Source organism: Luteimonas suaedae, from assembly GCF_008312895.1.
In the GTDB taxonomy this organism is placed as follows: Bacteria; Pseudomonadota; Gammaproteobacteria; order Xanthomonadales; family Xanthomonadaceae; genus Luteimonas; species Luteimonas suaedae.
This window is the reverse complement of sequence record NZ_VSSP01000017.1, coordinates 1-57,671: the sequence shown is the minus strand read 5'-3', so window position 1 is coordinate 57,671 and position 57,671 is coordinate 1. Positions and strand designations below refer to the sequence as shown.

Genomic DNA, 57,671 nt, shown 5'->3' with positions numbered 1-57,671 from the left:
TACGCACCCGCGGTGCCGGAGAACTGGCCGACGGTGGTATTGGATTCGTCGTAGGCGATCGCGTTGGCGCCGACCGCGACGCTGCGCGGCCCGTGCGTCTGCGCGCTGGCGCCGATGGTCACGCCCAACACCTCGTAGGCGCGCGCCTGGCTGCCAATGGCGATGCTGCGGTCGCCGCGGGCGGTGCTCGCGCCACCCAGGGCGATGGCGCTCCTGCCGCTCGACTCGGAAGTGGCGCCGATCGCGATCGCGCTGTACTCGGTCGCGCGCGCCGCCACGCCGAGCGCGGTGCTCTCCTTGCCGGAGGCGGTGGTGCTCCAGGTCTCCCACTCCCAGGTCTCGCCGTTCATCACCTGCATCTGTCCGCCGACGGCGGTGCTGCCCTCGCCGCTGGCCTCGACCCCGGCACCGAACGCGGCGGCGTTGTCGGCCGAGGCGATGCTGTCGAAGCCGACCGCAGTGCTGCGGTCGCCGAAGGCAAAGGCGCCGCTGCCGAAGGCGGACGCGCCCGGTTCGCCGGCGTACGCACCGGAGCCGGCCGCGGTGGCGAAGTCGCCGTGCGCGGTCGCCTCCTGGTCGTTGTCCTCGTCGCCGGTCGCCTCGAAATAACGGTTATGGGCGGTCGCCTCCTTCAGTTGGCCCAGGTTGACCGCGTCGGTGTCCTCGGTGCCGGCCGCCACGTGGATGATCTGGCGGTCGATCGCCTCGATCTGCGCTTGCAGCGGCGAGCCCTCCCTGTGTATCCGGGCGGGCGATCCCACCGACACCGCGTTGGCGCGGTCGGCATACGAATTCGCGCCCAGCGCCACCGCGTTGGCGACGCCGTCCGCCACCGCCGCGTTGCGGCCCAATGCCATACCGCCATCACTGTTCGGATAGACGATGCTGGCCCAGCCCATGGCCACGCTCTGGAATCCGCCAACGGCACTGTGGCCGCCGAGGGCCAGGCTGCTGTCGCCCGATGCGTACGCTCCCAGGCCGAATGCCGCACTGCGTGGGCCGTGCGATTCGGCTCCGCTGCCCACCGCGATGGAAGCGAAGTCGTAGGCACGGGCCTGGCCGCCGATGGCGACGCTGTCGTATCCCCGGGAGGTGCTGGCCGCGCCCAGCGCGAGCGCGCCAATGGCACTGGCCTCGGCCGTCGAGCCGAGGGCGGTGGCGGAAGCTTCGGTCGCCTGGGCGGCAGCGCCGATGGCGGTACTCCCATAACCGGAAGCCACCGTGGAGACGTCGACTTCCACCCAGTCCCACTCTCCCGGCGTGCCGATCATCATCTTCAGCTGGCCGCCGATCGCCACGGCGCTTTCCCCGGTCGCCTCGCTGAAGGCGCCGTAGCTGGTGCTCCATTGCTCGGTCGCCACGCTGTTGTAACCGCTGGCGGTCGCGTGCTCGCCGAACGCGTACGCGCCGCTGCCGAAGGCCGAGGCGCCGAGCGCTCCGGCATAGGCGCCGGAGCCGGCAGCGGTGGCGAAATCGCCTTCGACCGCCGCCGCCTGGTCGTTGTCCGGGCCACCGCTGGCGGCGAAGTAGCGGCTGGGCTCGGTCGCCTGCTCCAGCTGCGACAGCGCCATCGCATCGGTATCGGCGCTGTCGGCGACGACGGGGTCCGTCGGGCATTCCCCGGCGATGTCCGGGCCGGCGCCCGATTCACATTCGCCGTCGGCGGTCGCGGCCGCGGTGCGCTGCGGGTCCATCGCCACGGCGGGCGCGGCTGCAATCAGGGCGGCAATGGCTAGCGCCAGGGTCGTACGTTTCATGATGTGCTCCCTCCTCCAGGTGAATCCGGACCCGGGAAGGGAGGCCACGTGTGGGATGACGCCAGCCCCGCCCCGGATGATGACCGCGGCCTGTTCGGTCGTGGTCTGCAGTCATCGATGCTTGCCAGCAGGCGGACGCGGATGCCATTCCAATTCGATGACAACCGCTTTATCTCGACATTTATCCCCTTCCAATCAGGGGCTTGCCGCCGTGGCCGGCACTCGCGCAAGCGACAGCGGTGCCGGCGATCGGGCATGACGAGGCCCCCGCGCAGGCTTGCGGCGCGGGTGCAGGGTCGCCGGGGCGGCGAAATCTAAGGGTCCGGCGGTTGCCGCAGCGCCTCGGGAATCCGGCGCTCTCCCGCCAGGCGCCGCGCGTCCTCGAGCGCCGCCTCCAGGGACTCGGCCTGGCCCAGGGCATGGAACAACCGGGCCTGCAGCAGGGCGAGATCGAAATCGCGGCCCGTCCACGGCGCGACCCGCCCGACCAGGGCAGTGGCCTCGGCCAGTTCGCCGCGCTCGATCAGCCAGGGCGCGTAGGCGAGCACCGCCTGCGCGATGTCGCCGGGCACGCCCTCCTGCTCGGCCTGCGCCACGGCGGCACGGTAGCTGCGCTCGGCATCGTCGTTGCGGCCCTGCGCGCGGGCCGCGAGCGCCTCGAGCAGGCGTCCGGTCACGCCGGCGTCGGCGCCGACCAGGATGTCATCGCGCAGCGGCCGGTCGCTCTGCAGCGCCGCCTGCTGCCGCAGCCATTGCATCCAGCGCAGGCGGGATTCCCAGGTCTCCGGCGACCAGTCCTGCAGGGCGGCATCGACGATCGCGATGGTCCGCGCCGGATCGCCGCTGCGCCAGGCCAGCTCCGCCTGCAGCGCGTCCTTGCGATGGAAATCGCCCGGCAACACCGGGCCGTCGCCGTGCTCCTCCAGCAGCGCACGCGCGGCCTCGAACCGGCCCTCGCGGATCATTACCTCGGCGCGACCGAGCGCGACGCTGGTGACCAGGGTGACATCGCTGACCTGCTCGCGCAGCGCCCACGCCTGCTCGATGGCGGCGTGTGCCTGATCCGGCTGCAGCAGCTTCAGATGGGTGCCCCCCAGGGCCGCGTGCATCGCCACCAGCTCGTTGACCGCGCCGAAGCGCTGGAACTCCGCCGCCGCCTTGCCCAGGTATTCGAGCGACTGCGCGGGCCGGCCGCGTTCGCCCTCGAGATGCCCGAGGTTGGCATCGACCCGCGCCACCGACAGCAGGTCGCCGGTGCGCGCCAGCAGGATGCGCGCCCGCCCGAGATCCTCCAGTGCGCCGGCGAACTTGCCCAGCGCGGCCCGGGTCACGCCGCGGCCATTGAGCGCGCCCCCCAGCAACGACACGTGCTCGTCGGAGTCGAGCAGGCGGATCGCCGCCGAATAGTTGCGCTCGCCCTCTGCGTAACGGTCCAGGCGCACGCAGATGGCGCCGCGCACCAGCAGCGCGCGTGCGCGGAACACCGGATCGTCGCGCGCGGTGGCGGTCGTCAGCAGGCGATCCACCTCGACCAGCGCCTCGGCGTGCTTGCCGGCGCGGAAATCCACCTGCGCCAGCCGCAGCCGCAGCTGCGGTTCGTCGCGCTGCAGTTCCGGCGCGTCCTGCAGGATCCGACGCGCGGTGTCGAGCTCGTTGCCCAGCATCGCCGCCTGCGCGCGCTGCAGGCGCTCGGCAAGGCTGAGGTCGATGCCCGCGCCGCTGTCGCTGCGTCCCAGCGCCGCCAGCAATCGGCCGCTGGCCTGGTCCGCGGCCTGCAGCAGGTCGGCGTGCTCGCCGGTGGCGCGCCGCGAGGCGCCGTCGCTGCCGTTGGCGGTGAGTTCGACGCGCCAACCCTGCGTGCGATGCCGGGCGCGGCTGCTGATGATCCAGCCTTCGCCCGCGGCGCGGCGCAGTTGGCTGGCCACCACGTCGCGCTCCTTTTCGTGCAGCAGCGAGAGCACGCTTTCGCTCGACGCCACCGGCAGACCGTTGCGGCGCAAACGATCGCCGATGAAGTCCATCAGTCCCAGGCGCGCCCAGGCCGCGGCCTGCGGCCCCTCCACCCTGGTCGGCAGCACGATCAGCGCAGCGCTCGGCCGCGCGCTGCCACCGGCATCGGCGGCGGGAGCCGGCCGCTCGCGCTGCGACACTGCCCACCAGGCACCCGCCGTCAACACGATCGCGATCGACGCGAGAACGATCAGGATCCGGCGCTGCCGCCGTGGCGTCGGGTCCGACTCCGCGGGCATCGGCAAGGCGGCCGCCGCCTCCGGCGCATCGCTTCGGGGGGACGCCGCCGGTTCGGGCACCGCCCCCGCCTCCTCCGCGACCTGCAAGGCCTCGACGTCCGCGACCCAGCGGAACCCGTAGCGCGGCACCGTGCGGATCAGCCGCTGCTCCTGGCCATCGTCGCCGACCACGCGCCGCGCCCGCAGCACGATCTGGCTCAGCTGCGCATCGGAGACGTTGTCGCGGGCGAAGATGGCGACCGCCAGTTCATCGCGCCCGACCGCGCGCTCCCGATGCTCGATCAGGGTTTGCAGGCACTCGAACACGCGCGCCGGCAGCGCGACCACCTCGCCGCGATGGCGCAGTTCGCGCGCGCGGCAATCGAGGAGGTATTCGCAGAAACGGTAGGCGGTGCTCGACATCGATCCTACGGCCGGCGGAGATCGCCCGCCGACGGCATGGCTATCGGGAGACAGTTGCCGGCGGTCGGGCACCGGCCGGCGGGTTCCCTAGTATGACCCAGGTGCCCGGCCACCGCGCCCGGCAGGCGCCGTGACCGCCCAGGGCCGGCTCAGTCGCAGCCCTCGCCCTCGACCCGCAGCTGCGCGGCGTAGAGTTCCGGCTGCGGCACCTGCCCGGCCTCGGCCTGCGCGCGGGCCTCGTCGAGATAGATGCGCGCCCGGCCCTGCGCGTCGGTCTGCAGCGACGCGGTCGCGGGCTTGCGCCAGATCCGCGCCACCGCCTGCTGTGACGGGCAGGCCGCACTGGGGATGCGCACTACATCGTTGAGCAACCAACCGTCAGCGGGATCCGGTCGGACCTCGTCGGCATTGACCAGCCGCGCCCGTGGCTGGCAACCGGGACTGGCCTGCAGGACCGAGAACCGGTACGGCGGCTCGGCCTCCCCTGTGAACACGCCCTCGATCCGCGCGCAGGCCTCGGGAATCTGGCGCAGCGTATGCGCGGCGCCGATCGCCTGCGGCGGTGCGGTCTCACGCTCGATCTCGGGTTCCGGCCCGTCGGCAGCAAGGACGGCCGGCGCGACCAAGAACGCAACCAACAGGAAGGGAGCGAAACGGCACATGGCGGGGACTCCTCGGAAGCAGCGCAGCAGCCTGCCACGCGCCGGCTGAATCGAGCGACACGGCAAGGGCCGCAAGGCCGACACATCGGTGCGAATGGCCGACTTCGCATCCAGGCATGGTCGCCGGCCGCGGGCCGGTGACCATCGACTTGGAAACGGTTTGGCCTGTCCGCGACCGTGTGCCATAGTCGGCGGGCTCGCGCAACAGGCAGGTCTTCATGGCTGCGATGCGGCCGGTCCGTTCCGGGCACAGGGGGATCATCACCGCAGTACTGTCGTCTTGGCATTCACTCTGGGAGGGGTTTCATGCTGGAGCAATACGGTTTGTGGCTGGCGCTGGTATGCGCGGTCGTCGCGATTCTCTACGGCGTGATTTCGGCGCGCTGGATCAACCGGCAACCGGCGGGCAATGCGCGCATGCAGGAGATCGCCGGCGCGATCCAGGAAGGTGCACGCGCCTACCTCAACCGCCAGTACATGACGATCTCGATCGCCGGGGCCGTCCTGTTCCTGCTGGTGGGGCTGTTCCTCAGCTGGGCCACCGCGATCGGCTTCCTGCTCGGCGCCGTGCTCTCCGGCGCCGCCGGCTACATCGGCATGAACGTCTCGGTACGGGCCAACGTGCGCACCGCCGAGGCCGCGCGCAGCGGCATCGGCCCGGCCATGGACGTCGCCTTCCGCGGCGGCGCGATCACCGGCATGCTGGTGGTGGGCCTGGGCCTGCTCGGCGTCGCCGGCTACTGGGTGGTCCTCAACGCCATGGGCATGTCGGGCGAGGACGCGCTGCACGCGCTGGTCGGCCTGGCGTTCGGTTCGTCGCTGATCTCGATCTTCGCGCGCCTGGGCGGCGGCATCTTCACCAAGGGTGCCGACGTCGGCGCCGACCTGGTCGGCAAGGTCGAGGCCGGCATTCCCGAGGACGACCCGCGCAATCCGGCGGTGATCGCCGACAACGTCGGCGACAACGTCGGCGACTGCGCCGGCATGGCCGCCGACCTGTTCGAGACCTATGCGGTCACGGTGATCGCCACCATGCTGCTTGGCTACCTGATGGTCACCGAGGTCGGCAGCAACGGCCCGCTGTACCCGCTGGTGCTCGGCGGCGCCTCGATCATCGCCTCGATCATTGGCGCGTTCTTCGTCAAGGTGAAGCCGGGCGGCTCGATCATGGGCGCGCTGTACAAGGGCGTGATCGTCTCCGGCGTGATCGCCGCGATCCTGTACTACCCGATTACCGCCGAGCTGATGGCCGACAACAGCCACGGCGCGACGAACCTCTACGTCTGCGCGTTGATCGGCCTGATCCTGACCGGCGCCATCGTCTGGATCACCGAGTACTACACCGGCACCCAGTACAAGCCGGTGCAGCACGTCGCATCGGCATCGACCACCGGCCACGGCACCAACATCATCGCCGGCCTGGGCATCTCGATGAAGTCGACGGCGCTGCCGGTGATCGCGGTCTGCATCGCGATCTGGGCCTGCCATCTGCTCGGCGGCCTGTACGGCATCGCCATCGCCGCCACCGCCATGCTGTCGATGGCCGGCATGATCGTGGCGCTCGACGCCTACGGCCCGATCACCGACAACGCCGGCGGCATCGCCGAGATGGCGGAGCTGCCGCCGGAAGTGCGGGCCGTCACCGATCCGCTGGATGCGGTCGGCAACACCACCAAGGCGGTGACCAAGGGCTACGCGATCGGCTCGGCCGCGCTGGCAGCGCTGGTGCTGTTCGCCGACTACACCCACAACCTCGACACCGTGGGTTCGGCGAGGGCGCTGGCGGACGGGGTGGCGTACGTAGCCCCGACCTTCGATCTCTCCAACCACATGGTGATCATCGGCCTGCTGATCGGCGGCCTGATCCCGTACCTGTTCGGGGCGATGGCGATGGAGGCCGTGGGCCGCGCCGCCGGCTCGGTGGTCGAGGAGGTGCGGCGCCAGTTCCGCGAGATCCCCGGGATCATGGAAGGCACCGCCAAGCCGGACTACTCGCGCGCGGTCGACATGCTGACCAAGTCGGCGATCAAGGAGATGATCGTGCCGTCGCTGCTGCCGGTGGCGGTGCCGATCGTGGTCGGCCTGCTGCTCGGGCCGGAGGCGCTGGGCGGCCTGCTGATCGGCACCATCGTCACCGGCCTGTTCGTGGCCATTTCGATGACCACCGGCGGCGGTGCCTGGGACAACGCCAAGAAGTACATCGAGGACGGCAACTTCGGCGGCAAGGGCTCGGAGGCGCACAAGGCCGCGGTCACCGGCGACACCGTCGGCGATCCCTACAAGGACACCGCCGGCCCGGCCATCAATCCTCTGATCAAAATCATCAACATCGTGGCATTGCTCCTCGTGCCGCTGCTGTAGAAACGCAACCGGCATCGCACCATGCGCCGACAACGCGTCTGGCGCACGAACACGGCGGCCTCATGGCCGCCGTGTTCTTTATCTCCGAAGTCCCGACCCCGCGGACTCAGTCGGGCGCGAACATCCCGCTGGAGAGGTCGAACCACGGAGTGCACAGCGTCTGCTGCCGCTCCGCCAGCGCGAACGACGCCTGCCAGATTTCGACCTCGTCGATCTCTTCGGGCGCGCTGAAGTCGGCCTCGTCGAACGGCGCCACGCCCAGGCACCAGCGCATCCGCTTCGGTGCTTCGGCCGTCGGTGCGGTGAAGGCGAAGGCGCCTTCGAGCGTCCCGCCGGCCACGAGCTTCGCCGCCAGCGGCACCGGCGGCACGGTCGGAGACGGCTGTGCCAGCGGCAGCGCGACGTGGCTCAGGGTGACGTCGCCGCCGTCCTCGCGAAAGCTCGGATCGCCGACCGCGCCGCCGTGCTGGCGCCCGATCAGCACCGCATGGCGGTTGCCGCGATCGAACACGGCGAGATCGGCATCCGCGGTGTTGTGCACGCGATAGCGGACCTGCAGCGGACCGCCAGCTGTCGCCTGGAAAGAGACTTCGAGGCGGGCGCCCTCGCCCTCGACGGTGGTGCTGGTGGCTTCGGAACGGGACATGGCGGCGGTCTCGGCGGCGGTCTGGACGGAGGCATCGCTCACTGGCGGCACGCCGTGCGCACACGCCATCGTCGTGCCCATCAGCACGAACGCCGCGGCATGGCGCGGCCGGGGGGACAGGAATCGCATGGACATTCGGCTTCTCCCTCGGACGGATGCCGCAGCCCGAAGCTTAATAGATGACGGGCGACCGGCGATGAACGCCGGTCGCCCGCCCCTCCTTCCGTGGCAGATCGCGATCGTCGCTCAGCGGTCGATCACAAGGCGTAGCTCGGACGATCCGGCAGCCCGAGCTCGCGGCGGATGCCGTTCTCGGTCAGGTGGATCGGATTGTGGGTGGTGGGCGGCGTGTCCGGATTGCCATCGAAGTCGAAGGGTTCCGCGGAACTCTCCAGGCCTACCGCCTGGCGCTCGGCATTGGGTACGCTGCCGGAATCCGGGCCTTCGCCGACATAGGTGCCGGACAGGAAGGTGCCGTTGACGCCGTTATAGGCGTGCGACATCTCGTGGTACAGCACCACGACGGGCGCCGGGAAAGCGTCCATGTGGAAGGACGGGTTGTAGCTGATATCCACGTCGCCGCCGGCGCCCGGCCGACCATTGACGATGTCGGCATCACGGCTGAAGGTCTGCGCGTAGCCGTTCTGCTCGTTGGCCAGCTCCTTGATCGTCACCGTATTGCCCTTGGCCTCGGCAGCGGCATCGAATTCGGCCAGCATCTGCTGCCCGTTGGGCGATGAGCGCAGGAACTCCATGTCGGCCTCGACGCGCTGGCGGAAGGCGTCGGAGCCGGTGACGGTGATACCGCGGTTGCCGACGCTGGCGTCGATTTCGACATTGACCACCGTCGGATTGGCGCCGGTGGCAGCGTTGATCAGGTCGCTGGCCTGCATGTAGACGGTGTCGGTGCCGGTGGCACCCTCGACTATGTCCTCCCCCTGGCCCGTATAGATCGCGTTGGTACCGGCGCCGGAATGGATCACGTCGTCGCCCAGCCCCCCGGAGACGATGTCGTCGCCCGCACCGACGTGGATCTCGTCGTTGCCGGCCCCGCCTTCCAGATAGCCGTCCTGGCCCCCGCCCCGGATCACGTCGTCGCCGTCTCCCCCGTAGACCACGTTGATCCCGGTGCCCCCTTGGATCTGGTCGTCGCCCGCATTGCCGAAGATGTCGTTGCGGCCGCCGAGGCTCTCGATCACGTCGTCGCCGATCCCGCCATCGATGCGATCGTCGCCGTTGCCGGTCGCGATACGGTCGTCACCCGCACCGCCGTCGACCACCATGTTGACGGTCACGTTGGACGCGGCCGCGATGGTGTCGTTACCGCCGCCGGTGCGCAGGGTCAGTTCCTGCTGCTCGGTCAGGCGGACCTCGTAGCGCTCGCCGTTGACCTCGATGTCCAGGGTGCCGTCGTCGCGCTGGCTGACCTGCACGTCGTCGTCACCTTCGCCAGTGGTGAACACCACCTGGTCGCTGCTGACGTAGGTCTGGAACGGACCGGCGGTGGCGATGGTCTGCTCACGGGTAACGCTCGCCTGCTCCCCCTGGTGCAGTTCGGCGTTGCGGACGGTCTTGCCGTCGGCCGTTTGCCGATCTGGCAGACGCGAACCCGCGTCATTGCCGTTGATGGTGACGGCGCCGTCCGTGGCACTGTCGCGGGAAGGATCGACGGCACCGATGTCCTCGCTTTGCAGCGGCGCCTCGGCGAACCGGTCCTCGTTGCGTGCGGCGTTGTCCCAGTAGGTCTGGGTCGGCTGCGACGCGGTGGGGCTGGTGGCGGGATCGAGGCTCATGGACATGGCGGGACCTGCGCGGTAACAGTACGGTGACGTATAGATACGCAAAGGTACGGAACCGGCCAAGCTAGGGCGTACCCCATGCTGGGGTCGACCCGAGGTCGGAAGGACCGTGCCGCAGTGCAGCAAAAACCCGCGTAAAATGTCCTGCCTTCCCTCATCCCCTGTGTGCGGCCCGTCGCGCACGCAACTGCTGGAGCCGTACCGCATGGGCCTGGATCACGTCCCCACCGGCAACAACCCGCCGGACGAAATCAACGTCATCATCGAAATCCCCAAGGACGCCGAGCCGGTCAAGTACGAGGTCGACAAGACCAGCGGCGCGATCTTCGTCGATCGCGTGCTGTCCACGCCGATGCGCTACCCCTGCAACTATGGCTACGTGCCGCACACGGTCTGTGGCGACGGCGACCCGGCCGACGTGCTGGTGATCCTGCCGCTGCCGCTGATTCCGGGCTCGGTGATCCGCTGCCGCCCGGTCGGCGTACTGAAGATGTCCGACGAGGCCGGCAGCGACGAGAAGCTGCTCGCCGTGCCGATCGACAAGGTCTTTGCCGGCTACGCGCATGTCGACGATCTCGACAAGGTGTCGCAGCATTGGCTGGAGCGCATCGGCCACTTCTTCGAGCACTACAAGGATCTCGAGAAGGGCAAGTGGGTGAAGATCGACGGTTGGGGCGACGCGGCCGAGGGCAAGCGGATCCTCAACGAGGCGATCGAGCGCTATCGCAAAGGTTGATCGCGCAGGCGCGGCACGAGCATTCCGCCCGCCCAAAGTCCAGCAAAGCAGAGAGGCAGGCCGATGGCCTGCCTCTCTGCGTGCGGCTAGTCGCCGAAACGATCAGATGCGTCGCTAGCATTTTATGGAGGTGAAACGGCCGCTTCGAAACCGTTTCAGTACCCGTAACCGCTACTCAGAGATGCTTATCGTGATCCACGGGCGCAACCAGCATCAGCTGCGCCCATTACCACGATCAGATGGGGATACAGCCTTCCCCTGGTCACGAACATAGTGTAAGACCGGAACCCAATCGTCCGGCGCACACTCCCACAACGTCCCGCGGTGACCGTTTATTGTCATTACCTGCTGACCGGCATTCGATGGTGTGCACGGGATATTCGACATTGACGCCGCGTCACTCCTGATCGCACCAAACGGGGTAGGTGCGCGTACTGCCCAACTCGCTACCGCTAGCGTCGGCGGATTGCACACGCGCAAAAAGAAAAGGCGGGCCAGCGGCCCGCCTTTTCGCGTCGCAGACTTCCGATGGATCAGAAGCGCTGCTGGTACTGCATGTACATGAACCGACCGATGTCGTAGCCGCCGTAATAGGCCGAACCGGACGCCGGGTTGGAGTACATCGGAGCCGAATAGTGCTCGAACACGTTGTTCGCACCGACCGACACCGTCGCATTCCACGGCGCGTTCCAGCGGACCTGCACGTCATGGAACGTGTTGGAGCCGATATGGTTCTGCGGCGAGATCGCACCACTCAGGTCCGGGGCAGTATAGTTCGGATCGCTGCACAATTCGGGCAGCTCCGCTGCGTCGAGGCAACTCTCCTTCACACCCGAAAAGTAACGGGTGGTCCAGGTCACTCCGATGTCACCCAGCTCCCACGTCAGGCTCGCATTCGAGCGGAGACGGAAGTTGATGCCCGCACCGCCCGAGAACGCATTCTGCTGCTCCGGCGGGACTGCGTCGTCGTTGTCCTGCTTCAGTTCGTTCTTCGACACGTACGTGTTGAGCCAGGACAGACGGAAAAGGCCGTAATCGGTGTCCATCGAGTAATTCACGTCGAGATCGTAGCCTTCGGTCTCCTGATAGCCAGCGTTGACACCGGCATAGAAGAATGAGGTGATTACGCCATTCTCATCACGGGTAAAGCGCGAACCTGTGAGGTCGGAACAACGAGATTCGATGCCGCGGACATAGCAGTCATCGAGCACCGCCGTCGGCAAGTCGTCGATGATCGTGTTGTCGATGCGGATGTTCCACCAGTCCAGTGCGACGTTCAGGCCCTCGGCGAACGAGGGGCTATAGACCAGCCCCAACGTCTTGCTGACCGATTCCTCGGGCGTCAGGCCAGGGTTCGATCCGGACGTGAAGGCGCGATCGGACTGGTCTTCGCGGCTTTCCGAGAACCCGTCGGGCGTGTTGGCGCGCTGACGGAAGTCCGCCGGCACATCGGCTAGGCAACGCTCGCTGCCAGCAGCGATGCCATACACGCTGTCGCAGGGGTCGGCATAGAACTCGAACGACTGCGATTCGCCACCGTACAGGTCGCTGATCGACGGGGCACGGAAGCCCTGTGACCAGGTACCTCGCACCAGCAGGGACTCGATCGGTTTCCAGGTGAAACCGGCCTTACTGTTGGTGGTGTCACCGAAGGTGTCGTAATCGGAGTAGCGCGACGCGAGGTTCAGCGTCAGCTCCTGGGCGAACGGCATGTCGGCAAGCAACGGGATCTGCAGCTCGGCGTAGATTTCGTCGAGGCTGTACGAACCACCGGTCGGGCCGGCCGCCAGATCGGTCGAATCTCCGGTCTGGGCCAGCGCGTCAGGCGAGAAGCTGCCCGACTCCTTGCGATGCTCGACGCCGACGGCCACACCCAGGTCCCCCGCGGGCAACGTGAATAGCGTGCCGCTGATGTTCGCGAAGTAGGCGCGGGTTTCGGTTTCCGACAGCGCCTGTCCCGGCTTGTACAGATAAGCCTGCACGTTCGGATCGGCAAGGCTGTTCTCCGCATCGTAGCCGAACGGGATCAGCGGGTTCCACGGCGTGCAGGCGTTGGGGCCCGTGCCCAGGGTGATCGGATTGTCGGGGGTCCCACACTGCAGCACGCCGTCCGCATTGCGGAACGAGGCCCCCGTGGCACGCGCGACATTGAGCGTGTTGAGGTTTCCGGTGCTGATCTGAACACCCTTGTTCTGATTGTAGAGATGGCCGACATCCCAATCGAAGAAGCGGCTGTCGCCAAAGTCGAACGAACCGCGAACGGTGTTGCTTATGCGATAGGTGGTCAGGCTGTTGAGCACTTCGCGCGGAACTTCCCAACCGCGACGGACGTAGCTGACCGCCTCGCCGACCGGATTGAAGTAGCTGTCCTCCGACAGGCCACCAGCACTGTTGGCGAATGCAGCGCTCTGGAACGGATAACCGGCGTTGCGCGCATACGAGTCGCGATCCGAATACAGCAGGTCGGTCTCGAAGCTGATGTTGTCGGTGATATCGACGATGGCGCTCATGAACGCCGACTTGCGCTCAATGCCGCTGTAGACGGTCGATTGCTCGCCCGGGTAGGTCTGGTCGAGCGCCGGGTCCACCAGACGGTAGCTGGCGAAGTCAGTCGGGTCCAGATTGGGAACGTCGCGGCGCAGGGTGTACTGCGGGGTATACGGGTTGCCCTCGTCGTCGAAAGCCGTGCCGAAGCCGAACTGGCCTTCCTTGCGCGCACCCGAGGCGCCACCCGGAATCGGCGCGCTGTTCGGACCGGTCGGGAACGTATCGCGCGAGAACCAGCGATCCGGTGCGAACACCGGGTTCTCCTTGGCGTATTCGGCGCCGAACGTCAGCGACGTGCGCTCGCCGGTCGAGCCGATGACGATATCGTAGCGCTCGACTTCACCATCGCCCTCGCCCCACTGGCCGTAGTACGCGCCGGCTTCCGCTCCGTCGAAGTTGCGGCGGGTGATGATGTTGATGACGCCGGCCACGGCATCCGAGCCGTAGATCGTGGACGCGCCATCCTTCAGGATCTCGATGCGCTCGACCATGGAGGTCGGGATCGCGGAGACGTCCTGCAGGCCACCCGTGGTGATGCCCAGACGACGACCGTTGACCAGCACCAGCGTCCGCTGCGGTCCGAGGTTGCGCAGATCGATATACGTACCGCCTACGGCTTCACCCGAGCTCAGCGGGGAGGCGCGGCTGATCGCCGGCGATCCTGCGGAGGTGATGTTTTCCAGAATGTCGGCAACCGAGCTGTAGCCTTGGTTCTGGAGATCTTCGCGGGTGATCTGAAGAACAGGCTGCGCGGTTTCAAGGTCGACCTGGCGGATGCGCGAACCGGTCACTTCGATGCGGTCCAGGGTGGTGGCGTCCGAAGCGCTGGCCTGCTCCTGCGCCGAGCCGATCGCAGGAGTCATGGCCATCAGGATGGCTGCCGGGAGCAGCCCCCGCCGCAGTGCGGGAGTACGAAGATTCATTGATTCTCTCTCCAGAGTAACGTTAGTGACGCGTTAAAACGCACTCGGCACGTTACGGGCGTGCACGCGTCGCTGCTTTGCGATCGGGGCTCGAAGACTTTGCCGAGTCTGTCCGTACATGCACGGACGGGCAGACGCGCGTCAGTGGTTACGCGAATGAAGCATTCGTGTGCTCGCCAGCCGCGATCGCCGCCGGAAGCCGTCTCGGTGCACGCATGCTCGAAGGGTTCGCCCCCCCTCCGCTTCGCAGCGCTTCTTCGCGGTAACGGGTCGCCGGCATCCCGAACCGCGCCCGGAACGCGCGGGCGAAGCTGCAGCAGTTGTCGAAGCCGCTGGATGCCGCCACCTCGCCGATCATCATCGACGTGTTGCGCAGCAGGTCGGCCGCACGCTCCAGGCGCAGGCGCGCGGAGAGGGCCTGCGGGCTCTCGTCATACAGGCTCTGGAACGCCTTGGAGAAGTACCAGCTGGAGAAGCTGGTGAGATCGGCGAGTTCGCCGATCCGCACGACGCGGTCGCTGTTGCCCTCCAGAAACAGGCGCGCGCGCTGCATCCGGCCGAAGACCTGGCGCTTGCGGCTTCGCGACCGGCCCGGGCAGAGCCGGACGCGCTGCGCCAGTTCGTGCTGGACCGCCGCCATGTGCAGCAGCATCGGCCGCATCGCCTCGGGCGCGCCCGTTTCGGCCGCTGCCCGCCACAGCCGCAAGGCAGTCCGGGCATCGTGCGGCGCGAGGCGACCGCGGCCGCTGTAGAGCATGCAGTCCGCCAGCCTTTCCAGCGACTTGAGGGTCTCGCTGCCCACGGCCACCCCGACGCATAGGCCGCGCGCGTCCACCTGTACGAGCGGGCTGGAGTCGCGCTCGAGCACCATCCATTCGTCGCGTCGGAGCTGGAAGCGGCCCTCCCTGGCTTCCACCCAGCCGCTGCCGCGTAGCTGGATCCAGATTGTCAGCGCGCCGGTTGCCGGCCGCACCCCGCCCAGGCGCGAGAGGCCAATACAGCGGTTCGTGTCGGCGTCTTCGGTGGAATCGGAGGAAACCGGACTGAGCAGTTGGCCGCGATCGGCCCAGAACATATGCTGCATGTCGCACCCATCATTGCCAAAGTAGGCTGATGGATGTGCCTGAATTGAAGACCCGATTCAGGAAATTGGCCGGAGACTTCGCCGAAATCGCGCCGACGTCCGATCCGAAGGATTCACGAAGTTCGTTTTTCGAACGAATTTAGCAGCTTGGCGATCCTCAGCAAGAACGTTACGGGCGACTAAGGAAGCGCCATGAAACCGATGTCGGTCCCATCCTCGGCGGCCAGCGCCACGTACACGGCCCCGGTCCGCGCATCGACGCTGAAACCATTCGTGCTGCCGAGCTTTTCCGAGTCTAGACAGTAGGTCGCCGGTGCGCCCGACTCGATCCGACTCAGCCGCGCGCGGCAGTCGGGTGAACGATGCAGATAGTCGACATCACCGTTGCCGGTCACCGCCCAGGTGCGATAGCGCCAGCGCGCCGGCATGGTGGCATCGACCTGACGGACACTCTCGGGCCTCAATTCCAGATCGGCCTGCCACAGTCCATCGCCGGACAGGCGCGTGAACAGCACACGTCGACGCACCGGGTCGAACCGGGCCTGCGATACGCCTTCCACCACCTGCAGCGCGCGCCAGGGCGTCCGGCTGCGGTCGTAGAGGATCAGCCGCATATCGCCGTCGCCGGTTTCCGCGCCCATCAGCAGCTGCGTCGGATCGGGCAGGTAGACCGCCTGCAACGGCCGCTCCAGCGGGATCGGCAGCCGCGTCGCTTGACCGGTCTCGGGTACGACTTCGTAGATCGACGCCCGCTCGCGCTCGTCCCATCCGGCCACCAGCAGCTTGCGGCTGTCCGCCGACCACATCGGCGCCTGCCGAGTCTCGGGACGCACCCCTTCCAGCGGCCGCAGCGATTCTGGGCGGGACAGGTCGGCATGCCAAAGCTCGAACCGGCCCGACCGGTCCGAGGTGAACACCAGCTGCCGCCCGTCCGGCGAGATCGTGGGCTGGGTATCGCGGCCGGACGACTCGAACAGGCGCTTCTTGATCACCGGCGCGCCCGGCGAGGTCAGCGGATCGACCCGGTAGATGCCGAACTGCGGCCGCCGGTGCACGAACGCCAACATCCCCGCCGAAGCCGACACCGCAGGGCCTTGCGCGTCGTCCAGGCCCAGGTCGTCGACCCTCCCGTTGGCCACGTCCAGGCGGTACAGGCGTGCCTGGCTGTCGACGCGGCGGCCGAACAGGATCGAACGGCTGTCCGGCAGCCAGCTCCAGCCACGGATCTCGGTGCCCAGCCTGGTCAGCAGCTCCGGCTTGCCGCCCGCGGCGGGCATCCGCCACAGGTCGCCCAACTGTGGGTTGCGCACGAACGCGATCCACTTGCCGTCCGGAGAATAGCGTGGCGCGTAGTCGAAATCGTCCGCGCCGACGTCGTAGTCCAGTTGGCGCCAGCGGCCCGTCGCGAGTTCGAGCACGCGGATGCCGGGGCTGGGGTCGGGCCCGGTCATGGTCCCGAACAGCAGTCCGTCGCTATCCGGCGTCCAGTCGAAACTGAGCAGGTCGTTGTGGTCGCAACGCGCGACTTCGCGCTCGGCGCCGCCGCCGTTGGCGGCCACGATCATCAGCCGGCAACGACCGTTGCTCTCGGTGCGGGCGAATGCGATCTCGCGACCGTCCGGCGACCAGGCCGGAAGGCTGTCGGAGACGTCGGCGGCGGGCGGCTCGCTGAGTTTCCGCGGCTGCGCGCTGCTGGTGGTCTGTACCAGGATCACGGTGCCACGCCGCCCGCTGACGGTGGCCGCGTACGCCACCATCGACGCATCCGGCGACAATGTCGGCGACAGTTCGAACCCCGGGGCGGAGGTGATCAGGTGATAGGGCCTGGCGGGCGCCCCGACGCCATGCGCCGGGGCAGGCACCGCAGCGGCCGGCGCACGGGCGGCGCGCATCAGCATGAACGTCCCCGAGACCATTGCCAGCGCCAGCGCCATGGCGCCGGCGACGAAGACCCGTCGGGTGACGCGTGGACGCGGCGCGTCGGATGCGGCGACGGGTGCAGGTGCAGGTTCGGCGGAAGACGCCCGGGGGGCGATGGGCTCCTCGCCGCCCGGCTCGCGGTCCTCCAGCCATTCCACCGGCGCCGTGAGACGGTAGCCGTTCTTGGCGATGGTCTCGATGTAGCGCTTGCCTTCCGCGACGTCGCCGGCGCCGGCGCCGAACGCCTTGCGCAGCTGGGTCACCGCCTGGGTCAGGACATCGTCAGTCGGCAGCGTGCCGGGCCAGACCTCCTCCAGCAGCGTGCTCCTGCTCACGACCTTGTCGGGATTGTCCGCAAGCACGCACAGCACCGCCATCGCCTTCGGCGTGACGCGCTGCGGACCGCGCGCACCGGGCATGTGGATTTCACGCGTCGAGACAACGGCGAGGCCATTGCCGATCCGCATGCGATCCGGCGATGCCGGCCGATGTGAGGAGGGAGGTGTTTGCATCAACAGAAGCGGAGGGAACCAAGGCGTCAAGCTTGCCGTCACATGCCTGAACGCCAAACAGCCAGCCGCCGGATTGCGCAAAGAGCGGCGGCACGATCGGACAGGTGCGATCCGGCCACAGATTCTACCGTATCGATGCCGCCGCAATTGTTGCAGGCGGCGCAGGTTCCTCTCTCTCTGCTCTGCAATGTCTTGCGCGCCTTCGGGCGCGCTTCTTTTTTGCGCCTTCGGCCGGCCGCGCCCGGCACACGGATACCATGCCGATGTCGACACATCGGTACCGGCAGGATGCCGCAGCCGCTGCAACGTCAGCCAGCTCCAGGACCCAGCTCTGCGGATGCGGCCTGTTCGTGAAGCCCGAGAGGAATCTCGTGTCAAAGGGCGACACGGCATTCTTTCCTCATCGCTCCCGCGCAGGGAGCCTAGGACTTTGCTGCCAGAAGCGAAGCCCGAGGATCCTCCGCCTGCGCGGGAATGACGGCACTGGTCAACACTAGGGGCCAATGCTCTGACGGCCCTAGGGGCACCACTAGCTGGCCGCCATGGACATCCCGCCCTAGCCTCATGTCCTTTCCGACTGGGACTGACTTCACGATGGATGCCGCAAGCGCAGTCACCGCGAATCCGGCTACGTGGGCGATACCGCAGCCTGCACCCGGTACGCGTACGCACGCGCTCGAAGCCGCGGCGTCGGACACGGATCTGCCGCAGCACATTTCCGATCTGGCCGAACGCGGCGAACTCACCGCTTTCCTGACGCAAACCGACACTGCCGTCGCGCTCGCCGGGTCGGCGCCGGTCTTCGCCGGGCAGCTCGACCCGCTCCTCGACCGGATCCGCCACGGCCTGTCGCAACTGCCGCTCGAACGGTTGCCCGCAGTCGAGCGCGATGCGGTGGCGGCGACGCTCGAGCGCCTCTATGCGCATCTGGGGCCGGTCGAAGGCCCTGCGCCCAGTGGCGAAGTCCCCGGAGGCGGCCTGCAGGCGCACGAGGACGCCGGCGGACATCTGATCGAGCGCCACGTCGGCAAGAGCGAGCAGGCACTGGTCGACCGCGTGCGCAGCGAGAACATCAGCGCCGCGTCCAGCTTCCGCGACCTGCCGGAGGCCGAGCACTTCGTCGCCGCGACCCTCACCGAACACGGCGAACGCATCGACGCCTGGCTCGGCGGCGAAGGCGGCAACCGCCTGGTGGTCGACGCCCGCTTCGACGCCAGTACCGGGCTCTCGGTGGCGCGCGGCGAGAGCCGGGCCGAGGACGTGTTTTCGGTACGGCTGGTGCTCGAACGCTCGGACCGCCTGGACATCGGCTATAGAATCGTCACCGGCTATCCGTCCGCGCCGTGAGCCCCAATGACCGCCGAGTCCCTGCTCCCATGAGCGAATACCCCACGCTGGAAAACTTCTTCGCCGCCTACTTCCATCAGGACTGGGCGCATGAGCACGACTCGGCCGATGCCGTGGTCGACACCTATCGCGACAGCGAAAGCGAGGCCACCGTGGCGCGGGCCCGCGAGGAACTCGACTGCCTGCTGGCACGCGATCTCGACGAGCTTGCCTTGGCCGCTCAGCTGCGCGCGCTCGGCAGCGAATACGATCCGACGCTGGCCGGCGACAGCTGGCGCGGCTGGCTGGCCGCGATCGCGCAGCGTCTGGCCGCAACGGCGCCGTCGTCCTGAGGCACCGATGCGCGGTGCGCGCTGGCGGTGAAGCACATCGCGCTCGCACCGGATTGCCGAGGGCAACGGAGCCAATCACGACAGGCACGTGACAGGGTGATGACGGACAACACCTAGCAGCCTAGGGTTTGCCCCGATATCGCCCGGCGCGGCACGCGGCCAGACTTGGCAGCGGTCCCCGCAGAGATGGCGTCATGGTCGATCCCTTGCGTGTCGATGTCGCCCGCACCGCCCCTCCGCCGCCCGCGCTCGTCGATCCCGCCGCCACGCAGGTGCGCGCGCAGCTCGCCGACACTTCCGCCGCGCAACGCCCGGAGCTGGCCACCGAACTGCTGGGGGAACTCGATGATGCCGCACTGACCGCACTGGCCGCGAGCGAGGACGGCCGCGCCATGTTGCAGGCGCTGGATGACGCCCTGGCCGACGCGCCACCGGCGCTGCTGACCGCGGAGGGCGACCGCATGCGCCTGGCCGCGGCACAAGGCGGCGGCAATGGCGCATCCGCGTCGGGTGATCGCGGCGCCCTGCTGCTCGATCTCGGCCAGACGGCACTCGACATCATCGGCATCGTCGAGCCCACGCCATTCGCGGACCTGGCCAATACCGGCGTCTCGATTGGCCGCGGCGAATGGCTCGATGCCGGGCTTTCAGCGCTCGGAGTGATTCCGTACGTCGGCGATCTCGGCAAGCTGGGCAAGCTGCCGCGCCTGGCCGGCACGATCGAGAACGCCGTCGACATCGCCCGCACCGACCCCGGCTTCGCACGGCAGGCCAGGCCGCTGCTGGAGCGCATCAACGGCCTCATCGACAACGTGCCGCTCGACGCGCTCCCCGCCTCCGCGCGCGACGCCGTGGAGTCGATGAAGGGCAAGCTGGACGAGTTCTTCGGCGGCGCCGGCCGCTTCCCGGAATTCGCCGATGGCGCGCGCCATGTCGACCCGGTGACCGGGCGCACGGTCATCGACGCGAAGCCGGGCGCCACCGGCGGCTGGAACGCGACCCTCAACGTCGACCGCCTCGAACCCGATGCGCTCTACCGCACCGACACCGGATATCTCTACCACACCGACGGCCAGGGCCGGGTGTCGCGCGTGGAAGGCAACCTGCAACTCGGCGACGGCCCCCGCAACACCTACCAACAGCAGGTGTCGGGGCGCGAAGACCGCCTGCCGGACGACCAGGGCGGGCACCTGATCGCCTCGATCTTCCAGGGGCCAGGCGAGCAGATGAACCTGGTGCCGCAGAACGGCAACCTCAACATGGGCGCCTGGAAGCAGATGGAGAACGCCTGGGCCGAGGCGCTGAAGGCGGACCTGGACGTGCAGGTCAGGATCAATCCCGTCTACGGCGGCGACAGCCTGCGGCCGACGCGCTTCGACGTCAGCTACCAGGTCGAAGGCCAGCCACCCGCGACCCGAACGTTCCAGAACCGCCCCGGAGGGTGAACGGCCGCGCTTAGCCGATGCCCTGTCGGCATCGGCTGCGGCCGCGAACGCCGGCCATGAATGGCCGGGCGGGACGCTCCGAAGTCGACCATGCCTCACCCGGGATGGCGACCAGCATCACCGTCCCGAAGCGACAGGATGGCAGCTACCCCTCATCCGAAAGGACCGATATCCTATCAGCATCGGCTGCACTCCTGACGTGGCGTGCAAGCGCACCCGGGAGGGGCGGTAACACGAACCGCTTGCAGAAGCGGACACTCGTCAACTTTCAAAGGTCTTGCACATGCTCCCAGATCAGGATGCCGAGCTCTACCAACGCATCGGTGAAATCCTGGCCTCGGTGATGCCGCCACGGGCGCAGCGCATCAGCGCGTTGGCCACGGTCGGCGACGACTGGTCCGAAGTGTCGTTCGAGTTCGCTGGCGACGATGGCAAGCCGGCGCATTTCGGTTTCGACGCGCACCCTGCGCAGGCGGCCGGCGATATCGGCGAGGCACTGATCGAACTGCGCAAGCGGATGGCGGCCGACGGCAGCGATCCCTGGCGCCATTGCCGTTTCGACATGCGCCGCGACGGCAAGTTCGACCTCGACTTCGACTACGCTCCGAGCGACGTCTGAACCCGGTTGCCCCGGCAGCCGCGTCCCATTGCCTGGATCACATCGCCGGTGCGGCCGTGCCGGCGCGATGCGGGTAGTGCGCGAAGATCTCCGCCACCGTCGCGTCGATGCGGGCACTGCGCTCCTCTGGCTCGAGATTGGGAACGCGACCGACCGCGATTCCTTCCCAGATCAGACGGTTCTCGTCGACGTCGACTAGATCGATGTTCATCGTGCCCTCGGTGTAGCGGTAGACGTGGGTGCGTTCACCCCAGTACGGCACGGCAAAGTAGGCGCGCGAGCGATAGCTGTAGTAATAGGCATAGTCGACCGTCGGCACCGAGCTGACGTCGGTACGGCGCTCGAGATAGGCATTGATGTTGACCCACAGGTCGGGATTCTCGGCATCGTAGACGTAGCCGCGCGACTCCATCTGCCGCCGCACCGCGGCCTTGGCGGCCTCGCTGGTGGCGGTGGCATAGCCGTGCTTCTCGATCGCTAGCGGCGAGTAGAAGCCATAGCTGCGGTAGCTGGAGAAATCGGCGCGCGGATCGGCCTCGGTGGTGATGCGCGGGCCGGTGGCGCAGCCGGCCAGCAGGGCCAACGCGCAGAGCCCGAACAACCAGGCGGCGAAACGGTGATGGGCTTTCATGGCGGATCTCCGGGTGGCATGGTGGAAGCAGCTGAGCGGACACCTCGATTGCGTCACCGAATATACGGGATCGGCCGTCCCGCGGGCACGAGCACGCGATGAACAGCGGCACGGCGCCTCCCCGCGCCTTCACCGGCAGGCGGGTCGTCCGCGGCTAGATTGTCGCGCATGCCCAAACGCGTCCTGTTCGTCTGCACCGCCAACATCTGCCGCAGCCCGACGGCCGAGGCCATGCTGCGGCACCGGTTCACCGGCGACGACATCGCCGCCGCGTCCGCGGGCCTGATCGCCCGGGCGGGGCATCCGATCGACCCGCGCGCCGAAGCGGCGCTCGCCGCCCACGGCCTGACTGCAGGAGATCACGTGGCGCGGCAATTGACCCCAGCGCTCATCGCACAGGCGGACATCGTGCTCGCGATGGAGAAGCGGCACCTCGCCGCACTGAACGCCTTGGCTCCGGACGCACACGTACGGACGTTTCTGCTGGGGAAGTGGCTGGGCAATGCCGACATTCCGGATCCGTATCGGGGCGACGACCATGACTTCGAACGAAGCTGCCGGCTAATCGGCGAGGCGCTCGAGCATTGGTGTCGGCGCCTACCGGATTTAACGAAATCTCGATGTTCATGAATGTAGTTCGCCAGCTGAACGGCGCGCACGCAAACATGCCATGTCTAGAAACTGCCCTGAATCCTTCATCTCGTGATCAGGTTTTTGTGACTAGAGTCGCGCACTACTGGATACCTGCTTCCCGGAACAGACGCACGCCGGGAGACAGGTCAGCCGCTGAGGGGGGCGGTTGTTGTACGTGCATCCGCACGTAGCAGTCGACAGCCATAGCCCCGAGGAACGCATGGAGCATCCCAAGCTGGTAGCAGCTAGCGTTATCGCGCTGGCAGTCACTCTTTTCGCCATCTTTTCGCTGCGGCCGATCGCCCGGCGCTTCGGTCTCGTCGACAAGCCAGACGAGCGCAAGCACCATCGCGGCTACATTCCGCTGATCGGCGGCCTGTGCTTCTTTCTCGGCACCCTCGCCGGGCTGGTCTACCTCGGGTATCTCGGCCGCTTTGTCTCAAGCCTGATGGCCGGCGCCGGGGTGATCGTGGTCATCGGGGTGATCGACGACCTCAACGGCCTGAGCGTGCGCTCGCGGGTGCTCGCCGAGGCTGCCGCGGTCTGCCTGGTCATCGCCGCCTCCGGCTACTACATCGACGACCTCGGAGCGCTTTTCGGCGAAGCCACCAAGCTCGGCCTGCTCGGCATCCCGCTCACGGTGGTTGCGGTGATCGGGCTGATCAACGCGTACAACATGCTCGACGGCATCGACGGCCTGGCCGCCGCGATGACGATGGTCACCATCATCGCGATCCTGCTGTTCGGCGATGCGCGCCTGTCGGCGCCGGGCATCCTGCTGCTGCTGCAGGTCCTGTTCGCCGCGTTGATTCCCTACCTGTTCGTCAATCTTGGCTGGCCTGATGGACGCAAGGTCTTCATGGGCGACGCCGGGAGCATGCTGGTGGGATTCCTGCTGGCGTGGAGCCTGATCTATCTCAGCCATCCCAGCGTCGGACGCTTGGCGCCGGTCGATGTCCTGTGGTGTGTGGCACTGCCGGTCATGGACACGATCGCCGTGATGTACCGCCGCTTCCGGAAGGGACTCTCGCCGTTCAAGCCCGATCGCCAGCATCTCCACCATCTTCTGCTCGACGCCGGCTTCTCGCCACGGGCGGCGCTGCTGGCGATTGTTTCGACCAGCGGCTTCCTGGCGATGTTCGGCTACGCCTTGCGCAACTCGACCGATTTCGTAAGCACCGGCGCATTCGTCGCGCTGCTGGCGGCGTATGTCTTCTGGCTGCCGCAGCTGAAGCTCAAGCCGCCGGCCATGGCGCGCCGGCGGCGTTCCACGCGCTCGACCGCCGGCACCCCTCTCCGCGCCAATGGCGACGCAACCGTCTCCATCTCCGCCGATCCCGCGCAATCACGCCAGCCGGTAAAGGCATTGTGCGTGATCTCGGCAGCTTCGGAAGCGGTCACTCTTGCCCCGATCGCGCGACAGATCTCGCAGGACGACCGCTTCGACTCGAAGGTCTGCATCACCGCCGCGGCCGCCTCGGAAACGGAGGACGTGCTGCAGCTGTTCGATCTCCGGCCCGACATGAAGATCGAACTGGATACCGCCAACGACGACTCCGGCCACGCCGCGCTCGCGGTGCAGGGCGAAATGGAGCGCGTACTGGACGAGGTCGAGCCGGACATGGTGCTGGTGCTGGCGGACGCCGGCGCCGCGCTCGCGACGACACTGGCCGCGTACCGGCGGAACGTTCCGGTCGTGTCGGTGGAACCCTGGGTCGCTCACAGCACGGGTGCCGACGCATCGGCACGCACGACGGTGCGCACGCTCGCGTCCCTGCACATGGCGTCGAGCCAGGCGCGCCAGAGCCTGATCGAGGAAGGCGTCGCAGCGGATCGCATCCTGGTCGCGGACAACACCGCCGCCGACACGCTGCATGCTGCGCTCGAGCAGTTCCAGCACGATCTCGAACTGAACCGCAAGCTGGCCAACCACTATCCGTTCCTCCGTCCGGACAGTCCCTTGCTGCTCGTGGTAGAGACACCCGACGCCGTCGACAACACCGAGGCGATCGCCCATGCGCTGCGCAACGTGGCAGAGCAACGTCCGGATGTCGATATCGTCTGCCTCGTGCCCCCTGGATCGCCCGTCGCCGAACGCATCAACGCCGGGCTGGACGGACTGGCGAACGCCCACGCGGTCGAGGCGCCCGACTACCTGGCAGCGGTCTACCTGATGCGCAACGCCGACCTGATCGTCGGCTGCGGTGAGCTGCGAGCGGAGGTGATCGAGTTGGAAAAGCCCATCGTGATCGTGCACGACGGCAGCGCGCCGGTCACGACCGTCGAGCCGAGGCACGTCAACCGTGTCCCGGGCGAGCCGACCGCGATCGCCCGTCTGATGCTGTCGCTGCTAGATGGCGAACCGTCGACGATCGCTCCCCGCAGGCACAACGGCAACGGTGCCCGCCAGCACGTCCTGGATGCCTTGGCCGGCATGCGGCCGCACACGGCGCCCGCCGACACGGCGCAATTCGCGCATCAGGCCCGGACCGCCGCCGAACTGACCCGCGAACGGACGTAGTTCCGCGCTGATCCATCTGTAACCGTCGCCCGCCTGCCTCGACACCGGCGACCCATGCCACTGCTGACTGGTAGAACGAAATGACAAAAGCGCTGACACGACCGGATCCCCGCAAGCCGCTGCAATACAGTGACGGCGACGTTGATCTGCCGATGCTGGCCATCACGCTGATGGAGAACAAGCGCCTGATCCTGCTCGGCATCACCGCGTTCTTCCTGGCTGGCCTCGCCTATCTCGCGCTGGCCACCCCCACGTATGAGGCCAATGCCGTGGTGCAGGTCGAAAGTCGCCCCCCTGTGCTGCCGGGTGCGAGCGCCAACGCCACGGCGCAGCCGGGGGCATTGCCCGAGGCATCCGCATCGACGGAAATACAACTGGTGACCTCGCGCCGTGTCCTGGAAGAGGCGATGGCGCATCTCGACCTCGATATCCAGGTCGAGCCGCATCGGCTCCCGGTGATCGGCAGTCTGGTGGCACGGAGTTTCACGCAGATGCAACCGACCGGGCTGGCACCTGCGTGGTTCGGCTACGGCTGGGGCGGGGAACGGCTCAACATCTCCCGGCTGGAAGTGCCGGACGCCTTGCTCGACGCTCCGCTGCAGCTGCGAGTCGAGGATGGTCGCCGCTACACGCTCTCAGACCCGGAGGGCAACGTGTTGGTGCGCGGCGAGGTCGGCGCGAACGCAAGCGCGCAAGATATTCGCATCCGCGTCGACGAATTCCAGGCCCATCCCGGTACGCGCTTCACCGTGACGCGGTCCGACCCGACGACCGTCATGGCAGCGTTGAAACGCGACATCAGTGCGGTCGAACAGGGCAGGAATTCCGGAATCATCTCACTCATGTACTCCCACGCAGATCCACAGCGCGCAAGGCAAGTCCTCGATGAGGTGACGCAGGCCTATATCCGCCAGAACGTGGCACGCAACTCCGCCGAGGCCGCCAAGCGCCTGCAGTTCGTGTCCGAACAGCTTCCAAACGTGCGCGAAGAACTGTCGAAGGCGCAGGCGGCGTTGAACGCATTCCAGAAGCGCACGCAAACGCTGGATGTGGAGGTGCAGAACCGCGCGCTGCTCGACCGGACCGTGGCGCTGGAATCGGGCATCATGCAACTGCGCATTCAGATGACCGAGGCTGCTGGCCGCTATACCCGCGAGCATCCGGCCTATAGCACGCTGCAGCGGCAGATCGGCCAGTTCGAAGGCGACAAGCAGGCTCTGGAGCGTCGTATCCAGGCCCTGCCCGACATTCAGCAAGGCCTGTTCCGGCTCAACCGCGACGTGGAGGTCACCAATCAGACCTACGCCAGCCTGCTCGACCAGGCGCAGCAGCTCAACATCGCCCGCGCCAGCGCAGTCGGCAACGCGCGGATCGTGGATCCAGCCGCGGTCAATCGCAACTATCCCGCTTGGCCGAAACCACTGCCGGTCCTGGCCGGCAGCGTCGGGCTCGGGTCGATGCTGATGATCGCCCTGGTGCTGCTGCGGCAGGCCTTCCGGCGCGGCGTCGAGGATCCGGTGGACATCGAGCTGCTGGGAATGCCGGTGCTCGCCTCGGTACCGTTCAGCCGGAAGGGGCAGGAATTCTCGCTGCCGGCTGGGCGCCTGCGCCGCGACGGCCGTCCGAACCTGCTGGCGCTGCGCGCGCCGTCCGACCTGGCCATGGAGGCGCTACGCACGCTGCGCACCAGCCTGCATTTCGCGCGCCAGCAGAGCAAGAGCAACCTGATGATGATCGTCGCGCCGAGCCCCGGCGTCGGCAAGACCTTCGTCTGCGCCAACCTGGCGGTGACGATGGCCCAGGCCGGCCAGCGGGTCATGCTGGTGGACGCCGACATGCGCCGTGGTGCCGTGCACCTTGCAGTGGGGACCCGTTCCATGGGCGGACTGTCGGAGCTGCTCGCCGGTAAAATCTCCATCGACGAGGCCATCCGCAAGGTGCCCGGTGCCGAGAACCTGTCGTTCATCTCGCGCGGCTCGGTTCCGCCCAATCCATCCGAACTGCTCATGGACCCCAACTTCCCCCGGGTGCTGAAGCTGCTCGAGCACAGCTACGATATCGTCATCGTCGACACGCCTCCGGTCCTGGCAGTGACCGACGCGGCCCTGATCGGACACCACGTCGGCAGCTGCCTGATGGTGGTGCGCTGGGGCCGCAACCAGCAGCGCGAGATTGCGCTCGCCAAGCAGCGGCTCGAGCAGAACGGCGTCGAGGTAAAAGGCGCGATCTTCAACGGTGTGCAGAATCGTGGCTCCGGCCGCTACGCGTACAGTCATTACGCGTATCTGCCCGCCACCGACATCTCACACTGACGGGTCCTCGGATGCAGATCTGCATGTCGCCGTACTACGGCAAGCCTGATTTTTCACAGCTATGCGAAAACGGGCCCGCGCGCGGGGCGCTGGATCTCATTTCCGTGGCCGATGTCCTGCGCAACGCGTTCGTCTACCCCCCCTACTCCGTGTTCGAGGACGTCAGGCTGGTGACGTTCGGCTTCTGTCCGCAGCACGACATGCACACCAGCCCGGTCTTCAAGTTCAAGTTCCGCGACGTCGGCAGCGCCACCCCGACGGACGAAAATCGGGACTGGGTCGGTACCTACCATCGCCTGCTGTGCGAGGCGGTCGCGCGCTCTTGCGAACGGATGCACGCACCGTGGCTGCTGCAGAGCGGCGGCAAGGACTCCACCACGCTGGCGATCGCCATCGCCGATACGCGACCGGACGTCGCCTGCATCACTTATCTTGGCGGCCGCGAGGAGAACGAGGTCGATTCCGCGCGCCGGGTCGCGCGTGAGCTGGGGCTGAGGCACGAAGCCCTCGTCTGCTCGCCGGGGCGCGCCTACGATCGCTACCTGGCGCTCGTGCCGCGCATGCCGCTGCTGACCGCCGACTTCGCGCTGCTGTCCTACGTCGACCTGGCAACCGAGGTCGCAGGTCACGGTGGCGACGGCGTGATCGATGGGCTCGGCTCCGACACCTACTTCGGCGCGCCCGTCAGTTCGCGGCAACGATGGCTGGCCAGGCTCGCCCGGCAGTGGCCGGTGCCGGGCCGCATGGCCGAACTGCCGGTGGTCGACCGCAGTTTCCCGTTGTGCTTCCTGCTCGGCACACTGCAGATGAACATGATCGAGCGCGTCTTTCCGGGTTCACGCTTCACCGATGCCGAGGTAGACGCGCTGTTCGGGCGCCCCATCTCGCGGGTTTCGCGCAAGCGCCTGAACCTGTTCGAGGACGAGATCGCCGCCGCATCCAGCGACTGGGAATGGCGCGCGATGTCGTTGTCCATCGCCGGCTCGACCGGCGCGTTCGCCAAAGGGCTCTATACCACCAGCGCGCTATCGTTGGACGCCGCGTATCCATTCTGCGACCGGGCGCTGCGCGAGTGGGTGCACCACGAGGTACCGCAGTCGCAGAAGATCGATCCGGTTTCCGGGTTGGGCAAGGTGCTGGTCCGCAAGCACATCGCCACCCGCTTCGGCCACCTGCCCTACGTCATGCACAAAGGCAGCTTCCGCTTCGATCTGTGCGGCCTGGCGCACGAGCGGTTCGACGTGGTCCGCGACCACGCGCTGCGGGCGCGGGACGTGCTTCCCGGCGCCGTCGACTGGCTGGACCGCAACCGGCGCCGGCTCGGCAACAAGTATCACGCGTCCAAGTTCTACCTGCTGGCGATCGTATTGCCGTGGCTGGTGCAACACCGCGCCGGCAAGGCACAGGGGGAGCAGGCACCATGAGACGACGGGCGACGGGCGGCGCAACGACCAGGGCCCGCCGCGGCTTTCTCGGCCGCCTGGCGGGGCTGGTCGCGGCCACCGCGACCGGCGGCGCGTGGCTGGCCATCGCCCCGCCAGTGACCGCGGCAACCAGGGCGCGCGGGCGCACCCGGATCGACGTGCGCGAGCACGGCGCCCGTGGCGACGGCGTCAGCGACGACACCGCCGCGTTCCAGGCAGCGATCGATGCATTGCCCAGGGACGGCGGCACCGTGCACGTACCGTCCGGCGCCTACCTCATCGATCCGACGCGCAGCGTCCGGTTGCGCAGCCGCATGCATCTGGCCATGGCCGATGGCGCCCGGCTCATGGCCAAGGCGAATGCCGCACCGCGCGCGTACGTGTTGTTCGCAGAGCAAACCCAGGACGTGGAGATTTCCGGCGGCCGCATCGTGGGCGATCGTGATACGCACCTGGGCGAGACCGGCGAGTGGGGGCACGGCATCCGGATCCGCGGCTGCGCCCGCGTCACTGTCCGCGACATCCATATCTCGCGCTGCTGGGGCGACGGCATTTCCGCGGGCGGCATCATGCCCAAGGGGCAGCCATCGCGGCCCGGCCGCGATTACGTGTTCGAGAACGTGACCTGCACCCACAACCGGCGCCAAGGTCTAACGATCGGCAGCTCGCGACGCGTGCGCATACGTGATTGCGAGTTCAGCGACACCGGCGGCATACCACCGGGCGCAGGCATCGACATCGAACCGGACACCGATGTGGCGCGCGACGTCCTGATCGAGGATTGCCTGGTCTACGGCAATCGCGGCCCCGGCATCATGTTGTACAAACGCGCCGCCGAGGTGACGATCCGCAGGTGCACGATCGAGCGCAATCGGAGCGACGGCATCCTGGGCGTGGCCGCCGTCGATTGTGTCTTCGCCGACAACATCGTCCGCAACAATCGCCTGAAAGGCGTCGTGCTGCGCGGCGGCTCGCGCAATGTCCGCCTGACCGGAAACCGCTTCGAAGCCAACGACCGCGGCCGTGGCGGAAAGGGCCAGGTGCGGGTCGCCGACGACAGCGTTGCGATCGGCATCGGCGCAGACAACGTATTCGAATGAGATCCTGCTTGGTTACCGACGGACCGGTTCCTTGGGGTTGGCCCGCCGCATCCCTAATTGGCGCAGGACCGCCTTCACGGGCGGCTTCATTGGCCGGATCAAGGCACGATAGAAAACGCCCTTGATGCGGTTCTTGCGCGGGATGCGCCACCCGAACCCTTCGTCGACCGCGTAGAGGCAGGGATTGCAGCAACCACACGGTTCCGTTCCGTGGCGAGGCTTGTGGCAGAAGCAGGTCAGCTCTAGGACGCCCCGCCATCCGCGTTCGGCTGCGACCTCCGCCGTTTCCAGCTTGCTCAGCGCGAACAGCGGAAACGAGAATCCGCCGAAAACCGTGAACTCCTTGGTATCTCGATACGCTTCGCCGATGCGGTAACTGGGATAGCCGTCCTCGTCGGTCTGCGTCACCAATGGCCCGATGACCTTCTGGATCCTGCCGCCCCGGTGCCCGGCGCCCAGCTCGAGCCTGGCGATGCCCCGTTGCTTGCAAAACCTCGCCAGCCATTCGTACTGGCTGCCCATGAACGTCTCCGCCACGATGCGGCCGAACGCCGCCGTGATGCCAGGATCCGGCGCCAGGTCGGCAACGTCGAACTTCTGCACCGGCCCGAGTAAACCACGGGTATGCGGGTACTCCTCGAACAGGCGCGTTCGGATGCGCTCCATCGCCGCCAGCTCGGCACGTGTCGACGGGCGCGTCGGGTCTACCAGGTAGTGCGGCACGACCTCACGCCGATGCAGCAGAAGCAGCTGCAACAGCTGGAAGCTCGAGTCCCAGCCACCGGTCCAGAGCAGATTCACCGGCGGGGAGGCGGTGTGGCCCGCGCTCGCGGACTCCTGCGCGAGATCGTCCCCGGTATCTGCACTCGTACTGACCGTCGCCATTGAACGCTGTCCGCACTGTCAATCGGAAGCCGGAGTTTATCGCCATCGCCCCGAATGACGGCGTAACCGGCCGTCGAGCTCCGGAGGCATCTCGCCCTGGACGGTGCCATGAGGTCGTGCTTGACGGAGAAGCGCCCACTCGCCGGCGTCACGGCTGAATGCGCGTCGATCGAATTCACAATGTTGGGCGGGCATCGAGAACGTCGCGCAAGCTCGGCGCAGTCATCAAAATGAATGCGCGGAAAGATGAATGATATATGGCTAGATTCTTGAAAAACATCACAATTCTGGCGATCGGGGTTGTCTTGCATATCGACTGGGTTAGAGTGCTGCGCAGTCACGGATGTCGCCGTGGCGTGAAATTCGTCTCACCCGTCTCCTGCCGAAAGGCACTCAGCAGCAGGGAAATTCTCTTGAAAAATGTCGAACTCGTGCAGACGCTGCACGGGACTGAAATGCCTCGGCGCGATTTTCTCCGCAAGTCGTTTGCGCTTGCGCTACCTGCATCAATGGTCGCGGCAGCCGGACCGGCCCTGGCCGCCGTCACGAGCTCGAACACCGCACTGGCTTCTTCCAACTATTCGCTTCCGATCCGCGAGCGCGGCAGCCGTGTGCTCAACGTACGCAACTTCGGTGCGGCAGGTGACGGCAGGCGCGACGACACGGCCTCGTTCCAGGCTGCCATCGATGCATTACCGGCCTTGGGCGGAACCGTCGACGTTCCCGCCGGCACCTACATGATCGATGCCCTCACCTCGGTCCGCCTGCGCAGCTACATGCATCTGCGGATGGCGCCGAACGCCAAGCTGGTGGCCAAGCCGAACAGCTCGGACCGGTACCAGGTCCTATACGTGAGAAAGGTGCGCGACGTCGAGATTTCCGGCGGCCAGATCGTCGGCGAGCGCGACCAGCACGCCGGCACCACCGGTCAGTGGGGCCATGGCGTTTTCGTCCACGGTTCCAGCCGGGTCACCATCCGCGACATCCTGATCTCCAAATGCTGGGGGGACGGCCTGGTCATCGCCGGCGCGGTCGTCTGGCAGGCGCCTTCGATCCCGTCGACCGATGTGTTCGTGGCCAACATCGTCAGCACCAACAACCGTCGACAGGGCCTGTCGGTCGGCTACGTGCGCCGGGTGAAGGTGTACGATTCGGAGTTCAGCAACAGCGCCGGCCGCGACCCCCAATGCGGCGTCGATATCGAGCCGGAGAGCGGGAACAACGCCTACCAGGTACTCTTCGAGAACTGCCTGGTACGCGGCAACGCCCGCTACGGCATGCAGCTCTACAAGAACTCGCAGGGCGTGACGGTCCGCCGTTGCACCGTGGAGAACAACGGCAGCTGCGGAATCGTCACCGTTGGCGCGATCGCGACCTATCTGGCCCTGAACACCGTACGCAACAACTCGGCAACCGGCATCTTCATCCGGCACGGAACTCGGAACTGCCAGGTGAGCCAGAACACCTCGTACGGCAACTTCAGCCGCGCCGGCGCCATCTCCAGGACCCCATTCTCGATGAGCGGCTGGGCCAGGAGGATCGAACGGGACATTCTGATGACCACCGACGTGTCCGATGTCCGGATCACGAGCAACCACTACCGCTGACCGCTTCCCGACAGAAGCCCCCCGGTGCCGGCAGGGCGATACCCGCTCTGCCGGCCCGGGGTGGGTTGGAACCCGCGGCGGGATGGTCGTTGCCCACATAGCGAATTACGCATCGCCCGGGTGATCACCACGTCGGCAAACTGACCGATCCTGTGAGACAGGATCAGTCGGTTCCAGAGCGTTGGAGGCGGCCAACAGCCCGATGAATTCCTTGAACGCGCGGCCGCTGCGCCATAGCGCGCTGCGGGAAGGCAACCACCGGCCTCGCCATGTGTGGCCCGCGGAATTGGGTTCCGGTACGGGCACCGCCACAGCGTCCATGCAGGCTTGGCGGAACAACAGCATGGCTCGCGGCATATGAACGGCAGACGTAACCAGCAGGATTTTTCGAATGCCATGCCGGTTTGCCAGTTCCGCCGTAAACATGGCGCTGTCCTGCGTGTTGCGACTTTGGTTTTCCAGAAGAAAGGCAGAGGAGGGAACGCCGAGCTTCGTGACTGCAAGGGTCATCGCGTGGGTCTCGCCGGGGCTGCCAGTCAGGATGATGACCGGGGCGCGGTCCGCTTGCCATGCGCGCACGCCGGCCGCAAGCCGGCTGTGTTCCAGTTCATCGGCCTGGATGGCCGGGCGATTGAGCCATCCCAGTTTCCCGCCGGCAAGTACGACAATGGCATCCGCTTGCGGCAATGCTGCTGCGTCTACTACCGGGAAGCGCGACGCCAAATGGCTACGCAGCCAGTCCGAAGCGAGCGGTAACGACCAGGTCAGCGACCATGCGATTGCAAACACCATGATCGCCGCTGCCAGTTTTCGTTGGTGCAGAACCAGCAAAATCACCCCGAACGCCAATAGCCAGAACGACAGGGTGAGCGGGTAAGTCAGTGAGATTGTGATGTCCCGAATCAACGGCAGCATATGGGAGGGGAACCTTCTTATTCGCTGTAGAACACTTCGCCGTCGTCGTTACGCTCGACAAACTCGAAACGGATGGTGTTGGCCAAAGCGGATTGCAGCGCCACCGGCGGCACGAAGCCTGACTTGGCGACGCTGGTATCAAACATGGAATCGGCGCAGAATTTCTTGATTCTGATACTGCTGACCGCCAACTTCTTGCCCGTGACCAACGCTGCGATGTCGAAACAGCGCCCAACCAGCAAGCCCGCCGCATAGGGAATACGCAACTTGCCGGGCTTTTCGCCCAGGGTTTCGTGCACCTTGCGCACGAGCGTCTGCATATCGAAATCCGGTTTGTCGATGTAGTTATAGGTGTGCACGCCCGGGCCGAAGCTCAAGGTGTGTTTGAGGAACGCCGCCACGTTTTCGACGTAAGCCATCGACTTTACATTATCGCCTTTACCGATCATGACGAACTTGCCGCTGGCAATCTGCCTGAGCAGGTTATAGACGTTGCCGCGATTGCGTTCGCCGAAAATGACGGTCGGGCGTACGATTGACAAGGTGCGGCCCGAGGGCTGTCTGGCCTGCCAGGCCAGGTAGACCTTCTCGGCCTCCAGCTTGGTGCGGCCATAATCGTTGAACGGCTTGAATTCGCCGCTCTCGTCCGTGCCCCGGGGCGCAAACCCGTACACGGCAACCGAACTGGTGAAAATGATGGTGCCTATGCCCTTGGCTTCCGCTGCGGCACAGACGTTGCGGGCGCCTTGTACGTTGACTTCGTCGTAGAGCGACCGTGGCGTAACGTCGTCACGATGCTCGGCCGCCAGATTCACGATCGGGCCATCGGCCAGTGCGGCTTGAAGCGCGCCCAGGTCACGGACGTCGGCAACAGTGGAGGCATCAGGGAATGTTCGGCTTTTTACTTTGTCGATGATGCGAAAGGGCTGGTGGTGTCGGGCAAGCATGGTGGCCAGCCGCGTGCCGACGAAGCCTGCGCCGCCGATCAGGTTGAGCATGGTTCATGCCTCATGGAGATTGTGGGGAAATCGCCCGCAAGTAGGCGGCCAAGACTAGTGTTTCATCAAACTCCGTTTCAGCTTTGCGGCGGCCGCTGGCACCCATGCGCAATCGTTCCTCGACGGGCAACTCCAGCATCCGCTGCATGCAATCATACAGATCGTCTGCATCGCGGGAATTGCACTTGAAACCGTTGACGCGGTCTTCCAAGACGTCGCGACAGCCGACGTTGTCGGTAGTGATGATGGGCTTGGCCATGGCTACCGCCTCAAGCAGCGAGCGAGGCACACCTTCGCGATAGTAGGAGGGCAGAACGACGCAATCGGCCTTGCCGATGATCTGCGGCATTACATTGGGAGAAACCGTGCCATGGTAGACGAAGGACGGATTTTGCAGGAAGCTTTCGAAATATTCTCGGTCGACGTAATCGGCGGTATCGTCCAACTCGCCAACGATCTCGAATGAAACCGTTCGTTCCGGGCGCTGTTGAAGTACGCGTGAAGCGGCCTGCAGATACTCGCCAATGCCTTTTTCCTTCAACAACCTGCCAACAAAAAGAAAGCGAAACCCGGTTGCGTTCTGGGGTAGAGGCACCGCGTATTTGGTCAGATCCACACCAGAACCCGGGATGCGTTCCGAAATCGACGCCGGCGCCAAGCCCCCGTCCAGGAACAGCTTCATATCGTCCCTGTTCTGAAAAAAGACCTTGTGTGATCTGCGCAACGAAATTCTGTAGAGAAAGGCCACCAGCCTTTGCAGCAACGACCCCTCGTTGCTGAAGGCCTTGCCGGCGCCGGCGATGTTGTTGATGACTGGAACTCCCGCCCAGTTCGCAGCGAGACTGCCAAAGATGTTTGGCTTGATCGTGTAGTGCAATGAGTACTTTGGCTTTATATCGTTCAGCACGCGGTAGATGGCAAACGCCGTGACGAGTTCCTTCAATGGGTTCATCCCATACTGCGACATCCTTATCGGATAATGCTCAATGTCTTGTTCCTGCAAGATGCTGACGTAGTCATCGTGCGGACTGATCACGGCAACCTTGTAACCAGCATTCTTCAGTTCCGCAATCAGGTTCATGCGGAACTTGTAAACATAGAAGGCAGTGTTGTAGACGATTGTTATCGTTGGTCTGGCGCTGGCGTTGTCATTCATGCAGGCATGGAATCGGAAAGTGTCGGGGAATATGGAGTTTGCGCCATTCCGTGTGCTAGCCAAGTGACTTTAACGCAGGAGAGTGGCTTGGCGTTCGATGCGCATCTGAGGGGTTCGGCGAGCGTACATGTAGCTTGCGTCGGACCCGCCAGAAGTGTATTGACGGTTCGGTGCTGACGCGCGTGCAGCTTGCCGAGAACCAGTGGGATGCGAGCGACTGGTCCGGTACCGGCATCAAAGCCTTCGCGTGCGGAGTGGTACAGTTTCCGGACCCAGCAGTCGCCGCGGACGCGCGCAGGCTGTCGCGTCGTCACCGTTGTACTCGGTAGCACGCGCGATCGCCGCGGGCCGCGGTCAGTGATGCTGCCGTTCAGTTTTCGACCGACCGCAACGGGCGCCCAAGCGCATGGCCATTCGACCTTTCGAGACTCCACCCACCACACCGATCGACATCACCACCAGAGCGTACGCAGGTTGTGGCTGCAAGCATGTCTCGGTCAGGACACCCCAGGCCATGCAGGACGATGAACTGATCGAACGAGGCCGCGGATGACGGCGCCCGCCGGGGTTGCGGCATGGCGCCGCGCTGCGATGACCGTTTCGATGCTCGGCGTTGCGACCGCCGCCGGCGCGGTGATGGTGTTCCTCACCCAGGCGCTGCTTGCACGCCAGCTGGGGCCCACGGACTACGGGCTGTTCGCCTCGTCGCTGGTCACGGTGACCATGATCGCCCCCCTGGCCGGGTTCGGGCTGACCCAGTTCCGCCTGAAGGTCTACGGCGTCGAGGGGTGGGCGGCGCATCGCTGGCTGGCGCCTTCGTTGCGCTTTACCTTGGTCACGTCGCTGTTGGCGATCGCCATCGTCGTCGCATGGGCGTTGACGATCGCGCCTCCGGACGACACGCGCTTCAGCCTGCTGGCGCTGACTCCAGTGGTCCTGGGCATTCTCGCGGTCAACCTGGTCAGCAACAAGCTGCGCCTGGAAGATCGCTATGGACGGATGGCGCTGACGCAGATGGTCATTCCCGGCAGCCGCCTGCTGGCGGCCATCGCGCTGTTTCTGGTACCGCAGCTCACGGGCCGATTCGTCGCGCTCAGCTACGGCGCCATCTCCCTGCTGGTCGTGTTGTGGTCGATACCGCAGATGCGGGCGATGGTCCGCGGCGAGATCGACCTGAAGGGGCATGGACCACGCGACGAAGCGCCGGCGTCGGCCGTGGCCGATCCCGGCGTGGGTGCGCTCTGGTCCCAGGCATGGGCCTATGGCGTGTATGCGGTGCTGTATCCGGTCTTCTTCCAGATCAGCACGATCCTGCTCAAGTACATCCAGGGCGACACGCAGGCCGGGATGTACGCCATCGCCATGGCGGTGATGACAGCGATCTACCTCATTCCCGCGACGATCTATCAGAAGTTCCTTCTGGGAAAGCTGCATCGGTGGGCGGCGCACGACAAGCCGAAGTTCCAGCTGGTGTATCGCCGCGGCAATGTCGCCATGCTGGGGCTGGGGCTGGCGGTCAGCGCCGGCCTGGTGCTGCTGGGGCCATGGCTGATCCCGCTGATATTCGGCGGGGAGTATCGCCGCGTGGTGACGATCCTGATGGTGCTGGCGCTCTGCCCGCCGATCCGCTTTCTCTCCACCGCGTTGGGCTCGGCGCTGTTGACGGAGAACCACATGCGCTTCCGTGTCTATGCGATGGCGCTCGCCACCTTCGCCGCGATCGCCGGCAACATCCTGCTGATCCCCGTACTAGGTGACCTGGGAGCGGCCTGGGCCACCGTGGCCGCCGAAACGGTCTTGCTGCTGGGCACCTGCTATGGGGTGCGTCGTTTCACCAGAATTCAACGAGCCGATGCTAATAGTGCATCGCGGTGAATCGCGCCAGCGCACTGCCCAGGCAGTCACCAGGCTGAACGGGCAGGCGCCGTGACCGAAAAATCCCTTGCGTGGCGAAGCCGGCCGATCCGGCGAGCCCATTCCTGACTGACGCGGCGAAATCACCACCGGCGGACGATTCGATCCATGCACGCACTCCCCAGCCATCGGACAACGGTGTACCCGCCAGCGCTCACGGGTGCTCCGATCAAGCGTCTTCTCGTGTTCACGATCTTCTTCGTGTGGACGATCTTTTCCGCCTATGTCTACAGCCGCTACAGTCAGCTGGGTGACGCCCAGGCGTACATGACGGATGGCTACGGCGAGTCTGCGGAAGGCCGGACCCTGCTGATCACCCGGATCGCCACCAGCTTGCGCTCGGTGCTGGGCGCCGACGTGCTGGTCCACCTGGTATTTTCCCTGTTCGCCGCCAGCGGCGTGTGCTACCTGATTGCGCAGGGCGACATCCGCGGGCGCTACAGGTGGCCGTTGCTGGCGATACTCCTGAATCCGAACTTCGGGGTATGGGCGTCCGTAACTGGCCGGGAGTCGCTGTTCGTCGGCCTGCTGGCGTTCTTCATGGGCGCGGTGCTGGGCAACTATCGCCGGCGCCGCCTCGCGCAGGTCGCTCTGGCGTTGCTGTGCGTGGCAGGCATGGTCTACATCCGCGCCCCGTTCGGGGCCGGCGCCGCCCTGTTTTTCCTGGTCTATCTCATGTACACGTGGGGGCCGCGCCTGCGGCTGAGTGTCGGCGTCCAGTCGATCTTCTTCCTGTTGCTGGCAGCGCAGTTCCTGTTGTTCGCCTGGCCCTACATCAACGACTACATCGACAACGAGATCCTGCCGCTGGCCAGAAGCTACTTCACGGTGGCTTCGGCCACCACCCGCACGTGGGTCGACCTGCGCACCACGGGCGACCTGCTGACCGGCCTGTGGTGGGCATTGCCGCTGTCGCTGATCGGCCCGACGCCCGCGGAGGTGTACGCACGGCCCGTCATGCTGCCGTTCTTCGTGGCCGGGATGATCGTGTTCGGCCTGCTCCTCCATTCCATCTACCTGGCGGTGTTCAAGGCGCCACGCGGCCCCACGCGCGGCATTCTGGTCCTGGGATGGTTGCCGGCGACTCTGGTGCTCCTGGTGTCGTATGTCCCTTTCGGCGTCTACAACCCGGGGAGCGGCATCCGCTACGCCTCCTGCTTCCTGCTGTTTCTCGTGTTCCCGTCCCTGCTCCTTTCGGCCGCCGCTGCCGTGAGGCAGACGGCAGACGTTCCGCGGCCCGACCTCAGTGCGCCTCGGGCCACGCGTTCGCGGCCGGCCGTCGCTTCATGACGGCGTCCGGGTTCGGCCCCGAGCCGCCGCCGAATTTTCGGTCCCCCGTTCCTGCGCAACCTCTTGCTGGCACGGATTGGGCCCGGTCGCACGGCGCTCGCCGCGACCTTCTTCGCACCGCGTAGACACCGCTGAATCGGGAGCCAACGCCGGCGCGGATGAGCGACGGCCGTCACAGAGAAGCGTTTAATCTTCGATCGGCAAACGGTGTGCATCGGACGCGGCACCGCGTGTTTCTTCCCCCCGCCAGCGTCCGACCGCGGCCCGCTCTTCGCACCGTTTTGAGCACCGACCGCCAGGATGCGCCCACCCAGCACGAGGTGTCGAGCAGCCATGCCGAAATCAACGATTCTCCCCTTTGCGGCCACGACAATCGCGGTCATCGTCCTCAGCGGATGCACCGGTCAGCACATGTCGGTGCGCAACGTGAACAGCCACACGCTGGTACAGGAAGGCGATGTCGCGATGGTCCCGATCACGCCGCAGCTGGTCGCGCAGGGGTCGAAGCCGGCGACGGAGATTCCGGCTGAACTCACCGAATACCGGCCCGACTCGTACCGGATCCACCCGGGCGACACCGTTCTGGTCACCGTATGGGACCATCCCGAACTGACCACGCCCGCCGGCAGCCAGCAGCAGGCCGTCAGCAACGGACGCCTGGTGAAGCCCGACGGCACGCTGTTCTATCCCTATGCCGGCAACATCGACGTCTCCGGCATGACGATCGAGGAACTGCGCGACACGCTCACCAGCCGGCTCTCCAAGTACCTGCTCGAGCCCAAGGTGGATGTCAACGTGGTCGGCTTCGGCAGCCGGGTTTCGCTGCAGGGCGCGTTCGTTGACACCACGCCACAGGAGCTGACGACGGTGCCGCTGACGCTGTCGCAGGCGATCGGCGCGGCGCAGGTCGATCTCGATCAGGCCGACCTGTCCGGACTGGTGCTGACGCGGGACCAGAAGAACTACCAGATCGACCTGGACGCATTGAACCGCAACGGAAACGTGGCACAGGAGATCTACCTGAAGCCGGGCGATCGCCTGTTCCTGCCGTTCAACGACCGCAAGGAAATCTACGTGATCGGCGAAGTGCTGCGGCCGCAGGCCATCACCTTCAAGACCAGCGACATGACCCTGACACAGGCGCTTGGCCGCACCGGCGGCCTCAATCCGGCCACCTCGAAAGGTGAGGCGGTCTACGTGATCCGCGGTGTCGAGGAGATGCAGAACACGCCGGCGACGGTGTACCACCTCGATGCCGAATCGCCGGTCGCTTTCGCCCTCGCCGACCGCTTCCCGTTGCAGGCCGGTGACGTGGTCTGGGTCGGACCGGCCGGCGTCACCCGCTGGAACCGGTTCCTCACCCAGTTGCTGCCGCTCACCGGCATCATCAACAACGCCGCGGCCGCGCAATACAACATCGACCGCACCGGCAACTGAACCCGGTTGGGATTCGGATGACGCCGGGTCCCGGGAAAAGGAACGAACTTGTCGCCCCGGCACACGCCGGGGCCCCTTTCCGCCTGTCCCGTCGGCTCACTTCGGTCGATACACCTCGGCGCCCTCGTCGCGAAACTGCCGCGACTTCTCCTCCATGCCGGCTGCCAGCGCGGTGTGCGTGTCGAGCCCGTGCTCGGCGGCATACTCGCGCACGTCCTGGGTGATCTTCATCGAGCAGAAGTGCGGGCCGCACATCGAGCAGAAATGCGCCAGCTTGTGCGCGTCCTTGGGCAGGGTCTCGTCGTGGTACTCCTTGGCCCGTTCCGGATCCAGGCCGAGGTGGAACTGGTCTTCCCAGCGGAACTCGAACCGCGCTTTTGACAGCGCGTTGTCGCGCACCTGCGCGCCGGGATGGCCCTTGGCCAGGTCCGCCGCGTGCGCGGCGATCCTATAGGCCATGATCCCCTCGCGCACGTCGGCGCGGTTGGGCAGGCCCAGGTGCTCCTTGGGCGTCACGTAGCAGAGCATCGCGGTGCCGTACCAGCCGATCATCGCCGCGCCGATCGCGCTGGTGATGTGGTCGTAGCCGGGCGCGATGTCTGTGGTCAGCGGGCCGAGCGTGTAGAACGGCGCCTCGCCGCACTCGGCCAGCTGCTTGTCCATGTTCTCCTTGATCAGCTGCATCGGCACGTGGCCGGGGCCTTCGATCATGGTCTGCACGTCGTGCTTCCAGGCGATCTTGGTCAGCTCGCCGAGCGTCTCCAGCTCGCCGAACTGCGCGGCGTCGTTGGCGTCGGCGATGCAGCCCGGGCGCAGCCCGTCGCCGAGCGAGAAGGCCACGTCATAGGCCTTCATGATCTCGCAGATGTCCTCGAAGTGCTCGTAGAGGAAGCTCTCGCGATGGTGCGCCAGGCACCACTTGGCCATGATGCTGCCGCCGCGCGAGACGATGCCGGTCACGCGCTTCGCCGTCAGCGGCACGTAGCGCAGCAGCACCCCGGCGTGGATGGTGAAGTAGTCCACGCCCTGCTCGGCCTGCTCGATCAGGGTGTCGCGGAAGATCTCCCAGGTCAGCTCCTCGGCGCGACCGTCGACCTTTTCCAGCGCCTGGTAGATCGGCACGGTGCCGATTGGCACCGGCGAGTTGCGCACGATCCATTCGCGTGTCTCGTGGATGTGCTTGCCGGTCGACAGGTCCATCACCGTGTCGCCGCCCCAGCGGATCGCCCAGACCAGCTTTTCCACTTCCTCGGCGATGCCGGACGACACCGCGCTGTTGCCGATGTTGGCGTTGATCTTGGTCAGGAAGTTGCGGCCGATGATCATCGGCTCGCTTTCCGGATGGTTGATGTTGTTCGGCAGGATCGCGCGGCCGCGGGCGATCTCGTCGCGCACGAACTCCGGTGTGATCAGCGTCTGGATATTCGCGCCGAAGGACTCGCCCGGGTGCTGCGCCAGCAGGCCGGCATCGCGCACCGCCTCCAGGCGCTGGTTCTCGCGGATCGCCACGAACTCCATCTCCGGCGTCACGATGCCGCGCCTGGCGTAATGCATCTGGGTGACATTGGCGCCGGCGACCGCACGCCACGGCAGGCGCCGCGAGGGGAAGCGCACCGCGTCGAGCTTGGCATTGGTCTCGCGGGCGCGGCCGAACTCCGAACTCAGCCCCGCCAGCGCCTCGGTGTCGCCGCGCTCGGCGATCCAGCGCGCGCGCAGCGGCGCCAGGCCGGCCGCCAGGTCGATGGCGGCATCGGGATCGGTGTAGGGCCCGGATGGGTCGTAGACCGTGACCGGCGGATTGTCCTCGCCGCCGAACAGCGTCGGCGTCTTCGTCAGTGCGATCTCGCGCATCGGCACGCGCAGATCGGCGCGCGAGCCGGTGACGAAGATCTTGCGCGAGCCGGGGATCGGACGGGTGACGGATTCGGAGAGCTGCTCGGTCTGCTGCAGCAGCGGGGAGGGCACGGCATTCATGGCATTCGTCCTGTGGAGTCGCTCGAAGAGCCGGGACGAAGCGGGCGGCGCACGGACGGAGCGATCCCCGGTCCTGCGAAGCTTCCCTACGCCGGTATCAACCGGATCAGGTTCGAAGGGTCTGTCTCAACCGCCGCCTGCGCGCCGGTACCCCCGCTTCGAGGGCATTACACCACAATCGGCGCGGCCGCTGCCGTCACGCGCGGCGACCGCGCGGGGGCAGTGGATGGGCATTGGTTCTCCTGCGCCGCTTGACGCGGTGCATCATGATCCGCTATTGCTGTCGCCATGCCCGCCGCATCCGCCCGCCCCGCCTGCCGCCACTGCCCGCACCCGCGGACATTGGTTGCATGCGTGACGATTACCACCACCGGTACCGGTCGCACCGGCACCGGAGTGCGGACGCGCGTGTCCATCGCCTGACCTGACCACGCCGCTCCGCACCCGATCCGGGTGCGGCCAGGCGGCCACACCCGACCGGCGCGGGGCCCGAACCGGAGCCTCCCGATGCCGTCCGCCCTTCCCTCCAGCGAATCCGTCGCCTGCCGCGTGCACAAGTTCGGCGGCAGTAGCCTGGCCGATGCCGGCCGCTTCCGCCGCGTATGTGCGCTGCTCGACGACGACGCGTCCACGCACCACCGCGTGGTGGTGGTCTCGGCCATGCAGGGCACCACCGATGCACTGCTGACGTTGATCGCCCACGCCCGTCGCGGCAGCGATTGGATGCCGGCCTGGACCGCGCTGCGCAGCCGGCACCTGGCGGTGGCCGATGCGCTGCAGCCGAAGCAACTCCTCCCCGCCCCCCCTGCTTCAAAAGGGCAAGGCGCCAAGGGCGGAGGCGGAGCTCCGGATGCCGCCGGACCTTCAACTCGGTTGCTGCCTTCGGAGAGAAGCGGGCTTTCCGCGACCAGGGCGAACCGAGCTGTTGCCCCCTTTGCTCCTAGCGCTTTTGAAGCGGAAGGGCTGGGGGGATTTGCGAGCTGTGCGGCCGTGGCAATCGCGACAGCCGATCTCCCTCAACCCTCTTTTCCCGAGAACGAAACAGCCGCCCTGCACGATGCGTTGCTCGAACAGTTCGACGCCTTGCGAGGGGAACTCGCAGCCCTGCCCGGCGCCGGGGAGCATGACGCCGACCGCATCGCCACCCGCGTGCAGGGCTACGGCGAGCTGTGGTCGTCGCTGCTGCTGCAGGCGGCGCTCGGCGGCGCGGCGGCGGGCTGGGAACGGCTGGATGCGCGCGACGTGCTGGTGGTGCATCCGGGCGAGATGGGCGCCGGCGTCGACCGCGGGCAAAGCCGTGCGCGCCTGCACGCCTGGCGCGCGCGCCACCGCGGACGCGACGTCGTCGTCACCGGTTTCATCGCCCGCGATGCGCATGGCGAGGCGACCACGTTGGGGCGCAACGGCAGCGACTATTCGGCCTCGATCTTTGCCGACCTGTTCGATGCCGATGCGCTCACCATCTGGACCGACGTCGACGGCGTGCTCTCGGCCGATCCGCGGCTGGTGCCGGACGCGGTCTGCCTGCCGGCGATCTCCTATGCCGAGGCCTGCGAGCTGGCCTACTTCGGTGCGCGGGTGCTGCACCCGCAGACGCTGGCGCCGGTGCAGGCGCGCGGCATCCCGGTGCGGATCCGCAATACGCTGCGACCGCAGGCGCCCGGCACCCTGATCTGTGCCGACGGCGACGCCACGCCCACCGCGTTCGGCGGCGGGCCGGTCAAGGGCCTGAGCCTGGTCGACGACCTGGCCGTGCTGGAGCTGACCGGCAACGGCCTGGTCGGCGTGCCCGGCATCGCCGAACGCCTGTTCGCGGCGCTGCACGGCGCCGGCGTGTCGGTGACGATGATCTCGCAGGGTTCCTCCGAACACTCGATCTGCTGCGTGGTGCGCGCCGGCCAGGCCGAACGCGGCCGCGACGCGATCCGCGCCGCCTTCGCCGAGGCGATCGCCGATGGACAGGCGCAGGGCGTGCAGGTCACCGGCGACATCTGCGTGCTGGCCGCGGTCGGCGACGGCATGGTCGGCAGCCACGGCGTGGCGGCACGGCTGTTCGGCGGGCTGGCGCAGGCACGGGTGAACGTGCGCGCGATCGCGCAGGGCGCCAGCGAGCGCAACCTGTCGGTCGCCATCGCGCGCGCCGACGCCACCCGTGCACTGCGCGCCGCGCACGCGGCGTTCTGGCTGTCGCCGCAGACGGTCTCGGTCGGCCTGATCGGGCCGGGCAACGTCGGCCGCACGCTGCTGCGGCAGCTGACGGAGGTGGGACCGGGACTGCGCGAACGCTCGGGCATCGACCTGCGCCTGCGCGCCATCGGCAACAGCCGCGGAATGACCCTCGACCACGCCGCGATCGCGCCGGCCGAGGCGCTCGACCGGCTCGGCGCCGGCAGCGCCCAGGCCATCGACCTCGACGCCTTCGCCGCGCACGTGCGCGCCGAGCACCTGCCGCACGCGATGATCGTCGACTGCAGCGCCAGCGACGCGGTGGCGGCGAAATATCCCGAGTGGCTGGCGGCCGGCATCCACGTGGTCACGCCCAACAAGCACGCCGGCAGCGGCGACTGGGCGCGCTACGCGGCGATCGCCGCCGCCCGGCGTGCGGGCGGCGGACGCTTCCTCTACGAGGCCACCGTCGGCGCCGGCCTGCCGGTGATCCTGACCCTGCGCAACCTGCTCGACACCGGCGACACGCTGCACGGCATCGACGGCATGCTGTCGGGCACCCTGGCCTGGCTGTTCAACAGCTACGACGGCAGCCGCCCGTTCTCGGCGCTGGTGCGCGAAGCCCGCGAACTCGGCTACACCGAACCGGACCCGCGTGACGACCTGTCCGGCCTGGACGTGGCGCGCAAGCTGGTGATCCTGGCGCGCGAGGCCGGGCGCGAACTGTCGCTCGACGACGTGGAGGTGGAGAGCCTGGTGCCCGAGCCGCTGCGACAGGCGAGCCTGGACGAATTCCTGGCGCGGCTGGAGGAGCTCGACGCGCCGATGCAGGCGCGCCTGGAGGCCGCACACGCGGACGGATGCCGGCTGCGCCACCTCGCCCGCCTCGGCGAGGACGGCCGCGCCAGCGTCGGCGTGGTCGCGCTGCCGGCCGACCATGCTTGCTGCCACACGCGGCTCACCGACAACCTGGTGCAGTTCCGCAGCGCCCGCTACGCCGACAATCCGCTGGTGGTGCAGGGCCCGGGCGCCGGCCCCGAGGTCACCGCGGCCGGCGTGTTCGGCGACGTGCTGGCGATCGCGCAGTCGCTCGGGGCGCGGTCGTGAGCGGCGATGCTTCGACAGACTACCGGGAGACAAGCGATTGCCACGGATGCGCGCGGATACGCAAGCAGAACAATATGCCGGCGCCCTCTCCCCCGCTTGCGGGGGAGAGGGTTGGGATGAGGGGGTGAACCGGCGCCGATCAGCATTCGGACGAGGGCATTTCTCGAGTGCGGCATTGTGCTTTTTGTCATTTCGCACGCCGACAAGACGCCGGCTTCGGCTGGCCCCCTCACCCCAGCCCTCTCCCCCGCAAGCGGGGGAGAGGGAGCCTTCATCTCGCTCGCCTGGCCTTATCCGCGCTCATACGTGCGGATCCGCGGCAAAACGCTCTCTTCCATCCGAGTGCGCAGTATGAGTCGACCCTCACAGGCCACCGCCTTCGCTCCGGCCAGCGTCGGCAACATCGGCGTCGGTTTCGACCTGCTCGGCCATGCCATCGACGGGCCGCGCGACATCGCCCGCGTGCGCCGGATCGACGCACCCGTGGTGCGGATCGACGCGATCGGCGGCGACGCCGCCGGCGCCGGCAATCTACCGCTGGCCGCGGAGGAAAACACCGCCGGCCGCGCCCTGATCGCGCTGCGCGACGCGCTCGGGCTTGCGCACGGCTTCGCGCTGGACCTCGACAAGGGCATCCCGCTCGGTTCCGGACTCGGCGGTTCGGCGGCCTCGTGCGTGGCCGCGCTGGTGGCCGCGAATGCGCTGCTCGACGCACCGCTGCCGCGCGCGGCGCTGTATCCCTTCGCGCTCGACGGCGAGGCGGTCTCCAGCGGCAGCCGCCACGGCGACAACGTCGCGCCGATGCTGCTCGGCGGCGTGGTCATGGCCACGGCCACGCGCATGATCGCGCTGGCGACGCCCGCGTGGCTGCACTGCGTGGTGGTGCATCCTGACCAGGTGCTGGAGACGCGGCGTTCACGCGCGGCGCTGGCCGAACCGTATCCGCTGCACGCCATCGTCGAACAGCAGGCGCACCTGGCGCTGTTCCTGACCGGGCTGCAGCGCGGCGACCCGGCACTGATCGCCGAAGGCCTGCGCGACGTGCTGGTGGAGCCGCGCCGGGCGCCGCTGATTCCCGGCTTCGCCCGGGTGAAGGCTGCGGCGTTCGACCACGGCGCGCTCGGCGCCAGCATCTCCGGCGGCGGGCCGAGCGTGTTCGCCTGGTTCGCGTCAAAGGCGCAGGCGCAGGCCGCGGCGCCGGCGATGCGTGCCGGGTTCATCGATGCCGGCTTCGACGTCCGCGTCCACGTCTCTCCGGTCGCCGGCCCGCGTGCGGACGTTATTGACGCCGACGAAGCCCCTCTCCCGTTTACGGGGTGAAGAGGTACGCTTGCGAACCCCCGGCTCGCGTGCCGATGAACGCCCGCGCGCCAGCGCGCGGGCCGGGGCGCGGGCCGGGGCGCGAAGCGGGGGTTGGGGTGAGGGCGCGGCGCAAGCCGCGAAAGGCAAGAGCGCCCTCATCCGCCCCCCGACTAGAGCATTCGGGGGCAGGCCCTTCGGGGCACCTTCTCCCGCAAGCGGGAGAAGGACTGCCCGCCCCATCGCCCTGCCTACCTGTAACGATCATCCATGAACTTCATCAGCACCCACGGCAATACCCCGCCGACCAGCATCGACAGTGCGCTCGTCGCCGGCCTCGCACCGGACGGCGGCCTGTACGTGCCGGAACGGATCCCCGCGCTCGCCGACATGCGACCCCGTGCGACGCTCGCCGACACCGCATACGCGGTGCTGGCACCGTATTTCGCGGTATCGTCGCTGCGCGATCATCTCACCGACATCTGCGCGCAGGCGTTTTCCTTCGATGCGCCGCTGCGCCCGCTCGCGGGCGAAGGCGATCATCTGCTCGAGCTGTTCTACGGGCCCACCGCTGCGTTCAAGGACTACGCCGCGCGTTTCCTCGCCGGGGCGCTGGCCGCACTGCGGGTGCCGGAAGCGCCGACGACCACGATCCTGGTCGCCACCTCCGGCGATACCGGCGCCGCCGTCGCCGCCGCGTTCCACCGCCGGCCGGGGTTCGAGGTGGTGATCCTGTACCCCGACGGCCGGGTGTCGCCACGGCAGGCGCACGGGCTGGAATGCTGGGGCGACAACGTGCGCACGTTCCGCGTCGCCGGCAGTTTCGACGATTGCCAGCGGCTGGCCAAGCAGGCGCTGGCCGACGAGGCCTTGCGCCGCGCGCGCGCGCTCACCTCGGCCAACAGCATCAGTCTCGGCCGGCTGCTGCCGCAGGCGGCGTACTACGCGCACGCGGCATTGCGGTTCCGCGCCGAGCACGGCGTGGCCCTCAACCTCATCGTGCCGACCGGCAACCTCGGCAACGCCTGCGCCGCGCTGCTGGCCCGGCGCATGGGCCTGCCGATCGGGGACATCCGACTGGCGACCAATGCCAATGACGTCCTGCCGCGCTATTTCGCCGGTGGCGGCTACGCGCCGCAGCCCACCCGCGCCACCCTGGCCAATGCCATGGACGTGGGCGCGCCCAGCAACTTCGAGCGCCTGCGGCAATGGCACGACAACGACGACGGCGCCCTGCGTGCGGCGGTCCGCGCCGACGCGGTGGATGACGCCACCATCCGCGACATCATCCACGCCGCCCCCGTGCGCCACGGCATCGTGCCCTGCCCACACACCGCCACCGGGCTGCATCTGCTCGAGCGGCTGCGCGCGCAGGGCGACACGCGCCCGTGGGCGGTCGTCGCCACCGCGCACCCGGCCAAGTTCGAGACCATCGTCGAGCCGCTGGTCGGCCATGCCGTGGTCCCGCCGCGGGCACTCGCCGATTGCCTGCGGCGCCCGGCATCGGCGCACGCGCTGGCGAACGATTACGGCGCCCTCCATCGCCGGTTGCAGGCCGAGAACCGATGACCATGCGTGGTCGCCGAAGTGCGACCGCCGCCGTCAATGTCGGGACCGGACATGCAACAGGAAAAGCCGCAGCGAGCGCAGGCGACCGCGCACTCATGCCGAAAAGTTCTAAATGAAACTGTTGACACCGGTGAAACCCCCGTGTTTATCTCGGTCCCCATGACGCATCGCAACACCCACCCGCTGACCATCCAGGCCGCCCCGCAGGGCGTCCCGGTCGCGCTTGCGCCGATCGCGCGCCTTCTCGTCGTCGTCCTCCTTATTACCTTGCCCACCGGCGCGGGAATCGGGTTTGCGTAGCTAGAAAGCACACAAATCCAGGTCGAAAGAAACCAGACCCCGCGCCCGACCAGGCGCGGGGTTTTTCGTTTCTGCCGCTCCGGGTTTTCCGAACTCCAACCTCCGCGCACGGAACGCGCGGCCTCCCGCGAAGGAATCGCGCCAACGGAAACCATGCAGTGCGAAGCAATGCCATCAAGCAGGGACCCGAACATGCACCGGCGCGCGCGATGCTGCGCGCCACCGGTCTGGACAGCGACGCCATCGCCAGGCCGCTGGTGGCGGTGGTGCACACATGGTCCAGCGTCTCGCCCTGCAACCTGGGCCTGCGCGACCTGGCCGCGCATGCCTGCGAGGGCGTGCGCGCCGCCGGCGGTACGCCGGTCGAGTTCAACACCATCGCCGTCACCGACGGCATCGCCATGGGCAGCAGCGGCATGCGCGCCTCGCTGGCCTCGCGCGAGGTGATCGCCGACTCGGTCGAACTGGCGGTCAGCGGCCACTGCCTGGACGCGCTGGTGCTGCTGTGCGGCTGCGACAAGACCATTCCCGCCGCGGCGATGGCGGCCGCGCGCCTGGACATCCCGACGGTGATCCTCTACGGCGGCACCATCATGCCCGGCAAGTGCCGCGGCAAATCGATCACGGTGCAGGAAGTGTTCGAGGCGGTCGGCCGGCATGCCGCCGGCCAGCTGGACGATGCCGGCCTGGAAGAGATCGAGAAGGCGGCCTGCCCGGGCGCCGGCGCCTGCGGCGGCCAGTTCACCGCCAACACGATGTCGATGGCGCTCAGTTTCCTGGGGCTGTCGCCGTTGGGACTGAACGACATCCCCGCCGTGCATCCGGACAAGCCCGCCGCCGCCCGGCGCTGCGGCGAACTGGTCATGCACCGCCTGCTTTCCGGCGGCCCGACACCGCGCGAGATTCTCTCTCCGGCCGCGCTGCAAAACGCTGCGCGCGCGGTGTCGGCCACCGCCGGCTCTACCAATGCCGCGCTGCATCTGCTGGCGATCGCGCACGAGGCCGGGGTGGCGTTCGACCTCGAGGATTTCCATGCCGCCGCGGCGACGCCGGTGATCGCCGACCTGAAGCCGGGCGGCCGCTACACCGCGGCGGAGCTGTACGCGATGGGCGGTACGGCGCTGGTGGCGCGCGAGCTGCGCGCGGCGGGGCTGATCGACGACATCGCCACCGTCACCGGCCGCAGCTTCTTCGCAGAACTCGATGCGATCCCGGTGCCGGCGCAACCGCAGGACGTGGTGCGTTCCATCGCCGATCCGCTCAAGCCGCAGGGCGGCTACGCGATCCTGTACGGCAACCTCGCGCCCGAAGGCTGCATCCTCAAGCTGGCCGCCAAGGGCCGCAGCCGCCACAGCGGCCCGGCGCGCGTGTTCGATTCCGAGGAAGCCTGCTTCGCGGCGGTGCAGGCGCGCCGCATCGAGGCCGGCGACGTGGTGGTGATCCGCTTCGAAGGGCCGGTGGGCGGCCCCGGCATGCGCGAGATGCTGGCGGTGACCGCGGCGCTGGTCGGCCAGGGCCTGGGCGACGACGTCGCCCTGGTCACCGACGGCCGCTTTTCCGGCGCCACCCGCGGCTTCATGGTCGGGCACGTCGCCCCCGAGGCCGCCCGCGGCGGGCCGCTGGCGCGGCTGCGCGAAGGCGACATCGTCACCATCGATGTCGACTCGCGCACGTTCTCCACCGATGCCGACCTGGCCGAGCGCGAGCCCGCACGCATCGACCCACGCGTGACCACCGGTGCGCTGGCCAAGTACGCGCGCCTGGTCGGCTCCGCCTCGAAGGGAGCCGTCACAACCGAACCGCCCGAAGCCGGCGCCACCCACGCGTCGGCGTTGCCCCAAGAAGCCGCTCCCGCCGACAACCGACTCCCCCTCTCCCGCTCCGCGGGAGAGGGATGGGGTGAGGGCGCCCCACCCGCCAAATCGCAACCCCGGCGTCCGGCGATCCCCTCCACCCTCACCGATGACTGACCTTCCCCTCCACTCCGCAACGGATCCAGCCATGACCAGCGACACGAACAAACCCACCATCGCCATCCTCGGCTACGGCAGCCAGGGCCGCGCACACGCACTCAACCTGCGCGACTCCGGCTTCGACGTCCGCGTCGGCCTGCGCCCCGGCGGCCCGACCTCGATCAAGGCGGCCGCCGACGGTTTCGCGGTGCAGACTCCTGCCGAGGCCGCGGCCGGCGCCGACATCGTCGCCGTACTGACCCCGGACATGGTGCAGCCGCAGCTCTACCGCGAGGTGATCGCGCCGAGCATGCGCGAGGGCGCCTGCCTGCTGTTCGCGCACGGCTTCAACGTGCACTACGCGCAGATCGCGCCGCGCGCAGATCTCGACGTGGTGCTGGTGGCGCCGAAGGGCCCCGGCGCGCTGGTGCGGCGCGAGTACGAGATCGGCCGCGGCGTGCCCGCGGTCTACGCCGTGCACCAGGACACCAGCGGGCAGGCTGAAGCGCTGGCGCTGACCTACTGCGCCGGCATCGGCGGCGCGCGCCAGAACGCGATCCGCACCACCTTCAAGGAGGAGACCGAGACCGATCTGTTCGGCGAGCAGGCGGTGCTGTGCGGCGGCGCCACCAAGCTGGTGCAGGCGGGCTGGGAGACCCTGGTCGAGGCCGGCTACCAGCCGGAAGTCGCCTATTACGAATGCCTGCACGAGCTGAAGCTGATCGTCGACCTGCTGTACGAGGGCGGCATCACCCGCATGCACGAGTTCATCAGCGAGACCGCGCAGTACGGCGACCTGACCCGCGGCCCCTACGTGATCGACGACCACGCCCGCGCGCAGATGAAGAAGATCCTGGCCGAGATCCAGGACGGCACCTTCGCCAGGCAATGGATCGCCGAGTACGCCGCCGGCAACGCCAACTACAAGGCGCTGAAGCAGGCCGATCTCGACCACCCCATCGAAGCCGTCGGCGCGAAGCTGCGCGGCGCGATGAAGTGGCTGCAGCAGGCGCCGGAGCAAGCCTCCGGCCAGGCCGCCGAGCCCGCCGCGGCGGCGGCCCCCACTGCGCAGACCGAGGCCGCGTGATGAACACCCGTGCAGCGGCGGCGGACAACGGCGATGCGGCCGCGGCCACGCCGGCGCCTGCCCCGGCGCCGGCGCCGGTCAACGGCGCCCGCTGGCTGGTGCAGGCGCTGGCGGCGGAAGGCGTCGACGTCCTGTTCGGCTATCCGGGCGGGGCGATCATGCCGTTCTACGACGCGCTGCACGGTGCCGCCCTCAAGCACGTGCTGGTTCGCCACGAGCAGGGCGCCGCGTTCGCCGCCAACGGCTATGCGCGCGCCAGCGGCCGGGTCGGCGTCTGTGTCGCCACCTCGGGGCCGGGCGCGTCGAACCTGGTCACCGGCATCGCCGACGCGATGCTGGACTCGGTGCCGATGGTGATCATCACCGGCCAGGTGGCGACGCCGCTGATGGGCACCGATGCGTTCCAGGAACTGGACGTGTTCGGCATGACCCTGCCGATCGTCAAGCACAGCTTCCTGCCGCGCAGCGTCGACCAGTTGCCGGAGATGCTGGCCGAGGCGTTCCGCATCGCCCGCTCCGGCCGGCCCGGGCCGGTGCTGATCGACCTGCCCAAGGACGTGCAGGCCGGCGACGCGGCGCACCTGCCGGCGCACGTTCCGCGGCCGGTGGAACCGGTCGCCGGTCCCGCCGATGCCTCGCTGCATGCCGCCGCGGCGCTGCTCGCGCAGGCGCAGCGCCCGGTGATCTACGGCGGCGGCGGCATCGCCCTGGCCGGCGCGGTCGAGACCTTCCGCGATTTCGTCGACCGCACCCGCATCCCGACCGTGCTGACGCTGAAGGCGCTGGGCGCGCTGCCGGCCACGCACCCGTGCAACCTGGGCATGCTCGGCATGCATGGCTCACGCGCGGCCAACCATGCGGTGCAGGAATGCGATCTGCTGCTCGTGGTCGGCGCCCGCTTCGATGATCGCGCTACCGGCAAGCTGGCCGAGTTCGCTCCGGACGCGCGGGTCGTGCACCTGGACGCCGACGGCTGCGAGATCGGCAAGCTGCGCGCCGCCGACGTCGCCGTGCAGGGCGATCTCGACGCCGCCCTGGCCAGGCTGGCACCGCCCTGCGCGGCGCAGGCGCGCAACGGACGCCATGTGCCCGCACGCAAGGCCTGGCTCGAGCTGTGCACCGACCGCCGGCAACGCTTCGCCGCGCGCTACGACGCGCCGGGCGACGGCGTCTATGCACCCGCACTGCTGAAGCGGCTGTCGGAGCTGGCGCCGGATGCGATCGTCAGCTGCGACGTCGGCCAGCACCAGATGTGGGTCGCGCAGCACTGCCGCTTCGCGCATCCGCGCCGGCACCTGACCAGCGGCGCGCTGGGCGCGATGGGCTTCGGGTTGCCGGCGGCGATCGGCGCGCAGCTGCAGGATCCGTCGGCGCAGGTGGTCTGCGTCAGCGGCGACGGCTCGTTCCTGATGAACGTGCAGGAGCTGGCGACCCTGGCGCGCTACCGGCTGCCGGTGAAGATCGTGCTGCTCGACAACCAGGCGCTGGGCATGGTGCGGCAGTGGCAGGAACTGTTCTTCGAGCGCCGCTACTCCGAGATCGACCTGTCCGACAACCCGGATTTCGCGGTGGTCGCGCGCGCGTTCGGGATCGAGGCGATCTCGCTCGACCGCGCCGACGGCGTCGACGCCGCGCTGGCCGCGCTGCTGGCCACGCCCGGCCCGGCGCTGCTGCACGTGGCCATCGACCAGGCCGCCAACGTCTGGCCGCTGGTGCCGCCGAACCACAACAACGCGCAGATGCTCGACGCCGACGAAGTGTCGTCGCTGCCGACCACCACACCCGCCGCTCCCTACCCCACGCCCGAGGATCCTTCCCATGCGATACCAGCTTGATCTGACCCTGCGACGAGCCGAAGGCGCGCTGACACGCGTGCTCGGCGCCGCCGAACGCCGTGGCTTCCAGCCGCTCTCGGTCGACGGCGAGGCGCAGCCCGACGGCGACCGCTGGTACCTGCGGATGACGGTGGAGGGCGAGCGTTCCGACGATTCGCTGCGTGCGCAACTGGCGAAGCTGTACGACTGCCTGTCCGTGGAGGTATCGCCATGTCCGTGAACCCGACCAAAGCCGCGACCTCTGGCGAGCCCGTAGGAGATGTGGAGGTGTCGCCGTGTCGATGAATGCCAGCAACGTGACCGCCATCTCCGAGGCGCCGGGCTTCGAGGCCGCGCCGACGCCGAAGCTGTGGTTCGACGGCGCCCTGGCCGACGTCGACACGCTGCAGGCGGACCTGACCACCCACGCCATGCACTACGGCAGCGGCGTGTTCGAAGGCATCCGCGCCTACGCCACCGCCGAGGGCGCCGCGGTGTTCCGGCTGCCCGAGCACATGGAGCGCATGCGCCGCGGCGCGGAACTGCTGGGCATGGCGTTCGACGTGGACGCAGTCAGCGAGGCGGTGCTCGCGACGCTGCGCGCCAACGGCCATCGCGACGCGTACATCCGCCCGCTGGCGTGGTTCGGCGCCGGCGGCTTCGGCCTGGACGTCGAGGGCCATCCACAACACGTGATGGTGTCGACCACCGCCACGCGCGTGCACCTGTCCGGCGCGCGCGCGACGGTCGGCGTGTCCTCCTGGCGGCGCAATCCGGCCGACTCGCTGCCGCCGCTCAAATTGTGCGGCGCCTACGTCAATTCGATCCTCGCCAAGCGCGAAGGCAAGGCGCGCGGCTACGACGAGGCGCTGTTCGTCGACCACGACGGCTTCGTCGTCGAATGCACCGGCGCCAACGTGTTCCTGGTCAAGGCCGGGCGCGTGACCGCCGTCGAGCATCGCGACGCGCTGCCGGGCATCACCCGCGACACGCTGATCGCGCTGACCGACGCCGAAACCCGCGCGGTGACCCTGGACGAGCTGATGGACGCCGACGAGGTCTTCGCCTGCGGCACCGCCGCCGAGGTCGCGCCGATCGCCCGGATCGAGGCCCGCGGCTACGGCGACAACCCGGTCAGCCGCGAGCTGGCGGCGCTGTACGGCCGGGTGATCCGCGGCCAGGAGCCTGGGTACCGCCATTGGCTGACCGAAATCTAGGAGCGAGGAACGAGTGGAGAGGAGTGAGAGACGAGTGAAAGCGAGAGCCAAGGCAGGGGCGAACACCCTTGTTCTTGCTCGTTTCTCACTCCTCTTCACTCACTCCTAGCCCCGCCATGGACCCTGCCGTCGCCAATGCCACCCAAGTCACCGCTGCCGACGTGCTGGCCGCGCAGGCACGCCTGCGCCGCTATCTGGAAGTGACGCCGCTGCACTATGCCGAACGCTTCGGCTGCTGGTTGAAGCTGGAGAACCTGCAGCGGACCGGCTCGTACAAGGTGCGCGGTGCGCTCAACGCGCTGCTGGCAGCGCGCGAGCGCGGCGACGATCGTCCGGTGATCGCGGCCTCGGCCGGCAACCATGCGCAGGGACTGGCGTGGGCGGCCTGGCGGCTCGGCATGCGGGCGATCACGGTGATGCCGAAATGCGCGCCGCAGACCAAGATCGCCGGGGTCGCGCACTGGGGCGCCACCGTGCGCCTGCATGGCGACGGCTACGACCAGGCCAAGGCGTTCGCGATCGAACTGGCGGCGCAGAACGGCTATCGCCTGCTGTCGGCCTTCGACGATCCCGACGTGATCGCCGGCCAAGGCACGGTGGGACTGGAGATCGCCGCGGCGATGCAGCCCGACGTGGTGCTGGTGCCGATCGGCGGCGGCGGGCTCGCTTCCGGCGTCGCGCTGGCATTGAAATCGCAACACCTGGCCCGGTCCGGCCGCGCATCCGGCCGCATCCGCATCGTCGGCGCCCAGGTCGAGGGCGTCGACGCGATGGCACGCGCATTGCGCGGCGAGGACACCGCCGGTGAGCCCGCGACCACCCTCGCCGATGGCGTGCGCGTGAAGGAGCCGGGGCGGCTGACGCGCTCGCTGCTGGGCGAACTGCTCGACGACATCGTGATCGTGCGCGAGGCGGAGCTGCGCGAGACCCTGGTGCGGCTGGCGCTGGAGGAGCACGTGATCGCCGAGGGCGCCGGCGCCCTGGCGCTGGCCGCCGGCCGCCGCGTCGCCGGCAAGCGCAAATGTGCGGTGGTGTCCGGCGGCAATCTCGATGCCGGCGTGTTGGCGCAGCTGCTGTCGGACATCCGCCCGCGCCCGCCGCGCAAGCCGCGGCGACGGAAGCGGGAGCCGGTCGCCGTCACTCCCGCCCCTGCATGCAGCGGGCGTAGCGATGCGCTTGCGCAGCACGGCTTCGCGCATCGCCAAGCGCCGAGCGGCTGTGCCGGTCAACCGGACGGGTTGGGGAAGGATGCCGTCGGCCCCGATCCGCGCTCCGGAAAGACCCAGCCGATCCGACTGCACCCCCTCCCGGCCTCCCCCTGCAAGCAGGGGGAGGAGCAATGCAACGAAATCGCCGAGGAAATCCCCGCATGAACACACCCGAACGAGTCCCGGCCGCCGGCGCCGCGCCCATCCGCATCTTCGACACCACGCTGCGCGATGGCGAGCAGTCGCCCGGCTGCAGTATGACCCCGCCGCAGAAGGTGGTGATGGCGCGCGCGCTCGCCGAACTCGGCGTGGACGTGATCGAGACCGGCTTCCCGGCCAGTTCCGAGTCCGACCGCGAGGCCGCACGCCTGATCGCGTGCGAGTTGCGCGCGCCGACGCTGGCGGTGCTCTCGCGCTGCCTGCCGGCCGACATCGAGGCCTCGGCGCGGGCGCTGGAGGGCGCCGCCAATCCGCGCCTGCACGTGTTCATCTCGACCAGCCCGCTGCACCGCGAGCACAAGCTGCGGATGTCGAAGGCGCAGGTGCTGGAGGCGACCGCGGCGTGCGTGGCGCAGGCGCGCCGCCACGTCGACGACGTGGAGTTCTCGACCGAGGACGGCACCCGCACCGAACGCGAGTTCCTGGCGGAGGTGGTCGGCGCGGCGATCGCCGCCGGTGCCACCACCATCAACGTGCCCGACACCCTGGGCTACACCACGCCGGACGAGATGCGGGCGCTGTTCGCGTTCCTGATCGAGACCGTGCCGGGCGCCCGCGAGGTGGTGTTCAGCGCGCACTGCCACGACGACCTCGGCCTGGCGGTGGCCAATTCGCTGGCCGCGATCGAGGGCGGTGCGCGCCAGGTCGAGTGCACCGTCAACGGCATCGGCGAGCGCGCCGGCAACTGCGCGATGGAGGAACTAGTGATGGCGCTGAAGGTGCGCGGCGCCTGGTACGGCGCCGACACCGGCATCGATACCCGGCGGCTGGTGCCGACCTCGCAGCTGCTGTCGCGCCTGGTCGGCATGCCGGTGCAGCGCAACAAGGCGGTGGTCGGCGCCAATGCGTTCGCGCACGAGTCGGGTATCCACCAGCACGGCATGCTGCGCCATCGCGGCACCTACGAGATCATGCATCCGGAGGACGTGGGCTGGGCCGATTCGAAGATGGTGCTGGGCCGGCACAGCGGTCGCGCCGCGTTCTCGCACCGGCTGCGGGCGTTGGGCTACGCGCTGGAGGACGCGCAGCTGGAGCAGGCGTTCGCCGGCTTCAAGGCGCTGTGCGAGCGCCAGCGCGTGGTCGAGGACCGCGACCTGGAAGCTCTGATGCATGGCGACGTTCGCGGTGAAGGCTTCCGGCTGGCGTCGATGACCGTGAGCGACCGCGGCCAGCGTGCCAGCGCGCAGGTGGAGCTGTCGGATCCGGACGGCCGGCGCGTCTCCGAGAGCGCGCTCGGCGACGGCCCGGTCGACGCGCTGTTCGCCGCGCTCTCGGCCGCGACCGATGTCGAGCTGACGCTGGAAAGCTATCAGGTGCACAGCGTCGGCATCGGCGCCGATGCCCGCGGCGAGGCCAACCTCAGCGTGCGCTGCGGCGACATCGCCTACGAAGGCGCCGGCACCAGCCGCGACGTGATCGAGGCCAGCGCGCTGGCGTGGCTGGACATCGCTAACCGCGTCCTGCGGACGCGAGAAACGAGAAACGAGAAGCGAGAAACGAGAGAAAAACTCGCAGCGCTCTCCCATTAGCTCCTACTCACTCCTCACTCCTCACTCCTCACTCCTCACTCCTCACTCCTCACTCCTCACTCCTCA

General features: G+C 67.8%; 39 protein-coding genes, 1 pseudogene and 1 riboswitch (1 of these 41 running past the window's edge). Of the genes and pseudogenes, 26 read left to right on the top strand and 14 right to left on the bottom strand.

Going from position 1 to position 57,671, the window contains the following annotated elements; translation table 11 throughout:
• The 3 genes from FXO19_RS19340 to FXO19_RS17825 form a co-directional block, all read right to left on the bottom strand.
• A protein-coding gene (locus FXO19_RS19340; protein WP_187775845.1) for a YadA-like family protein crosses the window boundary here: on the bottom strand, positions 1–1,757 show its 5' end (the start). The gene continues 3,340 nt to the left of window position 1, outside the view; only the first 1,757 of its 5,097 coding nucleotides appear in the window; its start codon is at positions 1,755–1,757; its stop codon lies off the left edge, out of view.
• Positions 1,758–2,071: 314 nt separating this feature from the next.
• A complete protein-coding gene (locus tag FXO19_RS17830) occupies positions 2,072–4,408 on the bottom strand; it encodes a winged helix-turn-helix domain-containing protein (protein ID WP_149196473.1) in 2,337 nt (778 codons plus the stop codon).
• Between the two features lie 149 nt (positions 4,409–4,557).
• Complete coding sequence (locus FXO19_RS17825) at positions 4,558–5,070, bottom strand: hypothetical protein (protein WP_149196472.1); 513 nt, start codon at positions 5,068–5,070, stop codon at positions 4,558–4,560.
• A gap of 306 nt (positions 5,071–5,376) precedes the next feature.
• Here FXO19_RS17825 and FXO19_RS17820 point away from each other — a divergent pair, with 306 nt between their 5' ends.
• Positions 5,377–7,431 carry a sodium-translocating pyrophosphatase gene (locus FXO19_RS17820; RefSeq protein ID WP_149196471.1) on the top strand — a complete coding sequence of 685 codons (2,055 nt, stop codon included), beginning with the start codon at positions 5,377–5,379 and terminating at the stop codon, positions 7,429–7,431.
• A gap of 106 nt (positions 7,432–7,537) precedes the next feature.
• Here the strand turns inward: FXO19_RS17820 and FXO19_RS17815 are convergent, their stop codons facing one another.
• Both FXO19_RS17815 and FXO19_RS17810 read right to left on the bottom strand, forming a co-directional pair.
• Positions 7,538–8,212, bottom strand: coding sequence for a hypothetical protein (locus tag FXO19_RS17815; protein WP_149196470.1), 675 nt, complete (start codon positions 8,210–8,212; stop codon positions 7,538–7,540).
• A gap of 122 nt (positions 8,213–8,334) precedes the next feature.
• Positions 8,335–9,870: a M91 family zinc metallopeptidase gene (locus tag FXO19_RS17810; protein ID WP_187775844.1), complete on the bottom strand. Its 1,536-nt coding sequence runs from the start codon at positions 9,868–9,870 to the stop codon at positions 8,335–8,337.
• A gap of 211 nt (positions 9,871–10,081) precedes the next feature.
• Here FXO19_RS17810 and ppa point away from each other — a divergent pair, with 211 nt between their 5' ends.
• Positions 10,082–10,612: an inorganic diphosphatase gene (gene ppa / locus FXO19_RS17805; RefSeq protein WP_149196468.1), complete on the top strand. Its 531-nt coding sequence runs from the start codon at positions 10,082–10,084 to the stop codon at positions 10,610–10,612.
• Between the two features lie 533 nt (positions 10,613–11,145).
• Here ppa and FXO19_RS17800 read toward each other — a convergent pair.
• From FXO19_RS17800 to FXO19_RS17790, 3 genes are all read right to left on the bottom strand, one after another.
• Complete coding sequence (locus tag FXO19_RS17800; RefSeq protein ID WP_149196467.1) at positions 11,146–14,082, bottom strand: TonB-dependent receptor domain-containing protein; 2,937 nt, start codon at positions 14,080–14,082, stop codon at positions 11,146–11,148.
• A gap of 148 nt (positions 14,083–14,230) precedes the next feature.
• Positions 14,231–15,166 (bottom strand): helix-turn-helix transcriptional regulator, encoded by a 936-nt coding sequence (locus FXO19_RS17795; protein WP_149196466.1) that lies wholly within the window; start codon positions 15,164–15,166, stop codon positions 14,231–14,233.
• A gap of 179 nt (positions 15,167–15,345) precedes the next feature.
• Entirely contained in the window at positions 15,346–17,505 is a 2,160-nt protein-coding gene (locus tag FXO19_RS17790; RefSeq protein WP_187775843.1) for a winged helix-turn-helix domain-containing protein, read from the bottom strand.
• Between the two features lie 687 nt (positions 17,506–18,192).
• On the opposite strand from FXO19_RS17790, the gene FXO19_RS19335 reads away from it, so the two are divergent.
• The 4 genes from FXO19_RS19335 to FXO19_RS17770 all read left to right on the top strand — a co-directional run bounded on the left by FXO19_RS19335 (position 18,193) and on the right by FXO19_RS17770 (position 21,341).
• Positions 18,193–18,945: an RNase A-like domain-containing protein gene (locus FXO19_RS19335; protein WP_187775842.1), complete on the top strand. Its 753-nt coding sequence runs from the start codon at positions 18,193–18,195 to the stop codon at positions 18,943–18,945.
• A gap of 29 nt (positions 18,946–18,974) precedes the next feature.
• Positions 18,975–19,277 (top strand): contact-dependent growth inhibition system immunity protein, encoded by a 303-nt coding sequence (locus FXO19_RS17780; RefSeq protein ID WP_149196463.1) that lies wholly within the window; start codon positions 18,975–18,977, stop codon positions 19,275–19,277.
• A gap of 194 nt (positions 19,278–19,471) precedes the next feature.
• Positions 19,472–20,722, top strand: coding sequence for a DNA/RNA non-specific endonuclease (locus tag FXO19_RS19670; RefSeq protein ID WP_149196462.1), 1,251 nt, complete (start codon positions 19,472–19,474; stop codon positions 20,720–20,722).
• Between the two features lie 283 nt (positions 20,723–21,005).
• Positions 21,006–21,341: an immunity protein YezG family protein gene (locus FXO19_RS17770; RefSeq protein WP_149196461.1), complete on the top strand. Its 336-nt coding sequence runs from the start codon at positions 21,006–21,008 to the stop codon at positions 21,339–21,341.
• A 37-nt stretch (positions 21,342–21,378) separates the two neighbouring features.
• On the opposite strand, the gene FXO19_RS17765 is transcribed toward FXO19_RS17770, so the two are convergent.
• Complete coding sequence (locus tag FXO19_RS17765; protein WP_149196460.1) at positions 21,379–21,972, bottom strand: DUF4136 domain-containing protein; 594 nt, start codon at positions 21,970–21,972, stop codon at positions 21,379–21,381.
• 168 nt (positions 21,973–22,140) lie between these two features.
• Here FXO19_RS17765 and FXO19_RS17760 point away from each other — a divergent pair, with 168 nt between their 5' ends.
• From FXO19_RS17760 to FXO19_RS17740, 5 genes are all read left to right on the top strand, one after another.
• Positions 22,141–22,602: a low molecular weight protein-tyrosine-phosphatase gene (locus FXO19_RS17760; RefSeq protein WP_149196459.1), complete on the top strand. Its 462-nt coding sequence runs from the start codon at positions 22,141–22,143 to the stop codon at positions 22,600–22,602.
• A 223-nt stretch (positions 22,603–22,825) separates the two neighbouring features.
• A complete protein-coding gene (locus FXO19_RS17755) occupies positions 22,826–25,126 on the top strand; it encodes a UDP-N-acetylglucosamine 2-epimerase (protein WP_149196458.1) in 2,301 nt (766 codons plus the stop codon).
• An 80-nt stretch (positions 25,127–25,206) separates the two neighbouring features.
• Entirely contained in the window at positions 25,207–27,438 is a 2,232-nt protein-coding gene (locus FXO19_RS17750; RefSeq protein ID WP_149196457.1) for a polysaccharide biosynthesis tyrosine autokinase, read from the top strand.
• A 104-nt stretch (positions 27,439–27,542) separates the two neighbouring features.
• Positions 27,543–28,862: an asparagine synthase-related protein gene (locus FXO19_RS17745; RefSeq protein ID WP_187775841.1), complete on the top strand. Its 1,320-nt coding sequence runs from the start codon at positions 27,543–27,545 to the stop codon at positions 28,860–28,862.
• On the top strand, positions 28,859–29,962 hold the full coding sequence (locus FXO19_RS17740; protein WP_149196455.1) for a right-handed parallel beta-helix repeat-containing protein: 1,104 nt from the start codon (positions 28,859–28,861) through the stop codon (positions 29,960–29,962). The genes FXO19_RS17745 and FXO19_RS17740 overlap by 4 nt, the downstream gene beginning before the upstream one ends.
• Positions 29,963–29,974: 12 nt before the next feature.
• Here FXO19_RS17740 and FXO19_RS17735 read toward each other — a convergent pair whose 3' ends face one another.
• Entirely contained in the window at positions 29,975–30,847 is an 873-nt protein-coding gene (locus tag FXO19_RS17735) for a hypothetical protein (RefSeq protein WP_149196454.1), read from the bottom strand.
• A 269-nt stretch (positions 30,848–31,116) separates the two neighbouring features.
• On the opposite strand from FXO19_RS17735, the gene FXO19_RS17730 reads away from it, so the two are divergent.
• A complete protein-coding gene (locus FXO19_RS17730; protein ID WP_223115542.1) occupies positions 31,117–32,454 on the top strand; it encodes a right-handed parallel beta-helix repeat-containing protein in 1,338 nt (445 codons plus the stop codon).
• A gap of 105 nt (positions 32,455–32,559) precedes the next feature.
• Here the strand turns inward: FXO19_RS17730 and FXO19_RS17725 are convergent, their stop codons facing one another.
• From FXO19_RS17725 to FXO19_RS17715, 3 genes are read right to left on the bottom strand one after another with little or no spacing between them, the layout of a single operon-like run.
• A complete protein-coding gene (locus FXO19_RS17725; protein WP_149196452.1) occupies positions 32,560–33,369 on the bottom strand; it encodes a YdcF family protein in 810 nt (269 codons plus the stop codon).
• 17 nt (positions 33,370–33,386) lie between these two features.
• Positions 33,387–34,367 carry an NAD-dependent epimerase/dehydratase family protein gene (locus FXO19_RS17720; RefSeq protein WP_149196451.1) on the bottom strand — a complete coding sequence of 327 codons (981 nt, stop codon included), beginning with the start codon at positions 34,365–34,367 and terminating at the stop codon, positions 33,387–33,389.
• Positions 34,368–34,377: 10 nt separating this feature from the next.
• Positions 34,378–35,523, bottom strand: coding sequence for a glycosyltransferase family 4 protein (locus tag FXO19_RS17715; RefSeq protein ID WP_149196450.1), 1,146 nt, complete (start codon positions 35,521–35,523; stop codon positions 34,378–34,380).
• A 549-nt stretch (positions 35,524–36,072) separates the two neighbouring features.
• On the opposite strand from FXO19_RS17715, the gene FXO19_RS17710 reads away from it, so the two are divergent.
• The 3 genes from FXO19_RS17710 (at position 36,073) to FXO19_RS17700 (ending at position 40,164) form a co-directional block, all read left to right on the top strand.
• On the top strand, positions 36,073–37,398 hold the full coding sequence (locus FXO19_RS17710; protein ID WP_149196449.1) for an oligosaccharide flippase family protein: 1,326 nt from the start codon (positions 36,073–36,075) through the stop codon (positions 37,396–37,398).
• A gap of 147 nt (positions 37,399–37,545) precedes the next feature.
• Positions 37,546–38,727, top strand: coding sequence for a hypothetical protein (locus FXO19_RS17705; protein WP_149196448.1), 1,182 nt, complete (start codon positions 37,546–37,548; stop codon positions 38,725–38,727).
• 411 nt (positions 38,728–39,138) lie between these two features.
• A complete protein-coding gene (locus tag FXO19_RS17700) occupies positions 39,139–40,164 on the top strand; it encodes a polysaccharide biosynthesis/export family protein (protein WP_149196447.1) in 1,026 nt (341 codons plus the stop codon).
• Positions 40,165–40,260: 96 nt separating this feature from the next.
• Here FXO19_RS17700 and thiC read toward each other — a convergent pair whose 3' ends face one another.
• Positions 40,261–42,138: a phosphomethylpyrimidine synthase ThiC gene (gene thiC, locus FXO19_RS17695; protein ID WP_149196446.1), complete on the bottom strand. Its 1,878-nt coding sequence runs from the start codon at positions 42,136–42,138 to the stop codon at positions 40,261–40,263.
• Positions 42,139–42,203: 65 nt separating this feature from the next.
• Positions 42,204–42,303: riboswitch (TPP riboswitch) on the bottom strand.
• Between the two features lie 342 nt (positions 42,304–42,645).
• Here thiC and thrA point away from each other — a divergent pair.
• The 11 genes and pseudogenes from thrA (at position 42,646) to FXO19_RS17640 (ending at position 57,605) form a co-directional block, all read left to right on the top strand.
• Complete coding sequence (gene thrA / locus FXO19_RS17690; RefSeq protein ID WP_149196445.1) at positions 42,646–45,411, top strand: bifunctional aspartate kinase/homoserine dehydrogenase I; 2,766 nt, start codon at positions 42,646–42,648, stop codon at positions 45,409–45,411.
• 351 nt (positions 45,412–45,762) lie between these two features.
• A complete protein-coding gene (locus FXO19_RS17685; RefSeq protein ID WP_149196444.1) occupies positions 45,763–46,731 on the top strand; it encodes a homoserine kinase in 969 nt (322 codons plus the stop codon).
• A 249-nt stretch (positions 46,732–46,980) separates the two neighbouring features.
• A complete protein-coding gene (gene thrC, locus FXO19_RS17680) occupies positions 46,981–48,279 on the top strand; it encodes a threonine synthase (protein WP_149196443.1) in 1,299 nt (432 codons plus the stop codon).
• A 51-nt stretch (positions 48,280–48,330) separates the two neighbouring features.
• Entirely contained in the window at positions 48,331–48,579 is a 249-nt protein-coding gene (locus FXO19_RS17675) for a hypothetical protein (protein ID WP_149196442.1), read from the top strand.
• Positions 48,580–48,737: 158 nt separating this feature from the next.
• Entirely contained in the window at positions 48,738–50,549 is a 1,812-nt protein-coding gene (gene ilvD, locus FXO19_RS17670) for a dihydroxy-acid dehydratase (protein ID WP_149196441.1), read from the top strand.
• Between the two features lie 31 nt (positions 50,550–50,580).
• Complete coding sequence (ilvC, locus tag FXO19_RS17665; RefSeq protein ID WP_149196440.1) at positions 50,581–51,618, top strand: ketol-acid reductoisomerase; 1,038 nt, start codon at positions 50,581–50,583, stop codon at positions 51,616–51,618.
• Complete coding sequence (gene ilvG / locus FXO19_RS17660; RefSeq protein WP_149196439.1) at positions 51,618–53,453, top strand: acetolactate synthase 2 catalytic subunit; 1,836 nt, start codon at positions 51,618–51,620, stop codon at positions 53,451–53,453. The genes ilvC and ilvG overlap by 1 nt, the downstream gene beginning before the upstream one ends.
• A complete protein-coding gene (locus tag FXO19_RS17655) occupies positions 53,437–53,673 on the top strand; it encodes an ACT domain-containing protein (protein WP_149196438.1) in 237 nt (78 codons plus the stop codon). The genes ilvG and FXO19_RS17655 overlap by 17 nt, the downstream gene beginning before the upstream one ends.
• Positions 53,674–53,734: 61 nt before the next feature.
• A complete protein-coding gene (locus FXO19_RS17650) occupies positions 53,735–54,649 on the top strand; it encodes an aminotransferase class IV (protein WP_149196437.1) in 915 nt (304 codons plus the stop codon).
• A 116-nt stretch (positions 54,650–54,765) separates the two neighbouring features.
• A pseudogene (locus FXO19_RS17645) lies at positions 54,766–55,803 on the top strand (threonine dehydratase); the annotation flags it as partial.
• 215 nt (positions 55,804–56,018) lie between these two features.
• Entirely contained in the window at positions 56,019–57,605 is a 1,587-nt protein-coding gene (locus FXO19_RS17640) for a 2-isopropylmalate synthase (protein ID WP_149196436.1), read from the top strand.
• The last annotated feature ends 66 nt before the right edge of the window (positions 57,606–57,671 follow it).

What these genes read in the sequence shown, in the direction of transcription:
- FXO19_RS17830 (WP_149196473.1), bottom strand. Translation starts at nt 4,408, where the DNA reads ATGTCGAGCACCGCCTACCGTTTCTGCGAATACCTCCTCGATTGCCGC.
- FXO19_RS17825 (WP_149196472.1), bottom strand. Translation starts at nt 5,070, where the DNA reads ATGTGCCGTTTCGCTCCCTTCCTGTTGGTTGCGTTCTTGGTCGCGCCG.
- FXO19_RS17820 (WP_149196471.1), top strand. Translation starts at nt 5,377, where the DNA reads ATGCTGGAGCAATACGGTTTGTGGCTGGCGCTGGTATGCGCGGTCGTC.
- FXO19_RS17815 (WP_149196470.1), bottom strand. Translation starts at nt 8,212, where the DNA reads ATGTCCATGCGATTCCTGTCCCCCCGGCCGCGCCATGCCGCGGCGTTC.
- FXO19_RS17810 (WP_187775844.1), bottom strand. Translation starts at nt 9,870, where the DNA reads ATGAGCCTCGATCCCGCCACCAGCCCCACCGCGTCGCAGCCGACCCAG.
- ppa (WP_149196468.1), top strand. Translation starts at nt 10,082, where the DNA reads ATGGGCCTGGATCACGTCCCCACCGGCAACAACCCGCCGGACGAAATC.
- FXO19_RS17800 (WP_149196467.1), bottom strand. Translation starts at nt 14,082, where the DNA reads ATGAATCTTCGTACTCCCGCACTGCGGCGGGGGCTGCTCCCGGCAGCC.
- FXO19_RS17795 (WP_149196466.1), bottom strand. Translation starts at nt 15,166, where the DNA reads ATGCAGCATATGTTCTGGGCCGATCGCGGCCAACTGCTCAGTCCGGTT.
- FXO19_RS17790 (WP_187775843.1), bottom strand. Translation starts at nt 17,505, where the DNA reads ATGCCCGGTGCGCGCGGTCCGCAGCGCGTCACGCCGAAGGCGATGGCG.
- FXO19_RS19335 (WP_187775842.1), top strand. Translation starts at nt 18,193, where the DNA reads ATGGATGCCGCAAGCGCAGTCACCGCGAATCCGGCTACGTGGGCGATA.
- FXO19_RS17780 (WP_149196463.1), top strand. Translation starts at nt 18,975, where the DNA reads ATGAGCGAATACCCCACGCTGGAAAACTTCTTCGCCGCCTACTTCCAT.
- FXO19_RS19670 (WP_149196462.1), top strand. Translation starts at nt 19,472, where the DNA reads ATGGTCGATCCCTTGCGTGTCGATGTCGCCCGCACCGCCCCTCCGCCG.
- FXO19_RS17770 (WP_149196461.1), top strand. Translation starts at nt 21,006, where the DNA reads ATGCTCCCAGATCAGGATGCCGAGCTCTACCAACGCATCGGTGAAATC.
- FXO19_RS17765 (WP_149196460.1), bottom strand. Translation starts at nt 21,972, where the DNA reads ATGAAAGCCCATCACCGTTTCGCCGCCTGGTTGTTCGGGCTCTGCGCG.
- FXO19_RS17760 (WP_149196459.1), top strand. Translation starts at nt 22,141, where the DNA reads ATGCCCAAACGCGTCCTGTTCGTCTGCACCGCCAACATCTGCCGCAGC.
- FXO19_RS17755 (WP_149196458.1), top strand. Translation starts at nt 22,826, where the DNA reads ATGGAGCATCCCAAGCTGGTAGCAGCTAGCGTTATCGCGCTGGCAGTC.
- FXO19_RS17750 (WP_149196457.1), top strand. Translation starts at nt 25,207, where the DNA reads ATGACAAAAGCGCTGACACGACCGGATCCCCGCAAGCCGCTGCAATAC.
- FXO19_RS17740 (WP_149196455.1), top strand. Translation starts at nt 28,859, where the DNA reads ATGAGACGACGGGCGACGGGCGGCGCAACGACCAGGGCCCGCCGCGGC.
- FXO19_RS17735 (WP_149196454.1), bottom strand. Translation starts at nt 30,847, where the DNA reads ATGGCGACGGTCAGTACGAGTGCAGATACCGGGGACGATCTCGCGCAG.
- FXO19_RS17725 (WP_149196452.1), bottom strand. Translation starts at nt 33,369, where the DNA reads ATGCTGCCGTTGATTCGGGACATCACAATCTCACTGACTTACCCGCTC.
- FXO19_RS17720 (WP_149196451.1), bottom strand. Translation starts at nt 34,367, where the DNA reads ATGCTCAACCTGATCGGCGGCGCAGGCTTCGTCGGCACGCGGCTGGCC.
- FXO19_RS17715 (WP_149196450.1), bottom strand. Translation starts at nt 35,523, where the DNA reads ATGAATGACAACGCCAGCGCCAGACCAACGATAACAATCGTCTACAAC.
- FXO19_RS17710 (WP_149196449.1), top strand. Translation starts at nt 36,073, where the DNA reads ATGACGGCGCCCGCCGGGGTTGCGGCATGGCGCCGCGCTGCGATGACC.
- FXO19_RS17705 (WP_149196448.1), top strand. Translation starts at nt 37,546, where the DNA reads ATGCACGCACTCCCCAGCCATCGGACAACGGTGTACCCGCCAGCGCTC.
- FXO19_RS17700 (WP_149196447.1), top strand. Translation starts at nt 39,139, where the DNA reads ATGTCGGTGCGCAACGTGAACAGCCACACGCTGGTACAGGAAGGCGAT.
- thiC (WP_149196446.1), bottom strand. Translation starts at nt 42,138, where the DNA reads ATGAATGCCGTGCCCTCCCCGCTGCTGCAGCAGACCGAGCAGCTCTCC.
- thrA (WP_149196445.1), top strand. Translation starts at nt 42,646, where the DNA reads ATGCCGTCCGCCCTTCCCTCCAGCGAATCCGTCGCCTGCCGCGTGCAC.
- FXO19_RS17685 (WP_149196444.1), top strand. Translation starts at nt 45,763, where the DNA reads ATGAGTCGACCCTCACAGGCCACCGCCTTCGCTCCGGCCAGCGTCGGC.
- thrC (WP_149196443.1), top strand. Translation starts at nt 46,981, where the DNA reads ATGAACTTCATCAGCACCCACGGCAATACCCCGCCGACCAGCATCGAC.
- FXO19_RS17675 (WP_149196442.1), top strand. Translation starts at nt 48,331, where the DNA reads ATGCAACAGGAAAAGCCGCAGCGAGCGCAGGCGACCGCGCACTCATGC.
- ilvC (WP_149196440.1), top strand. Translation starts at nt 50,581, where the DNA reads ATGACCAGCGACACGAACAAACCCACCATCGCCATCCTCGGCTACGGC.
- ilvG (WP_149196439.1), top strand. Translation starts at nt 51,618, where the DNA reads ATGAACACCCGTGCAGCGGCGGCGGACAACGGCGATGCGGCCGCGGCC.
- FXO19_RS17655 (WP_149196438.1), top strand. Translation starts at nt 53,437, where the DNA reads ATGCGATACCAGCTTGATCTGACCCTGCGACGAGCCGAAGGCGCGCTG.
- FXO19_RS17650 (WP_149196437.1), top strand. Translation starts at nt 53,735, where the DNA reads ATGAATGCCAGCAACGTGACCGCCATCTCCGAGGCGCCGGGCTTCGAG.
- FXO19_RS17640 (WP_149196436.1), top strand. Translation starts at nt 56,019, where the DNA reads ATGAACACACCCGAACGAGTCCCGGCCGCCGGCGCCGCGCCCATCCGC.